The 56,408-nt window shown below is 62.4% G+C and carries 52 protein-coding genes and 3 tRNA genes (2 of these 55 running past the window's edge); 21 read left to right on the top strand and 34 right to left on the bottom strand.

The annotated features are described in order from the left end of the window. From ACYVL5_RS09335 to ACYVL5_RS09305, 7 genes are all read right to left on the bottom strand, one after another. Positions 1–1,683, bottom strand: partial view of a tetratricopeptide repeat protein gene (locus tag ACYVL5_RS09335; protein ID WP_460595291.1) — the 5' portion only. The gene continues 78 nt to the left of window position 1, outside the view; 1,683 of the gene's 1,761 nt are visible here — the first part of the coding sequence; its start codon is at positions 1,681–1,683; the stop codon falls past the left edge of the window. Beyond that, positions 1,680–2,387: a hypothetical protein gene (locus tag ACYVL5_RS09330; RefSeq protein WP_460595290.1), complete on the bottom strand. Its 708-nt coding sequence runs from the start codon at positions 2,385–2,387 to the stop codon at positions 1,680–1,682. Before ACYVL5_RS09330 ends, ACYVL5_RS09335 begins: the two co-directional genes overlap by 4 nt. A 131-nt stretch (positions 2,388–2,518) precedes the next feature. Continuing rightward, complete coding sequence (istB, locus tag ACYVL5_RS09325; protein ID WP_460595289.1) at positions 2,519–3,307, bottom strand: ATP-binding protein; 789 nt, start codon at positions 3,305–3,307, stop codon at positions 2,519–2,521. After that, positions 3,307–4,533, bottom strand: coding sequence for an IS21 family transposase (gene istA, locus ACYVL5_RS09320; protein WP_460595288.1), 1,227 nt, complete (start codon positions 4,531–4,533; stop codon positions 3,307–3,309). The genes istB and istA overlap by 1 nt, the downstream gene beginning before the upstream one ends. 80 nt (positions 4,534–4,613) lie before the next feature. Next, positions 4,614–5,174, bottom strand: coding sequence for a hypothetical protein (locus ACYVL5_RS09315; RefSeq protein ID WP_460595287.1), 561 nt, complete (start codon positions 5,172–5,174; stop codon positions 4,614–4,616). A gap of 168 nt (positions 5,175–5,342) precedes the next feature. After that, positions 5,343–5,418, bottom strand: a tRNA-Phe gene (locus ACYVL5_RS09310). A 158-nt stretch (positions 5,419–5,576) separates the two neighbouring features. Further along, positions 5,577–6,140 (bottom strand): elongation factor P, encoded by a 564-nt coding sequence (locus ACYVL5_RS09305; RefSeq protein WP_460595286.1) that lies wholly within the window; start codon positions 6,138–6,140, stop codon positions 5,577–5,579. Positions 6,141–6,225: 85 nt separating this feature from the next. Here ACYVL5_RS09305 and yaaA point away from each other — a divergent pair, with 85 nt between their 5' ends. Beyond that, positions 6,226–6,423 (top strand): RNA-binding S4 domain-containing protein, encoded by a 198-nt coding sequence (gene yaaA / locus ACYVL5_RS09300; RefSeq protein WP_460595285.1) that lies wholly within the window; start codon positions 6,226–6,228, stop codon positions 6,421–6,423. Between the two features lie 2 nt (positions 6,424–6,425). On the opposite strand, the gene ACYVL5_RS09295 is transcribed toward yaaA, so the two are convergent. Both ACYVL5_RS09295 and ACYVL5_RS09290 read right to left on the bottom strand, forming a co-directional pair. Continuing rightward, positions 6,426–6,794 (bottom strand): translation initiation factor, encoded by a 369-nt coding sequence (locus ACYVL5_RS09295; protein ID WP_460595284.1) that lies wholly within the window; start codon positions 6,792–6,794, stop codon positions 6,426–6,428. 127 nt (positions 6,795–6,921) lie between these two features. Further along, positions 6,922–7,998: a ribonuclease Z gene (locus ACYVL5_RS09290; protein ID WP_460595283.1), complete on the bottom strand. Its 1,077-nt coding sequence runs from the start codon at positions 7,996–7,998 to the stop codon at positions 6,922–6,924. Positions 7,999–8,102: 104 nt separating this feature from the next. Between ACYVL5_RS09290 and ACYVL5_RS09285 the strand changes: the two genes are divergently transcribed. Beyond that, positions 8,103–8,435 carry a cupin domain-containing protein gene (locus ACYVL5_RS09285; RefSeq protein WP_460595282.1) on the top strand — a complete coding sequence of 111 codons (333 nt, stop codon included), beginning with the start codon at positions 8,103–8,105 and terminating at the stop codon, positions 8,433–8,435. A gap of 241 nt (positions 8,436–8,676) precedes the next feature. On the opposite strand, the gene hemB is transcribed toward ACYVL5_RS09285, so the two are convergent. The 6 genes from hemB to ACYVL5_RS09255 form a co-directional block, all read right to left on the bottom strand. After that, entirely contained in the window at positions 8,677–9,702 is a 1,026-nt protein-coding gene (gene hemB / locus ACYVL5_RS09280; RefSeq protein WP_460595281.1) for a porphobilinogen synthase, read from the bottom strand. A gap of 106 nt (positions 9,703–9,808) precedes the next feature. Beyond that, complete coding sequence (cobA, locus tag ACYVL5_RS09275; RefSeq protein WP_460595280.1) at positions 9,809–11,368, bottom strand: bifunctional uroporphyrinogen-III C-methyltransferase/uroporphyrinogen-III synthase; 1,560 nt, start codon at positions 11,366–11,368, stop codon at positions 9,809–9,811. 165 nt (positions 11,369–11,533) lie between these two features. After that, positions 11,534–12,490 (bottom strand): hydroxymethylbilane synthase, encoded by a 957-nt coding sequence (gene hemC / locus ACYVL5_RS09270; protein ID WP_460595279.1) that lies wholly within the window; start codon positions 12,488–12,490, stop codon positions 11,534–11,536. A gap of 51 nt (positions 12,491–12,541) precedes the next feature. Then, positions 12,542–13,843 (bottom strand): glutamyl-tRNA reductase, encoded by a 1,302-nt coding sequence (gene hemA, locus ACYVL5_RS09265; protein ID WP_460595278.1) that lies wholly within the window; start codon positions 13,841–13,843, stop codon positions 12,542–12,544. A gap of 57 nt (positions 13,844–13,900) precedes the next feature. Then, entirely contained in the window at positions 13,901–14,716 is an 816-nt protein-coding gene (gene ccsB / locus ACYVL5_RS09260) for a cytochrome c biogenesis protein (protein ID WP_460595277.1), read from the bottom strand. After that, on the bottom strand, positions 14,713–15,387 hold the full coding sequence (locus tag ACYVL5_RS09255; protein WP_460595276.1) for a precorrin-2 dehydrogenase/sirohydrochlorin ferrochelatase family protein: 675 nt from the start codon (positions 15,385–15,387) through the stop codon (positions 14,713–14,715). The genes ccsB and ACYVL5_RS09255 overlap by 4 nt, the downstream gene beginning before the upstream one ends. Before the next feature lie 348 nt (positions 15,388–15,735). On the opposite strand from ACYVL5_RS09255, the gene trxA reads away from it, so the two are divergent. After that, on the top strand, positions 15,736–16,065 hold the full coding sequence (gene trxA, locus ACYVL5_RS09250) for a thioredoxin family protein (protein ID WP_460595275.1): 330 nt from the start codon (positions 15,736–15,738) through the stop codon (positions 16,063–16,065). Position 16,066: 1 nt separating this feature from the next. Continuing rightward, entirely contained in the window at positions 16,067–16,594 is a 528-nt protein-coding gene (locus ACYVL5_RS09245) for a TlpA family protein disulfide reductase (RefSeq protein ID WP_460595274.1), read from the top strand. 277 nt (positions 16,595–16,871) lie between these two features. Here ACYVL5_RS09245 and lipA read toward each other — a convergent pair whose 3' ends face one another. From lipA to gcvT, 7 genes are all read right to left on the bottom strand, one after another. Beyond that, a complete protein-coding gene (gene lipA, locus ACYVL5_RS09240) occupies positions 16,872–17,729 on the bottom strand; it encodes a lipoyl synthase (RefSeq protein ID WP_460595338.1) in 858 nt (285 codons plus the stop codon). Between the two features lie 39 nt (positions 17,730–17,768). Next, a complete protein-coding gene (locus tag ACYVL5_RS09235) occupies positions 17,769–18,398 on the bottom strand; it encodes a hypothetical protein (RefSeq protein ID WP_460595273.1) in 630 nt (209 codons plus the stop codon). After that, entirely contained in the window at positions 18,380–19,216 is an 837-nt protein-coding gene (locus ACYVL5_RS09230) for a lipoate--protein ligase family protein (protein ID WP_460595272.1), read from the bottom strand. Before ACYVL5_RS09230 ends, ACYVL5_RS09235 begins: the two co-directional genes overlap by 19 nt. A gap of 127 nt (positions 19,217–19,343) precedes the next feature. After that, positions 19,344–20,783 (bottom strand): glycine dehydrogenase subunit 2, encoded by a 1,440-nt coding sequence (gene gcvPB / locus ACYVL5_RS09225; protein WP_460595271.1) that lies wholly within the window; start codon positions 20,781–20,783, stop codon positions 19,344–19,346. Beyond that, positions 20,774–22,111: an aminomethyl-transferring glycine dehydrogenase subunit GcvPA gene (gene gcvPA / locus ACYVL5_RS09220; protein ID WP_460595270.1), complete on the bottom strand. Its 1,338-nt coding sequence runs from the start codon at positions 22,109–22,111 to the stop codon at positions 20,774–20,776. The genes gcvPB and gcvPA overlap by 10 nt, the downstream gene beginning before the upstream one ends. Further along, complete coding sequence (gene gcvH / locus ACYVL5_RS09215; RefSeq protein WP_460595269.1) at positions 22,111–22,485, bottom strand: glycine cleavage system protein H; 375 nt, start codon at positions 22,483–22,485, stop codon at positions 22,111–22,113. The genes gcvPA and gcvH overlap by 1 nt, the downstream gene beginning before the upstream one ends. A gap of 190 nt (positions 22,486–22,675) precedes the next feature. Continuing rightward, positions 22,676–23,767 (bottom strand): aminomethyltransferase family protein, encoded by a 1,092-nt coding sequence (gene gcvT, locus ACYVL5_RS09210; protein WP_460595268.1) that lies wholly within the window; start codon positions 23,765–23,767, stop codon positions 22,676–22,678. A gap of 135 nt (positions 23,768–23,902) precedes the next feature. Here gcvT and ACYVL5_RS09205 point away from each other — a divergent pair, with 135 nt between their 5' ends. From ACYVL5_RS09205 to ACYVL5_RS09185, 5 genes are all read left to right on the top strand, one after another. Further along, complete coding sequence (locus ACYVL5_RS09205) at positions 23,903–24,241, top strand: hypothetical protein (RefSeq protein WP_460595267.1); 339 nt, start codon at positions 23,903–23,905, stop codon at positions 24,239–24,241. Positions 24,242–24,248: 7 nt separating this feature from the next. Then, the gene (locus ACYVL5_RS09200) at positions 24,249–25,232 is read left to right on the top strand and encodes a 2-hydroxyacyl-CoA dehydratase family protein (protein ID WP_460595266.1); all 984 of its coding nucleotides are present in this window, start codon (positions 24,249–24,251) and stop codon (positions 25,230–25,232) included. Between the two features lie 140 nt (positions 25,233–25,372). Further along, positions 25,373–26,143, top strand: coding sequence for an acyl-CoA dehydratase activase (locus tag ACYVL5_RS09195; RefSeq protein WP_460595265.1), 771 nt, complete (start codon positions 25,373–25,375; stop codon positions 26,141–26,143). 96 nt (positions 26,144–26,239) lie between these two features. Continuing rightward, a complete protein-coding gene (locus ACYVL5_RS09190; protein WP_460595264.1) occupies positions 26,240–26,536 on the top strand; it encodes a cytochrome C in 297 nt (98 codons plus the stop codon). A gap of 3 nt (positions 26,537–26,539) precedes the next feature. Then, on the top strand, positions 26,540–27,124 hold the full coding sequence (locus ACYVL5_RS09185; RefSeq protein ID WP_460595263.1) for a putative metallopeptidase: 585 nt from the start codon (positions 26,540–26,542) through the stop codon (positions 27,122–27,124). Positions 27,125–27,255: 131 nt separating this feature from the next. Here the strand turns inward: ACYVL5_RS09185 and mobB are convergent, their stop codons facing one another. Further along, positions 27,256–27,756: a molybdopterin-guanine dinucleotide biosynthesis protein B gene (gene mobB, locus ACYVL5_RS09180; protein WP_460595262.1), complete on the bottom strand. Its 501-nt coding sequence runs from the start codon at positions 27,754–27,756 to the stop codon at positions 27,256–27,258. 39 nt (positions 27,757–27,795) lie between these two features. Then, positions 27,796–28,449, bottom strand: a complete 654-nt coding sequence (locus tag ACYVL5_RS09175; protein ID WP_460595261.1) for a cation diffusion facilitator family transporter — start codon at positions 28,447–28,449, stop codon at positions 27,796–27,798. A gap of 188 nt (positions 28,450–28,637) precedes the next feature. Between ACYVL5_RS09175 and ACYVL5_RS09170 the strand changes: the two genes are divergently transcribed. Continuing rightward, positions 28,638–28,713: transfer RNA gene (locus ACYVL5_RS09170), tRNA-Asn, on the top strand. A 69-nt stretch (positions 28,714–28,782) separates the two neighbouring features. After that, a tRNA-Arg gene (locus tag ACYVL5_RS09165) sits at positions 28,783–28,859 on the top strand. Between the two features lie 84 nt (positions 28,860–28,943). Here ACYVL5_RS09165 and ACYVL5_RS09160 read toward each other — a convergent pair. After that, complete coding sequence (locus ACYVL5_RS09160; RefSeq protein WP_460595260.1) at positions 28,944–29,252, bottom strand: hypothetical protein; 309 nt, start codon at positions 29,250–29,252, stop codon at positions 28,944–28,946. Positions 29,253–29,656: 404 nt separating this feature from the next. Between ACYVL5_RS09160 and ACYVL5_RS09155 the strand changes: the two genes are divergently transcribed. Continuing rightward, complete coding sequence (locus ACYVL5_RS09155) at positions 29,657–31,618, top strand: GNAT family N-acetyltransferase (RefSeq protein WP_460595337.1); 1,962 nt, start codon at positions 29,657–29,659, stop codon at positions 31,616–31,618. Between the two features lie 146 nt (positions 31,619–31,764). On the opposite strand, the gene ACYVL5_RS09150 is transcribed toward ACYVL5_RS09155, so the two are convergent. Then, on the bottom strand, positions 31,765–32,172 hold the full coding sequence (locus ACYVL5_RS09150) for a PAS domain-containing protein (protein ID WP_460595259.1): 408 nt from the start codon (positions 32,170–32,172) through the stop codon (positions 31,765–31,767). Between the two features lie 305 nt (positions 32,173–32,477). Here ACYVL5_RS09150 and ACYVL5_RS09145 point away from each other — a divergent pair, with 305 nt between their 5' ends. Continuing rightward, positions 32,478–32,960, top strand: a complete 483-nt coding sequence (locus ACYVL5_RS09145) for a nucleoside 2-deoxyribosyltransferase (protein ID WP_460595258.1) — start codon at positions 32,478–32,480, stop codon at positions 32,958–32,960. A 31-nt stretch (positions 32,961–32,991) separates the two neighbouring features. Here ACYVL5_RS09145 and ACYVL5_RS09140 read toward each other — a convergent pair whose 3' ends face one another. The 4 genes from ACYVL5_RS09140 to ACYVL5_RS09125 form a co-directional block, all read right to left on the bottom strand. Next, a complete protein-coding gene (locus ACYVL5_RS09140) occupies positions 32,992–33,858 on the bottom strand; it encodes a laminin B domain-containing protein (RefSeq protein ID WP_460595257.1) in 867 nt (288 codons plus the stop codon). 279 nt (positions 33,859–34,137) lie between these two features. Continuing rightward, positions 34,138–35,541, bottom strand: coding sequence for an alginate export family protein (locus ACYVL5_RS09135; RefSeq protein WP_460595256.1), 1,404 nt, complete (start codon positions 35,539–35,541; stop codon positions 34,138–34,140). Between the two features lie 498 nt (positions 35,542–36,039). Continuing rightward, positions 36,040–39,414, bottom strand: coding sequence for an acyl-[ACP]--phospholipid O-acyltransferase (locus ACYVL5_RS09130; RefSeq protein WP_460595255.1), 3,375 nt, complete (start codon positions 39,412–39,414; stop codon positions 36,040–36,042). Beyond that, the gene (locus ACYVL5_RS09125; protein WP_460595254.1) at positions 39,411–40,406 is read right to left on the bottom strand and encodes an amidohydrolase family protein; all 996 of its coding nucleotides are present in this window, start codon (positions 40,404–40,406) and stop codon (positions 39,411–39,413) included. Before ACYVL5_RS09125 ends, ACYVL5_RS09130 begins: the two co-directional genes overlap by 4 nt. Positions 40,407–40,620: 214 nt before the next feature. On the opposite strand from ACYVL5_RS09125, the gene ACYVL5_RS09120 reads away from it, so the two are divergent. Continuing rightward, positions 40,621–42,072, top strand: coding sequence for a sigma 54-interacting transcriptional regulator (locus tag ACYVL5_RS09120; RefSeq protein ID WP_460595253.1), 1,452 nt, complete (start codon positions 40,621–40,623; stop codon positions 42,070–42,072). 208 nt (positions 42,073–42,280) lie between these two features. Here the strand turns inward: ACYVL5_RS09120 and ACYVL5_RS09115 are convergent, their stop codons facing one another. The 3 genes from ACYVL5_RS09115 to ACYVL5_RS09105 all read right to left on the bottom strand — a co-directional run bounded on the left by ACYVL5_RS09115 (position 42,281) and on the right by ACYVL5_RS09105 (position 46,263). Further along, entirely contained in the window at positions 42,281–43,618 is a 1,338-nt protein-coding gene (locus ACYVL5_RS09115; protein ID WP_460595252.1) for a PDC sensor domain-containing protein, read from the bottom strand. A gap of 276 nt (positions 43,619–43,894) precedes the next feature. Continuing rightward, complete coding sequence (locus ACYVL5_RS09110) at positions 43,895–44,074, bottom strand: hypothetical protein (RefSeq protein ID WP_460595251.1); 180 nt, start codon at positions 44,072–44,074, stop codon at positions 43,895–43,897. 92 nt (positions 44,075–44,166) lie between these two features. Next, positions 44,167–46,263: a methyl-accepting chemotaxis protein gene (locus ACYVL5_RS09105; protein WP_460595250.1), complete on the bottom strand. Its 2,097-nt coding sequence runs from the start codon at positions 46,261–46,263 to the stop codon at positions 44,167–44,169. Between the two features lie 544 nt (positions 46,264–46,807). Here ACYVL5_RS09105 and ric point away from each other — a divergent pair. The 3 genes from ric to ACYVL5_RS09090 all read left to right on the top strand — a co-directional run bounded on the left by ric (position 46,808) and on the right by ACYVL5_RS09090 (position 49,262). After that, positions 46,808–47,527, top strand: a complete 720-nt coding sequence (gene ric, locus ACYVL5_RS09100) for an iron-sulfur cluster repair di-iron protein (protein ID WP_460595249.1) — start codon at positions 46,808–46,810, stop codon at positions 47,525–47,527. Positions 47,528–47,921: 394 nt separating this feature from the next. Continuing rightward, positions 47,922–48,959 carry a cytochrome-c peroxidase gene (locus tag ACYVL5_RS09095; RefSeq protein ID WP_460595248.1) on the top strand — a complete coding sequence of 346 codons (1,038 nt, stop codon included), beginning with the start codon at positions 47,922–47,924 and terminating at the stop codon, positions 48,957–48,959. Positions 48,960–49,094: 135 nt separating this feature from the next. Then, positions 49,095–49,262: a hypothetical protein gene (locus tag ACYVL5_RS09090; protein ID WP_460595247.1), complete on the top strand. Its 168-nt coding sequence runs from the start codon at positions 49,095–49,097 to the stop codon at positions 49,260–49,262. 118 nt (positions 49,263–49,380) lie between these two features. Here the strand turns inward: ACYVL5_RS09090 and ACYVL5_RS09085 are convergent, their stop codons facing one another. After that, complete coding sequence (locus ACYVL5_RS09085) at positions 49,381–52,263, bottom strand: PAS domain-containing protein (RefSeq protein WP_460595246.1); 2,883 nt, start codon at positions 52,261–52,263, stop codon at positions 49,381–49,383. Positions 52,264–52,629: 366 nt separating this feature from the next. Here ACYVL5_RS09085 and dacB point away from each other — a divergent pair, with 366 nt between their 5' ends. The 4 genes from dacB to ACYVL5_RS09065 all read left to right on the top strand — a co-directional run. Further along, positions 52,630–54,087, top strand: coding sequence for a D-alanyl-D-alanine carboxypeptidase/D-alanyl-D-alanine-endopeptidase (gene dacB / locus ACYVL5_RS09080; protein ID WP_460595245.1), 1,458 nt, complete (start codon positions 52,630–52,632; stop codon positions 54,085–54,087). Positions 54,088–54,217: 130 nt separating this feature from the next. After that, positions 54,218–54,442, top strand: coding sequence for a hypothetical protein (locus tag ACYVL5_RS09075; protein ID WP_460595244.1), 225 nt, complete (start codon positions 54,218–54,220; stop codon positions 54,440–54,442). Positions 54,443–54,802: 360 nt separating this feature from the next. Then, complete coding sequence (locus tag ACYVL5_RS09070) at positions 54,803–55,432, top strand: Pvc16 family protein (RefSeq protein WP_460595243.1); 630 nt, start codon at positions 54,803–54,805, stop codon at positions 55,430–55,432. 4 nt (positions 55,433–55,436) lie between these two features. Next, a protein-coding gene (locus ACYVL5_RS09065) for a hypothetical protein (RefSeq protein WP_460595242.1) crosses the window boundary here: on the top strand, positions 55,437–56,408 show its 5' portion. Its footprint extends 33 nt past the window's final position; the window shows 972 of its 1,005 coding nt (coding positions 1–972); it begins with the start codon at positions 55,437–55,439; its stop codon lies beyond the right edge, outside the window.

The raw sequence follows: 56,408 nt of genomic DNA, 5'->3' as shown, positions 1-56,408 counted from the left end.
ATTTGTCTCCTCATCAATTGAAACCGTCTGCCGGGCGTACTCTATCGCTTTGACCAGATCACTGCGACGCCTATACTCCATTGCCAAGTTCCAGCAAGTTACTGCCTCTCCTGCAAGGTCCCCGATCTCACGTCTGATGGCAAGGCTTTCTTCCAGCGTCTTCAGCGCCTCATCATTACGCCCCCAGGCACGATAGATCTGGGAGATGTTGTTGAGTGTCGTTCCTTCACCGGAGCGGTCCCCTATCTCACGCCGGATGGCAAGGCTCTCTTCCAGCGTCTTCAGCGCCTCGTCATAGCGCCCCCAGGCACGATAGATCTGGGAGATATTGTTGAGCATCGTTCCTTCGCCGGAGCGGTCCCCGATCTCACGACTGATGGCAAGGCTCTCTTCCAGCGTCTTCAGCGCCTCGTCATAGCGCCCCCAGGCATCATAGATAACGGAGATATTGTTGAGTATCGCTCCTTCGCCGGAGCGGTCCCCGATCTCACGACAGATGGCAAGGCTCTCTTCCAGCGTCTTCAACGCCTCGTCATAGCGCCCCCAGGCGCAATAGATTTGGGAGATATTGTTGAGTATTGTTCCTTCGCCGGAGCGGTCCCCGATCTCACGACTAATGGCGAGGCTCTCTTCCAGCGTCTTCAGCGCCTCATCATAGCGCCCCCAGGCACTATAAATCTGGGAGATATTGTTGAGGGTCGCTCCTTCGCCGGCGCGGTCCCCGATCTCACGCCGGATGGCAAGGCTCTCTTCCAGCGTCTTCAGCGCCTCGTCATAGCGCCCCCAGGCGCAATAGATCTGGGAGATATGGTTGAGGGTCGTTCCTTCGCCGGAGCGGTCCCCGATCTCACGCTGGATGGCGTAGGCTTTTTTGTAGTGACGAAGCGCCTCGCCGAGTTGGCTGTCACGTTGTAGCGCAAGGGCGAGTGTAAACTCTAGATCACCCCGTAGCGCAGAGGGAGCCTCGGGAAGCGACTCAATTCCTTCAAACGCGGCATCAGCGGCGAATGTGGGAAGATTCCGGCGCATGAGCCAATTACTGAGATCGAGGAAAAGAGCGGCTCTTTCCTCGGGATTAATTGTTCGCTCAATGAGCTCTCGGACACTCGCCAGATGCTTGTTAACCGCCGTTCTTTCCTCTTCGGTCAGCCGATTTATCGTGGCGGCCCGCTCGGGAAACTCCCACACAGATAATTTTTCAGCTTCCGGCCTCCCTTCCAGCCAATACGTGTGATGCCGGAAGTCCCAGAGGTCGCCGGCGCTGGATATGAACGTGCTGGCATCGGCGCTGTGGAGGAAGAGAACAAAGCGAAGGTTTTTCTTAGAGATCACATCACGGTGGAGGTTCAGGTATTCAAGGAAAGTGGGGTCCAGATCTCCCGAACCCATACGGGGAAAACTGGTGACGAGAGCGAGGGCGTTGGTACTGGAGGACTCTGAAAGGAGGTCGTACAACCGACCGGTGCCATGTTCGGGTCTCCCGGCGGGGTCGAAGGTCTGTGGGGTAATGCCGAGTGTGCTTAATGACCGGCGGAGGGTGCCTTGAAATGCGACCTTAACGGCTTCATGCTCGTAATAGACAATGAGGAAAAGCGGGCGGCCCGACGCGAGCGCATCTGCTGCCTGGCTGGCGATCGCTTTCGCGATGGTTTCAGCATTGACAGAGTCATTCACGTCTGTCATGCAGGTGCCTGTACCTGCAATCCGAGAACATACTCTTTCAGAACATGACGGAGATCCAGCCAAAGGTCCCCATTTTCGTACTCGACAACGGCCCTTGACTGAAGAAACGGCTCTACTCCATCGACCCATCCCTGGGCACTCGACTGGACTTCCTTAAGGAGCGGAATCGCGGCACCGCGAATCAAGGGTTGGTACTCTTTTTTAACTTGATCGAAGACCTTATGCGCATCGTCCATCTCTATCTTGGACGCTCCTCTCTGGAGGGCGAAATAAGCTGCCTCGTGGATAGCCCTGGCGGTTTCCCGGAACAGGCCGCCGCCAATCCTCAGCAGTTCGTCCAGCACACCTTCCTCAAAGTTGTCCGCCGGATTCGCCAGCCGCTTTTCGACAAAACTCCGCATGAGTATGTACCCCGGATGCGTCGCACTCAGTGGTGGGAGAACCAAGGTCTTATGCTCTCTTTCATAGAGACGCACTGCAGAAAAGGCATAAAGCTCGTCAGAAGGGATACGGCTACTGGAGAGGCCTCTGAAATAGACCGGCAACGTGTAGATGATCGAGAAGCGCGGCTGAACCAGTGTGTCATAGTTTTCCTGGAAGAGCCTCGTGTGCATCTCTTTATGGGCGAGCGAGTCCCCCTTCTCGAGGTCATCGATTACCACGAGAAGTTTCTTTTTGGTGGCGTTCTTAACTTCCTGCGCCATCCGGTTGATTATATCGATAAGATCCTGGATGCGAGGTTCCAGTTTTAACTTTTCTTCCCGTTTCCACTCCCTTGTCAATGGCAGCGTAAAAGTGTACCAGTTACGGTAATCGAAAAGTGTACCACCCCCTGTTAGAGAACTGCTTGGTCCAGGGATGTTGCCGTTGAGTCACCTCCTTTCTCGGAGAGTGTCTTGGCGAAAGCGTGGCCTTGGAGGCGATAACTGTGCCCCTTGATGTTGACTACCTTGCAGTGGTGCAGCAGCCGGTCCAGGATTGCTGAAGCGATGACTGGATCTCCAAAGAGCTCCTGCCAGTCGGAGAAGCTCTTGTTCGAGGTGATGATTGTCGAGCTTCTCTCGTAGCGATAGGTGACGAACTGGAAAAAGAGGTACGCTTCCTGGCTGGTAACCGGCAGGTAACCGACCTCATCGACGATGACCAGATTGGAACTGAGGAAAGCCTTTCCCTTGGACTGGCTCTCCTTGAGTTTGGCGATCAGCGTGTGCATCGTCGTGAAGTAGACCTTAACGCCGTGGTAGCAAGCCTTGATGGCCAGAGCGATGGCGAGATGGGTCTTGCCCACTCCCGGCGGGCCGAGGAGAATCACGTTCTCCTGGCGGCTCAGAAAGGTCATGTCAAAGAGCTCCATCACCGACCTCTTGTCGAGGTGAGGGTGGAACGAGAAATCATACTCCTCGATGGTCTTCGCCATTGGCAGACCGGCGATCTTGATCGCCGTGGTGACCCGCCGTTTGTCCTTGGCCGCCACTTCCTCCTCCAGCAGTTGGTCGAGGAACGCAAGGCAGGAGCCGCCATTGGCCTGGGATGCGTCTGCAACTGAATCGAGGATCTCCACCGCCTTGAAAAGTTTCAGCCTTTTGAGGTTGTCCTGGAGGCGCTCGTAGGTTAGCTGTTCCATTAGGCACCTCCCGCGGCGTAGCGCTCATACTCGGAGAGGGGACGGTGGTAGACCTCCGGGTAAAGACTCCCGGTGGTGAGCCCTCTGGTTGCCTTCCCTTTGTCCCTTCCGTAGCGTGGCGTCTGCTCCGGCGTCAGGCGGACCCGGGCTTTCGGGATGCCGAGGGTCAGCCCTTTCTGGTCGGGGATTTGGTACTGCTTCAGCAAAGTGGCGTCGTCATAGATGCGCAGATCCTTGCCTTTTACCTTTAGCAGAACCTTCTTGCCGACCCCTTGGGGAGGGACGTAGTACCTGTTGCCGCCGAACGAGAGGAGGCAGTCCTTGTAGACCTTGCGGTAATACTTCAGCGAGGTGTCGTAATGGCTCGGGGGCAGCTCGCCCAGATGAGGAACCTCCCCTTCCCATCGAGTTTCGATCTGCTGCCGGTGGGTGCCGTGGATCCGCTGATCGGCGGTCTCCCGTTTCCAGCGCATGACGTCACGGTTGGCCTGTATAACCGAGGAAAACTCATAGCCGCGCCAGAAGCTCTCCCGGATGTAATCCATCGGCCGTTCGACCTTCCCCTTCACCCACGGACTGTAAGGGGGACACAGGCGCGGTGTGAATCCGTAATGACGGGCGAAGTGGAAGAACTCGTTGTTGAAGGTCGGCTTGCCGTTCTCCCTGGCGATCACGACGTTCTTCATGTTGTCATAGAGCACTTCCGCCGGCACGCCGCCCAGATGCTCGAAGCCGCGAATATGGCAGTCCATGAAGATCTCAAGGGTGCATCGCTCGACGAACTCGACGTACATGGCACGTGAGAAGCCAAGGAGCATGACAAAGGCATAGACGGTCGTCGTCTTGCCATTGGTGTCGACGACCTTGAAATCACCCCAATCGACCTGGGCCTGCAGACCCGGCTCTGTCTCAAAGCGGGTATAGGCGATCCGGCACTTCTGCTCTTTGATGGAGCGGACGAACACCTTCATGGTCTCGTAGCTGCCGGTATATCCCATGCGCTTGAGACGCTCGAGGATCCATGTGGCCTGGTAATCGTCCTCTTCGAGGAAGTCTCGGATGACTTGGTGGTACGGCTCGAGGACCGATGGTTTCGCCGTCTTGCGAGTGTAGGCTGGAAAGCTGGAGCTCTCCAGGTGCTTCTTGACGGTCTTGCGGTGGATGCCGAGTTTCTTGGCGATCCAGCGCACGCTGTGGCCCTGGCGTTTAAATGCGAGAATGTCCATGTACGCCTCCGTGGAAATCATCGGCATCCCCCCTTTCTCTGTGAAGGGATACCACGGGTTCCCGGGTGGTACACTTTTCGTTACCGCTTTTGGGTCATTTTTGCATTACCAGTGACATCCCTCCGTGATCCTAGCTGTGCCTTAAAGAACGCAAGCCACGCATTTCCTTTGGCTCCCGCTTCAAGTTTCATCTCCTCGTCGTGCAGAAATGAAGTTACCACTTGGCGTCCCCAAGAGTTCAACTCTTCAGTCAGACCGTTAGAGACATACCCTGACTTTGACAGTGCAAGACCAACCTCCACCAAGAGGGCGTCATGAGTGAGATGTATGACCTCGGTTCCGAAGTCCTGGGCGGTGAGCAAAACGGTTTCATAGGTGGACTGAATCTCCGGATCATGGCAGAGACGGTTCAACTCAGTGGTCTTGCCGCTGCCCCTATGCCCGCAGAGAAAAGCATGTAGGTCATTCCTGCTTTGTTTCAGGTCAAAGGAGAGCTTTTGGAGTTTCGGGTCGGTTCGACTGATATAGAATTCACTGCGGGGATCGATCAACAAGGTGGGTTCAAAGACATCCCAGACATCTTTCAGGGTCTTGGCCGGAACAATCGAGCGGAACTGGATATCGCAGCAGCCGTTATTCATGTCAGAACTCCGTGGGGTCGTTGTCGGGAAGCAGATGCCGTTCGGCCTGTGGCCCTAGCGTATTTGAGGAATATACGGTTTCTGTAGATAGGTTTCAACTAATTGTGTAGCAGAAAGAAGAACAGGCACTTACGTCGGTGTCGTAAGTGCCTGTTCGAATGGTAGCTATGGTGCCCAGGGACGGAATCGAACCGCCGACACGAGGATTTTCAATCCTCTGCTCTACCGACTGAGCTACCTGGGCAAGAGACCAACTTTATACTTGAATTATCCGGGGGAGTCAACCCTTTTTTCACCTTCGTATCCCCTCTATGGCTATGAGAGCCTGAAAACCACCCTCACCCGCCCTTCGGGCACCCTCTCCCCTGTAGGGGCGAGGGTATGATCGTCACGCTTGTTAGATTAGGCGCGGGAGATGAAGCGGCCGTCGCGGGTGTCGACCTTGATCTTTTCGCCGGTCTCCAGGTAGGGAGGCACCTGGAGCTTGTGACCGGTCTCCAGGGTCGCTTCCTTGGTCTGGGCGGTGGCGGTGGCGTTTTTCAGGGCGGGGAGGGTCTCGGTGACCACCAACTCGACCACCATCGGCAGATCGACGTTCACCATGCGCTCCTGGAAGATGCCGAGCTGGACCTCGGTCCCGTCCAGCAGAAACGGCGCGAGGGCGGAGAAGGAATCCTCTTCCATCTCGAACTGCTCGTAGGTCTCCAAGTCCATGAAGATCCCCTTGGCGCCGTCGGCGTAGAGGAACTGCCCCTTGTGGCGCTCGAAATCGGCCTCGTCGACCTTGTCGCCGGAACGGAAGGTCTTCTCAAGCACCTGCCCGGTGATGAGGTTCTTGTACTTGGTCTTGACCATGGTGTTGGCCCCGCGGGCGGAGGGGGACTGGAAGCTGACGTCTACGATAACACAGGGGGCGGCATCCAACTGGATGACGAGGCCCTTTTTGAAGTCGTTGGTGGTGTACATGAAGATCTCCTTTGCGAAAATTCTCTCTTATTTATCAGAAAAGCATGATAACTTCAACAATTCGACAACTAAACCAGGAGGCCCCATGAAGATAGATACCGAGTTCATCAAGCTGGACAGTTTCCTCAAAGCGGTCGATGCCGTCTGCTCGGGGGGCGAGGCCAAGATCATCATCTCGGAGGGGATGGTTACTGTCAACGGCGAGGTGGAACTGCGTCGTGGAAGGAAACTTCGTCCCGGCGACCGCGTGGAGCTGGATGGAAACAGCTTCCTGGTCGAGTAGCCTCACCCGCCCGCGCGCTTGGCCTTGTAGCCGCGTTTGGTCAACTCGGCCAAAAGCAACTCGCCGTGATCCCCCTGGATCTCGATGGTACCGTCCTTGGCGGTTCCACCGCAGCCACAGCGGCGCTTCAATTCTCCCGCCAGGTTGGTCAGCGCTGTTGCATCCAGAGGGAGACCGGTGATAACCATGACGGTTTTGCCGCCGCGCCCCTTGCTCTCCCTGCGAATCCGCACCACACCGTCTCCGGCAGCAGCTCCCGCATTCTTCCGGCAGACGCACTCCTTCGCCGGCTTTCCACATCCCGGGCACATCCTGCCGAATTCGGTGGAGTAGACAACGGGGGCATCATTGTTGGAAGGGCTCTTTTTCATAGAGGTTTACATAGCAGAAAAGGAGGGGGGGAGGCAACGGCAAAACCGCCCTCACCCGGCCTTCGGCCACCCTCTCCCCTAAAGGGGCGAGGGTTTATTGATTAAGGGCCTTCGGCCACCCTCTCCCCTAAAGGGGCGAGGGTTTGGGCACATCGCTTTCCATGATGGGGCGCGGGGTGAGGCGGTCGGGGATCTTCAGGATGGTTACACCGGCAGGGGGCTCGAGCTCCCGGTAGAGGGGCGTGCTTCCCCGCTGATAGGTTTTCGAGAAGTGCATGGGGAGCACGTACGTGGGGCGAAGCTTGTCCAGCAGGAGATTGAGGTCCGCCGTGCAGAGGTGGCGGGAAAGCCTGGCTTTTTCACACTCCGAGGCGAGAAAGGCGCATTCACAGACCAAAAGCGTGACGCCCCGGTGGAGGCCCACCAGCTTTTCCATGTTCTCCTCCGAATACCCGATATCGCTCACGTAGCCGATACTCGCCGGCGTCTCCTCTTTCATGATCCGCCGGTAAAGGGCGGCGGCGTCACGCTCGGCCCGCTCTTCGACCGCCTCCCCTACCCTGGCCGGATACGCGATCGCACTCCCCTTCAGGGTGCCGCTGTGAAAGAGCCTCTCAAGCGTCCTCAGCCACTCGCCTTTCATCACCCCTTCGGCCGTCATCTTCGCATCATCGACCACAAAGGCGTCCGCCTCGTCCACCCGGTAGGAAAGGACCGGGATCCTATGCTCGCATTCCACGCTTCGTACCGATAGAAAGCGGTTCCGGTAGAGCTCTCCCCCCCTCTCCCCTTCAATCTGCGGGGCGAACGCCTCGGGTCCGCTGAAGAGGGTGCTGGCAATGCGGTCACCTGCAATCTCGCTCACCCGGAAGTTTCCCCAGAAAGTTTCGGCCAGGTTCCAGTCGTAGCTCGAGAACTTGTTGGCCATGCGGGCCGCCAGGCCCGGAGGTCCGAAGACGTCGATGGTCCGCGGGGAGGCATGGCTGTGGCGGATGACGCTGTCCATCCCCATGAAGTGGTCCATATGGGCATGGCTGATAAAGATGGCATCGATGGAGGTATAGACCCGCTTGGCGAGGTGGTGCATCTTGCCGCAGTCGAAGAGAAGCGAACGCCCCGTAGGCCGCACCCGCACGAGCAGTAGGGGGTCGTCGAAGAGTCCGGCGAAAAAGGTCGGTTCAAGGTAGCGAAATGGCTTCGGCATGGCCCCATTTTATCATTTCATTGATCTCGATCAATTGAAACTACCCCCGGGTAAGCTTACAGTACAATTAAAGAGAGCAGCCGTAACAGAGAAAGGGGACCGTCATGGCACTGAAAAAGGGTGTGGAACTGGGTGAGAAACTGAATCTGGCAAATCTGGCCGGGTATCAGGATGGGGCCGTTGTCAGCCGGACGGTCATCGACAAGCCGGTGGGGACTATCACTGCCTTTTCCTTCGACGCAGGGGAAGGATTGAGCGAGCATACCGCGCCGTATGACGCCTTCGTCCAGATCGTCGACGGCGAGGCGGAGATCACCATCGAGGGGAAGACGCAGACGGTCTCGGCGGGTGAGATCATCATCATGCCCGCCAACAAGCCGCACGCCCTGAGAGGGGTCAAAAAGTTCAAGATGCTTCTGGTGATGATCAGGGCGTAGCTTTCGCAGATACAAAATGAAAATCCCCCGCGAGCTCTTTTGCATAAGCTTGCGGGGGATTTTTTGTTTGGGGTTAGCCTTAAAATCCTACCCTCACCCGGCCTTCGGCCACCCTCTCCCCTGAAGGGGCGAGGGTAGAAATATTGAGCCTTCGGCCACCCTCTCCTCTAAAGGGGCGAGGGTAGAGAGATATTGAGTCGTCGGCCACCCTCTGGTGAGGGTATGACAGGGAGAGGACTTTTTAGCGGCAGCCGCAGCCGCAGGGGCTTCTCTCCAGCACGGCGGTTTCGTACCCCTTTTTCAGGAGCTTGGCAACTTCCTTGGAGTGGTAGGTGAGGATCAGGTCGGCGCCGGCCCTCTTGAAGGCCATCATGGTCTCCATCACCACCCTGTCTTCATCGATCCAACCCATCTTGGCCGCGGCCTTCACCATGCTGTACTCGCCGGAGACGTTGTAGACGGCGGTCGGGAGGTTGAAGGCGTTCCTGACGTCCCGTACGATGTCGAGGTAGGGGAGACCCGGCTTCACCATCAGGATGTCGGCCCCTTCCTCGACGTCCATGTTGGCTTCGCGGATCGCCTCGAGACGGTTGGCGGGATCCATCTGGTAGCTGCGGCGGTCGCCGAACTGCGGGGTGGACTCGGCAGCCTCGCGGAACGGACCGTAGTAGCCGGAGGCGTACTTGACCGCGTAGCTCATGAGCGGGATGTCCTTGTAGCCGTTGTTGTCGAGCGCCTCGCGGATGGCGGCCACCCGGCCGTCCATCATGTCGGAGGGGGCGACCATGTCGGCGCCTGCCTGGGCGTGGGAGAGGGCTTCCTTGGCGAGCAGCTCCAGCGTCTCGTCGTTGTCGACGTCACCGTTCTTGATCACGCCGCAGTGGCCGTGGTCGGTGTACTCGCAGAGGCAGACGTCGGTGATGACGGCGAGCTTGGGAACGCTCTTCTTGATGGCGCGGATGGTCTCCTGGATGATGCCGCACTCCGAATAGGCGTCGCTCCCCATCGCGTCCTTTTGCTCGGGAATACCGAACAGGATGACCGCCGGAACGCCGAGCTCGTAAGCCTCCTGGGCCTCCTCGACGATGTTCTCGATGGACTGCTGGTAGATGCCCGGCATCGAGGAGATCTCTTTCTTGATCCCTTTACCGAAGGCGGAAAACATCGGGTAGATCAGGTCGTGGCTGGAGACCGCGGTCTCCCTGACCATGCTCCTGAAGATTTCCTTACTCCGGATTCGTCTCGCTCTGTACACAGGGTAGTACATGTGCTCTCTCCTTTGCTGTTGATGCCGGCAGCGGCCTGGCGATGGCAGGTATTCCCGTTGCCGCGGATGGACGCATTCAATGAAGTGCTTGCGACGGTGAGGTTAATTATAACGCTACGGCGGTTGCGCTGTCTTCGGAGAAGTGCTCGATCATCAGCGCGGTCAGCGCGTCCAGCGTGTACTCGGCCGGCTCCATATGGACTTCCAGGCCGAGCTCGCAGCAGGTCTTCGAGGTCACCGGACCGATCGAGGCGACCTTGACCCCCTCCATCAGGTGCAGGAACCGGTTGTCCCCCAGGATGGCGGCGAGGTTCTGGACGGTCGAGGACGAGGTGAAGGTGGCGCAGTCGACCCTCCCCTCCTCCAGCGCCCTGAGCGCGGCCGCCGGGATATCGGCGGGGGTGACGTTCGCGTAGGCCACCGGGGCGAGCACGTCGGCCCCCATCTCCCGCAGCCTTTCGGGGATCACTTCACGCGCCCTATCGCCGCGGGGGAAGAGAACCCGCTTACCGGTGATATCGAGATCCTTGAAGGCGGCAACGACTCCTTCTGCCTTGTAGTCTTCGGGGACCAGGTCGGCCCGCACCCCGTAGGGAAGCAGGGCGGCGGCGGTCTTGGGCCCCACCGCGCAGACGCGCGTGCAGCAGAGCGCCCGGGTGTCGAGGCCGACCTCGCTGAGCCTTGCGAAGAAGTACTTCACCGCGTTGTAGGAGGTGAAGATCACCCAGTGGCAGCTCTCGAGCGCCTCGATGGCGGCATCGAGCTCGGCGTAGCTCGCCGGGGGGGTGATGTCGATGGTCGGGCAGCTGTACACCCTCGCTCCCAGCCGCTCCAGCTTGGTCGCGAACTCGCCGGCCTGGTCGGCGCTCCTGGTGACCAGCACCGAGCGTCCGAAGAGCGGGCGGTTGTCGAACCAGCGCAGGGTCTCCCTGAGCTTCACCACCTCGCCGACCACGGTGATGGCGGGCGCCTTGAAGGAGGCCTGGCGGGCCTTCTGGGCGATGTCGGACAGGGTCCCGGTGAGGACCTCCTGCTCGGGGCGGGTCCCCCAGCGGATGAGCGCCACCGGGGTCTCGGGCGCGCGGCCGTGGGCCATGAGATTGGCGGTGATCTGGGGAAGGTTCCGCACCCCCATGTAGAAGACCACCGTCCCGCTCCCCAGGGAGAGCCCCTCCCAGTCGATCTCCGAGCTCGCCTTCCCCGGGTCCTCGTGCCCGGTCACGAAAGCGACCGAGGTGGTCACCTTGCGGTGGGTGAGGGGAATCCCGGCGTAGCTGGTAGCACCCACGCCGGCGGTGATGCCCGGGACTACCTCGAAGGGTATACCCGCGCCAACCAGCGCCTCGCACTCCTCGCCGCCGCGGCCGAAGATGAAGGAGTCGCCCCCCTTCAGGCGGGCCACCACCTTGCCCGAGAGCGCCTTTTCCACCAGCAGGTCGTTGATCTGGCTCTGCTCGCGGTTGTGCTCACCGCCGATCTTCCCGGCGTAGATGAGCTCGGCACCTTTGGGGGCGAGCTTCAAAAGCTCGTCGTTGGCCAGGTAGTCGTAGAGGACCACCTCGGCCTTGGCGAGGCAGTCGCGCCCCTTGACGGTGATGAGCCCGGGATCGCCGGGACCGGCACCGATGAGGTAGACGAAGCCTTTTTTTGGGTTTACCTGGGTCATAGTCTCTTTTATCCCCTTCCCCTCCGGGAGAGGGGAAGGGGTGAGGGAAGTTTAGAATCTGGAACAGAAACAGCAAAAGGCTAAGGGATGTCCTTTAGCCTTTTGCCTCTGTTGACGGTGTCGGTCCGGGCGCATCCGGCGCGGCTGCGAACAGCGGCCTTCTCCTTAGACCGGGATCTCCTTCTCTTTGGAAACCTCGCGCTGGTACACCTCGGCGAGGATGGCGTGGCCTCCTTCGGCCAGAAGCTGCTCGGCGAGTTTCACGCCCAGCTTCTCGCAATCCACCGCCGGGCCGGTCACGCTCCCCTTGACGGACACCTTGCCGTCCACGGAGGCGATGAAGCCGGTCAGGTTCAGCTGGTCGCCGGTCACCTCGCCGTAGGCGGCGATCGGTACCTGGCAGCCACCCTCGCAGCGCCACAAAAGAGCCCGCTCGGCGCGGACGGCGTGGGCGGTATCGGGGTGGTTGAAGAAGGCGATGGCGTTCTTCACTTCTTCGTTGGAGAGGTTGCACTCGATGCCCAGCGCGCCCTGGCCGATGGCCGGCAGCGACAGGTCGGTCGGGAGAAGCTCGGTGGCCTTGTCGGCGAAGCCGAGACGGTTCAGGCCGGCGGCGGCCAGGATGACGGCGTCGAGGTTCTCGGTCTCGAGCTTGTTGATCCTGGTCTCCACGTTGCCGCGGATGATCACCATCTCCAGGTCGGGGCGGACCTTGAGGAGCTGGGCCTGGCGGCGCAGCGCGGAGGTGCCGATCTTGGCACCCTGCGGCAGGTCGGCGAACTTCACGCCGCGGGAGATGACGGCATCACGCGGATCTTCGCGCTCGGTGATGCAGTAAAGGCCGAGACCTTCCGGGAACTCGGTCGGGACGTCCTTCATGCTGTGGACGGCGAGGTCGATCTCCCCCCTCAGCATGGCCTCCTCGATCTCCTTCACGAAGAGCCCCTTGCCACCCACCTGGGCCAGCGGCACGTCGAGAATCTTGTCGCCGATGGTCTTGATCTTGACCAGGGTGACGGTCATGTCGGGGTAGCGTTTCTCCAGCTCGGACTTCACCCAGTTCGCCTGCCAAAGGGCCAACTGGCTCGCCCGGGTCCCAATTCTCAGCTCTTTCAGCGCCATCATCTATCTCCTTTTCATCCGAATCGGTAGGGTTCTCAGCTTTGGTTGCCGCTAGTCCTCGAGCTCCATCAGCCCGTCCTGCGGGGCGCCGGTCTCGAGGTCGAAGAGGTGCCGCAGGGCGTCGACGTAGAGGTCGTTGCGGTTTCCCTGCTCGGTTTTCTTCAGCACGCTGGTCGGGTGGTGCAGCAGCTTGTTCATGTAGGCGTTGGTCAGGGCCTCGAGCTTCTTCTCGGCGTCGGGCGGGAGGTTCTTCCACCCGGCGAGGGTCTTGGCGAGCTCCCCCTTCCTGATCTCGTCGAAGTGGCTCCTCAAGGCCACGATGGTCGGGGTCACCTCCAGCGAGGAGAGCCACTTGAAGAACTGGCCGATCTCCTGCTCGACGATCGCCTCGGCCTTGGCCGCCTCGATCTTGCGCTGCTCGAGGTTGGTGGCCACCACGCCGTTGAGGTCGTCCACCGTGTAGAGGTAAATGTTCTCGACGTCGTTGACCTTGGGGTCGATATCCCGCGGGACGGCGATGTCGATGAAGAACATCGGCTTCATCTTCCGGCGGCGAAGGACCTCGTGCATGTCCTTTTCGCGGATGATGAAGTGGGGGGCGCCGGTCGAGGAGAGGATGATGTCCGCCTTGTGGAGCTGGTCGAGCAGGTCCTCGAACTTGATCGGCTTGGCATCGAACTCCTCGGCGAGCTTCTCGGCCCGCTCGTAGGTACGGTTGGTGACCATCACGCCCCGGACGCCGACGTTGATGAAGTGCTTGGCGGCCAGTTCGCACATCTCGCCGGCGCCGATCAGGAGAACGGTCTTGTCGGAGAGGTCGCCGAAGATCTTCTTGGCCAGCTCCACCGCCGCGAAGGCGACCGAAACGGCCGAGGAGGCGATCTTGGTCTCGGTCCTCACCCTCTTGGCAACCGAGAAGGCCTTGTGGAGGAAGCGGTTGAGGATGATCCCCGAGCTCTTGTATTCGGCGGCGTAGCCGTAGGAGGTCTTGATCTGGCCGAGGATCTGCGGCTCGCCCACCACCATGGAGTCGAGGCTCGAGGCGACCCGGAAGACGTGACGGGTGGCGTCCTCGCCGTGGTAGCTGTAGAGATGGGGCTCGAGGCCCTCCAGCGGGAGATTGTGGTAATCGGCCAGAAAGCGCTTCAGCCGTGCCATCCCACCCGCGACGTCGCGGGTGGTGGCGTAGATCTCAACGCGGTTGCAGGTGGAGACAATGACCGCTTCGGTAATGTCGGGCAACGACACCACCTGGCGCAGTGGCTTCTCCATCTGGGTAGGCGAAAAGGCCACCTTTTCCCGGACTTCGACTGCGGCAGTTTTGTGCGAAAGCCCAACCACGATTATGTTCATAAGGTACTGTCCCTTCTCAAGAGTGGAGGCCGGCGTGGAGCGCCGTCTCGATCATGCTCACTTGTAACTGTGCAGCCCCGGCAGGAAGAGGTTCACTCCCAGGAAGGTGAAAAGCATGATGACGAATCCGAAGATGGAAAGCATGGCGGCCTTCCTCCCGCGCCAGCCGGTGGTTAGCCGGCCGTGGAGAAGGGCTGCGTAAATGAACCAGGTGATGAGCGACCAGGTCTCCTTGGGGTCCCAGCTCCAGTAGGTCCCCCAGGCGGTCTCCGCCCAGATGGCGCCCGAGATGATGGCGAAGGTCAAAAGGGGAAAGCCCCAGGTCAGGCAGCGGTAGCTGATCTCGTCCAGGATGTCCAAGGGGGGAAGCTTCTGGAAGAGCGAACCCAGCCGGCGCTTCTTCAAGAAGTGCGACTGGATGAGGTACATGATGCTGGTGCCGAAGGAGATGGCGAAGGCGGCGTACCCCAGGAAGGCAAACACGGTGTGGACCGCGAGCCACCGGCTCTTCAAGGCCGGGTTCAGCGGGGGGATCACCGAGGAGAAGGCGGCCGAGATGGCCAGGATGATCAGCGCCAGCGGGACCACGAAGGAACCGAGGATGGCGACCTTGTAACGTCTATCGCAGAGGATGAAAACCGCGACGACCGAAAGGCTGAAGAAGGAGAGCGCTTCGTGGAGGTTGGTGATCGGGGTGTGCCCCGCCTCGAGATAGCGGTTGGCGGTGAAGCCCAAATGCAGGAGGAAGCCCAGGTAGAGCGACCACCGGGCCGCGCTCCCCAGCTGATCCTTGGGCTTTACCAGGAAACCGAGGTAGAGGATGGTGGCGACCGCATAGATGACAAAGGTGCTGTAGAAGAGCGTGGCGTTCATGACGGATCCTTTTTGTCAGCTCCATCGGTGACCGGGCCGGACCCGGAGCCGGAGAATTTCAGGAGTATCTGTTCTATCGCATCCCTCTGTCCGTTTCTGATCAGGGCGGGAAGGTCAAGAGCGGCAAGCTCGGCAAAAACCCGCTCATTGTATGCGCTCCCCCCCTTTTCAGTCAATCTCTTTTCACGGAGGGTACCCAAAAGCGCAACAGCCTCTGCGTACTCTGGTCCAAATTGCTTCTCGAGCTCTTTGACGATCCGCTGTGCCAGTGCCGGACTGGCACCTGAAGTCGAGACAGTGATCAGGAGGCCGCCCTGTTCCAGAACCGCCGGGGTGGTGAAGTCTCCCTGCCCCGGTTGGTCCACCCGGTCCACCGGGATCCCGTGCCCCCTCCCCTCCTCGGCCACCGCCCGATTGACCTCGGCACGCTCGGTGGCGGCGAAGGCGAGCGCGGCACCGGCCAGGTCGCCAGGCACGTAGAGCCGGTCGAGATGGCGGAGCTCTCCCCGGGAGGCGAGCAGTGCCAGCCGCTCGTCAACACGGGGAGCGATCACGGTGACCCGGGCGCCGGACGCGATCAGACGGGCCGCCTTGCGGGCGGCAACCGGACCGCCTCCCACGATGACCACCTCTTTTCCCTGCAGGTTGAGATTGATCGGATAGTAGCGCAAGGCACCCTCCCACGGAAGGCGCCAAGATAGCGCGGGGAGCCGGCGGTGTCAATCGACAATGAATTTTAATGGCTGCTTTAAAAGAGACGCGATGCGGACGGAAGTAGTATGATTAATGGGGAAACGGCCTCTCCGGCGGGCGGAATTTCGCAGGGAAGCGGGGGCGAACCGAGGCGAGGCACCGGCGGCAGGGACCCCTCGGACGACCCGGTTTCCGGTTCCGATTTCAACGAGTTAGCAGGATTACCGTTCGGCAAAACCGCAAAATCACGGAGAAATTACCCCCTTGATTTTTTCGACCGCTCATTTATAGTAATACTCACTTTTTTTATTAAAGGAGACGGTTACATGGCCAGCGAAAACGTACTTACGTTCACCGACGACAACTTCGAGAAAGAGGTTCTCCAGTCCGAAATTCCCGTCCTGGTAGACTTCTGGGCCACCTGGTGCGCCCCCTGCAAAGCCATCGCGCCGCTCATCGACGCAGTAGCTTCCGAGTACGAAGGCCGCGTCAAGGTCGGAAAGGTCAACGTGGACGACAACCCGGCCACCCCCGGGAAGTACGGGGTGCGCGGCATCCCGACCGTGATCCTGATCAAGGACGGCAAGGTGCTTGACCAGGTGGTTGGTGCCATCCCGAAAACCCAGCTGGAGGCCCTGATCAAGAAGGCGCTCTAAAATGAAGAAGCAGATCCCGTTCAGAAAGTTTTTCTGTAAGGTACTCCCGCTCGCGGTTGCCGGCCTGCTGATCTCGATCCAGCCGGCAGCCGCCATCCTCCAAAAGGGGGACAAGGCTCCCCAGATCAAGCTCTCCACCACCTCAGGTCAGGCGATCACCCTCAACAACTACCGAGGATACGTGCTGGTGATGGATTTCTTCGCCACCTGGTGCGTTCCGTGCCGGGAATCGATCCCGCACCTGATCGACCTGAACCGCAAGTACGGCCGCCAGGGGTTGCAGATCCTCGGGGTGAGCGTGGACGAGGGAAGCGACCGTGAGGTGAAAGATTTCATCGCCGCGCGCAGGATAAACTATCCCGTCGCCATGGGGGGGGAGGACATGCAGACCGATTACGGGCTGCGCTCCATCCCGACCATCTACGTGATCAACAAGCGCGGGATGGTGGCAGAGAAGTTCCAGGGGTACTCCGACCAGACGGCCAAGGCGATCGAGGACACCGTCAGGCGGCTGCTGGCCGAGCCGTAAAAGGGAGGGGAGGAAGCTTTCTTCCGGTAACAGCAAAAAGGGGAGTGGCGACTTGTATGCGCCACTCCCCTTTCTTGTTTCAGCAAAACTCCCGCCCGATCTTCGCCCCCATCCTCACCCGGTCCCTCCCCTTGAAGGGGAGGGAACCTGAACTTACCCCTCGCCCCCATTGGGGGAGAGGGTGGCCGATGGCCGGGTGAGGGCAGGATTTAAAACCTCCCTCCCCCCTACCCCTACCCCTTCCCTAAAGGGGCGAGGGGATAGCTGCGCCCTCCCCTCAAAGGTGAGGATGGGGGAGGTACTGCTCCGCATGGTAGGAGCTCCGTACGTACGGCCCGCTCTCCACATGCAGGAATCCCATCGCCAGCGCCCGTTCCCGGTAGCGGTCGAAGAGCTCCGGCTCCACGTAGCGCTCGACCGGATGGTGCGCCCGGCTGGGCGCCAGATACTGTCCCAGGCTCAGGTACGAGCACCCCGCCTTAACCAGATCCTCCAGCACCGCGAAGAGCTCCTCCTCGCGCTCTCCCAACCCCAGCATCAACCCCGACTTGGTCTTGGCATCGGGGGCCAGCCGCCGCGCCTCGGCCAGGAGGTGGAGTGAGCGGCGATAGTCGGCCCCCGAGCGGATGTGGTACAGCCGCGGTACCGTCTCCACGTTGTGGGCCAGGATGTCGGGGGCGGATGCGATCACCGCGGCCAGGGCGTCATCCTTCCCGGCGAAATCGGGTATCAGGAGCTCGACCCTGGTCCCCGGGGCCCCCTCGCGGATGGCAGTGACGGTCGCGGCGTAAAGGGAGGCGCCTCCGTCGGCCAGATCGTCCCGGGTGGGGCTGGTGATCACCACGTGGGAGAGCTTCAGCCGGCGAATCGCTTCCACCACCTGGGCCGGTTCGTCGGGGTCGGGGGGGAGGGGGATCTCCTTGCTGACGTTGCAGAACGTGCAGAGCCGGGTGCAGATCTTGCCGAGGATGAGGAAGGTGGCCTGGCGGTTCTTGAAACACTCGCTGATGTTCGGGCAGCGGGCCTGCTGGCAGACGGTGTTCAGACGAAGCTCGCTCAAGAGCCCCTCCATCTCGGCGTGGGCGGAGGGGGTCATCTTTTTCTGCAGCCAGGAGGGTTTACGGAGGGGGTCCATCGGCTTGCGGTTCTCCTCGTGGGGAAGTTTCATGCGGCATCAACGGGCACTGCGCAGGAAATAATACTCGAAGCAGGTCCGGCAGAAGGTATGGGTGATGTTCTCGGGCATGCGGGCCACCCAGGCGGGGACCCAGTCCCAGCGCTCCGGGTTCGCCCTTCTGTGGACGCGCCGGCAGTTGCTGCACTGGCTGATCAGTCCGTGCTCGTTGCAGTAGTGGTCGACCAGCGGCGGTTGCGGCGGACGTTCCGCGACATCGTGCGGCCTCTCGATCAGGAGGCTGTTGACCACCACGAGGCCCGCCTGACCGGCCAGAGGGTACGCCGTCTGGTGGAAGGAGCGGAAGACGGCATCGCTTGAGCACTCGTACTCGTGCCGCCACACCTCCCCGCTTCGCAACGCGGACTCGAAGCGCTCAAGGTAGAAATCCCTGGCCTCTCCGTCGATGGCGCTCCCTATGTAAGTCCCGAGGCCGAACCTTTCCGAGATGGCGGGCTCGCCTCCGTTGTCGGCGGCGAACCGGAACCAGCCGGCATTGAGATAGCCGATGGTGAGATCGGGAAGCAGACCGAAGACCGCGCCCGCCTCCTCCTGAAGCGCCTCGAGGCTCAGTCCTCCCAGCAGCGATGGAAAGTCCGGAACGAACCGGCTCATGTCGTCTTCGGGCACCGTTCGCCCTCCTTCGCGCCCTGGAGGGTCCAGGGTACGCCTCGATACTTCTCCCGTTCCAGCCGGGATGCCAGTTCCCGCTCCGCTTCGGTCAGCGGTCCCGGCACCAGGCGGGCGCCCATGACGGCCTCGAAGGATTCTACCAGAATTTCTTTCAGCCGCCCGGCCCCGGGAACGATGCCGAGCTCGGCAAGGCTCACCGCGCTCTCGGCACCGGGGGCCGGTCCGGCCAGGAAGCGGACCCCGTCCGCCACCCGGTTTATCAGCGGGATCGAGCCGTGCTGCAGGATCGCCTCCCTCAAGCGGCGCTGGGCGTTGCCACCCACCTTGCGCCCACCCACCAGGACATCGTATTCCTCTTTCCCGGCGAAGCAGAAGGAGGTCCGTTCCCCCAGGCGCTCCCCCTGGGGGGCATGGTCGACGGCGAACCCGGGGTCGAGCCCGAGCCGGCGATACCCCTCGATGAGAAACGAACAGAGCCGGCGGAAGCCGGCCTTGACGCCCCCCTCGCCGGCGTCGGCGGGGGAGCAGACGATGCTGTAGGTGAGCTCATCGGCGTGGTAGATCACCCCTCCGCCGGTCATCCTGCGGACGACCGGTACCCCCTCGGCCCGGCAGAGCCCGAGATCGAGGGAGGCGGCCGCCTCCTGGTAGCGCCCCAGCGAAAGGGTGGGAGGGGCCCAGCCGTACAGCCTCAGCACCGGCAGGGATGCACCCGCCCTGAAGCAGGTGAGAAGGGCCTCGTCCACCGCCATGTTGGCTGCCCCCTCCAGCGGTCCGGTGTCCACCAGCCGCCAGAGGGGCGCAGTAGTTTTCATCTCCAAGGAGGTCCCCCTCAAACGCCGTCCGACCGCCCCATCCTCACCCTGCCCCCCCTTGAAGGGGAGGGAACCGTTCCCCCTCCGCAGGAGGGGGTGGAGGGAGGGGTCGAAAAGGGAGTATGCCTTATTCGCAGCAGACCTGCAAGGCGCGGGCGGCCCTCGTCTCGTCGAGCCTGCCGACCGGGGTGGTGACGGGAGCGTCCAGCAGCTCCTGCGGCGACTCCTTGGCGCAGCGCGCCGCCTCGATCATCACCGCGATGAAGGAGTCGAGGGTCTGCTTGCTCTCGGTCTCGGTCGGCTCGATCATGATGGCCTCCTTGACGTTGAGCGGGAAGTAGACCGTGGGGGGATGGAAACCCCGGTCGATCAGGTACTTGGCGACGTCGATGGCGTGAACCCCTTGCTTGGCCTGGCGCGCCGCGGAGAAGACGCACTCGTGCATGCAGGTCTGGTCGAAGGGGAGGTCGTACTCCTCCTTGAGCCGGGCCATCAGGTAGTTGGCGTTCAACACCGCCTGCTCGCTCACCTCGATGAGCCCCTCGCGCCCGAGGAGCGTGATGTAGCCGAAGGCGCGGGCCATGATCCCGAAGTTGCCGAAGAAGTCGGAGACCCTGCCGATCCCCTCGGGATGGGCCTCCACCGCGAAGCTCCCATCCGCCTTCTTCACCACCCGCGGGGTGGGGAGGTAGGGGATGAGACCGGCGCGCACCCCGACCGGGCCGCTCCCCGGGCCGCCCCCGCCGTGGGGAGTGCCGAAGGTCTTGTGGAGGTTGACGTGAATGACGTCGAAGCCGACGTCGCCGGGACGGACCTTGCCGAGGATGGCGTTGAGGTTGGCGCCGTCGTAGTAGGTGAGCGCCCCCGCCTCGTGGGCGATCCGGCAGACCTCGGCGATGTAGGGGTTGAAGAGGCCGAGGGTGTTCGGGCAGGTCATCATGACCGCCGCCACCTGGTCGTTCATGGCGGCGCGGTAGGCGTCGAGGTCCATGTCACCGTAGGGGGCGGTCGGGATGGTGATGATCTCGTATCCGGCCATGGCTGCCGAGGCCGGGTTGGTCCCGTGGGAGGAGTCCGGGACGATCACGTACTTCCTCTTCTGGCCGCGCGCCTTGTGGTAGGCGGCGATCAGCATGATGCCGGTCATCTCCCCATGGGCGCCCGCCAGCGGCTGGGTGGTCACCTCGTCCATCCCGGTGATCTCGGCCAACTGGCGCTCCAGCTCCCAGATGAGCGACAGCGGCCCCTGGACGAGCTTCTCACCGCCGGGAAGCAGCGCCACCACGGGATGGCAGCCGGCGAAGAGGGCCGCGGCGTTCTCCATGACCTTGGCGTTGTACTTCATGGTGCAGGAGCCGAGCGGATAGAAGTTGGTATCCACGGAGAAGTTGCGGCGGGAGAGGTTCGTGTAGTGGCGCACGAGGTCGAGCTCGCTCACCTCGGGGAAGGCGGCCGGCTCGCAGCGCCTGAGCTCGGCCGGGAAGCCGCCGGTCGTGCGGGGGATGTCGGCCACCGGGATGCGGACCCCGACGCGGCCGGGGACCGATTTCTCGTAGATCAGCTCCATAGGGCCTCCTGCAGGAGAGAGGCCAGCCGGTCGATCTCGGCCTTGGTCCTCTTCTCGGTTACCGTCACCACCAGGGCGTTCTCCATGTCGGGGTAAAAGCTCCCCAGCGGGAATCCGGCGGCGACACCGGACGCCAAAAGCCGCTCGACCACCGGGGCGGCCGGTTTCGGGAGCGAGAGCACGAACTCGTTGAAGGTGGTCCCGGCGTTGACCACGCTCACCCCGTCGATGGCGGAGAGCACCCCGCGGGCGTACTCGGCCTTGTCGTAGTTGAGCGCCGCCAGCTCCTCGAACCCCTTCCTGCCGAGGGCGGCGGTGAAGATCATACCGCGCAGGGCGCAGAGGCTCTGGTTGGAGCAGATGTTGGAGGTGGCCTTCTGCCTCTTGATGTGCTGCTCGCGGGCCTGCAGGGTGAGGACGTAGCCGCGCTGGCCGTCCTTGTCGACGGTCTCCCCGACGATCCTCCCCGGGAGGTTCCTGATGTACTTCTTCAAGGTGGTGATGAACCCGAAGTAGGGGCCTCCGAAGGAGAGGTGGTTGCCGAGGCTTTGCCCCTCACCGACGACGATGTCCGCCCCCATCTCGCCCGGGCTCTTGATGAGGCCGAGCGCGATCGGATAGCTGCAGACGACGAGGAGGGCGCCGTGCCGATGCGCCTTCTCCGCCAGGGCGGTGAAGTCCTCGACGGTGCCGAAGAAGTTCGGGTTCTGCACGATGACGGCCGCGGTCTGGTCGGTGACGGCTCCGTAGAGCATGTCGAAATCGGAGCCGCACCCAAGAGAGGCGACCTCGGTGACCTGCTCCGCGACGCTGGCGAGGTACCCCCGCACCACCTCGCGGTAGAAGGGGTTGACCGATTCGTCCAAGACCACCTGGTGCCGCCCGGTGATGCGGAAGGCCATCAGGGCGGCCTCGGCAACCGCGGTGCCGCCGTCGTAGAGGGAGGCGTTGGAGGACTCCATGCCGGTCAGCCGGCAGATGGCGGTCTGGTATTCGAAGAGCGCCTGAAGGGTCCCCTGTGAGCATTCCGGCTGGTAGGGGGTGTAGGCCGTGTAAAACTCGGCGCGGGAGGCGAGGTGGTCCACGGCCGCCGGGATGATGTGGTCGTAGAGGCCGCCGCCGATGAAGGGGGTGATGCCGCACCCTCCGGTGGAGGCCTTCTCCCGCATGATCCCCATCAGCTCGAACTCGGAGACTCCGGGTGGGAGGTCGAAGGACTTGGCCCTCAACTCCTTGGGGATCGCGGAGAAGAGCTCCTCGACGCTCCCCGCCCCGATCACCTCGAGCATTTCCCGGATCTCCTCCGGCGTGTTAGGAGAGTACCCCATCACACGAGCCCTTTCACGAACTCCTGGTAGGCCGCCTCGTCCATGAGGACGCCCAGCTCGCCCAGGTCGCTCGCCTCCAGCTTGCAGATCCAGCCGGCATCCTCGGCGCTCTGGTTGACCAGCTCCGGGGCCTCGTCGAGCCGGCTGTTGACCTCGACCACCTTGCCGGAGAGGGGTGCGTAGATGTCGCTGGCTGCCTTGACCGATTCGATCGCGGCCAGGGTATCGAACTGTTTCACCGTTTTCCCCGCCTGGGGAAGTTCGACGAAGGTGATGTCGCCCAGCTCATGCGCCGCATGGGCACTGATGCCGACCGTCGCCGCCGTTCCGCTTACCGAAACCCACTCGTGCTCCCTCGTGTAGTGCTTTGCCATCTGGTAACCCTCCCTTTTTGGATGTGAAATCAATGGATCGATAGGTTGGAAATCCCCCTGTCCCCCTTCGCAAAGGGGGGAACCGATGCCCTCGCCCCTTCAGGGGGAGGTGGGCGCGGGCCCTAAGATTAAACCCTCGCCCCTTCAGGGGGTGGCCGCAGGCCGGGTGAGGGCGGTTTTTTTGCCTGGCTCACGACCTGAGCGAGCCCCCCGAGTAGAAGGGAAGCTCCACCACCTCGGCCTCTATCTCGACCCGGTCCTGCCTGATGGTGATGGCGGTACCGGGCTTGGCGGCCTCCGGTTTTACGAAGCCCAGGCCGATGCCGACCCCGAGCATGGGAGAGAAGGCGCCGCTGGTGACCGTGCCGACCTTGACCCCCTCCCGGAAGATGTCGTAGTGATGGCGCGGCGAGCGGCGGGAAGTCCCCTTGAAGGCGATCTTCACCATGGCCGCCCCCTGGCGCTGCTCCTCCAGGAGGGCTTCCTTCCCGACGAAGCTCTTGTCCAGGTTCACGAAGGAGGAGAGCCCGGCGGCCAGCGGCGTCGTCTGGTCGTCGAGGTCGTTTCCGTAGAGGGAGTATCCCACCTCCAGCCGGAGCAGGTCGCGGGCCCCGAGGCCGGCGGGTTTCACGCGCGGGTCCTTGAGGAGACGTTCCCAAAGCTCGGCGACCTTCTCGGTGGGGAGGAAGATCTCGTAGCCGAGCTCGCCGGTATAGCCGGTGCGGCTCACCAGGGCGTCGGCACCGAGCACCTTGGTGCGGATGAATTTGAAGAAGGGGATGTCGGCGACCTGGGGACCGATCACGTCCACCAGCACGTCGCGGGAGAGCGGCCCCTGCAGGTCCACTTTCGCGGTGCGGGCGGAGATGTCGGTCAACTGGGCGCCCGGTTTGAGGCGGGAGCGGATGACGGAGAGGTCGTTGCCGGTGGTGGCGGCGTTGACCACGATCATCACCTCGTCCTCACCCAGCCGGAAGACGATCAGGTCGTCGATCACCCCCCCCCGCTCGTTGAGGAGGAAGCCGTAGCGCGAGCGCCCGACCGGAATCCCCTTGACCGAGAAGGTGAAGACGTCCTCGAGACCACCCGCCACCAGGTCACCCTTGAAAAGGAACTCGCCCATGTGGCAGATGTCAAAAAGGGCCGCCTGCTCCCGGCACCACCTGTGCTCGGCGAGGATTCCCTCGTACTGGATCGGCATGAGCCAGCCGCCGAAAGGGGCCATGAGCGCCTTGAGCCCCTCGTGCTGGACCCGCAAGGGAGTAGCTTTGAGTTCCTCCATGAGTGTCCCCTCCTTCATATAAAGGTAACCAACGATAAAATCCGCATTCTCCTGTAAAGAGAGGCCCCTTTCTTACAGTTGGGCTTGCCAAATACAGGATATCTCTATAATCTAGTAAAAACGTGGAGGGCCTGCATGGATCAAACCGCTCTTGTCGACAAAATCCGAACCATCCTCACCCCGTTCGAAACAGAAAACATGGTCGCCTCATTGAAGACCCTGACGGTTAAGAGCGCCATCAGCAATCCCTGGTTTGTCGGGATTTTTTTGGTGGTGGCCTTCTATGCGGTCGTGGTGCGCTCGAAGTTCGTCCTGAGCCTTCTTTTTGCCAGCGCCTCCATCCTGATCCTGATTCGGTACACCATGCCCGCCGAGGGCGACAGCCTCTCGGTCTCCTCCACCCTCCCCTTCGCCTTCGGCGCCCTGGCCATCGGTGCAGTCCTGATCTACCTCTATTTCATCAAGTCGGAGTAATTCAACCTTGCAGAAAATCGGCTTTACGTCCACCATCCCGCTCGAGGTGCTTGTCGCCGCCGGCGCACGCCCCGTCGACCTCAACAACATATTCATAACCGATCCCGCAAGCGTCTCCATGATCGACGAGGCGGAACTGGCAGGGCTTCCCCGCAACGTCTGCGCCTGGATCAAAGGGATCTACAGCGCGGTGCTCGCCAGCGGCATCAACGAGATGATCGGGGTGACCGAGGGGGACTGCAGCTATACCAAGGCGCTCATGGAGCTCCTCTCCCTCAAGGGGATCCGGGTCCACCCCTTCGCCTATCCGGCGGGAAGGGACGCCGCCAAGCTCAAGGTGGAGATCGAGAACCTGATGGCCCACCTGGGTGTCGGCTGGGAGGAGGTCAACGAGGCCAAGCGCCGCCTGGACGGGATCCGCGCCAAGGTCCACGAGATCGACCGCCTGACTTGGGAGGAGGATCGCGTCACCGGCGAAGAGAACCACTACTTCCAGGTCTGCACCTCCGACATGAACGGAGACCCCGCGGCCTTCGAGGCCGAGGTCGACGACTTCCTCGCCAAGGCCCTTCTTCGGCCGCCCCGCAAGGAGCGGATCCGCCTGGCCTACCTGGGGGTTCCCCCCATCGTTTCCGGTCTCTACCGTTTCCTCGAGGAGCACGACGCCCGGGTGGTGTTCAACGAGACCCAGCGCCAGTTCTCCATGCCCTACGCAGTGACCGACATGGTGGAGCAGTACCGGGCCTACACCTACCCCTACGACATCTTTCACCGCATCGAGGACATCGTCCGGGAATTGAAACGGCGCCGGGTGGACGGCGTCATCCACTATGTGCAATCGTTTTGTTTCCGGCAGATGGAGGATATGGTGTTGAGGCAAAGCATCCAGCTCCCGATCCTCACCCTCGAGGGGGACAAACCGAGCGAGGTGGACGCTAGGACCAAGATCCGTATCGAAGGGTTCCTGGAGCTGCTGGAGGACCGCCTCTAGCCTCCCCCTTCGCCCTTTCGGCCACAAAAATGTTACATGCCCCCCGTTGGTTAGGCAAGGCGGAGGCGAAAAATTTCCAAAGATTTCGCATCCATGGTGCCTCCGGGAACTCTCGACAGAGAGCAGGAGTAAACGATAACGTGACCAAGAATCTCAGGATAGGAATCGACCTCGGGAGCCGCAAGGCCAAGTTCGCGCTCCTCGACGGGCATGAGATAGTCCGGCTGGCCGACCAGGACACCATCTCCTTTTACAAGAGGTACGGGAGCATGGTGGGGGACGAGCTCTCCCTGGACCTGGCGGGAAGCGGCATCTTCACGGCCGATGAGTTGACCCGGGCCGAGATCACGGTGACCGGCTACGGAAGAAACAGCATCAACCTCCACGGGGCGCGGGTGATCTCCGAGATCAAGGCCCACGTGACCGGTGCCAAGGCCCAGACCGGGCTGGCCGACTTCACCATGCTCGACATGGGGGGGCAGGACACCAAGGTGGCGCAGGTCTGCGGGGGAAGGCTCCAGGATTTCGTGATGAACGACAAGTGCGCGGCCTCCAGCGGCCGCTACCTGGAGAACATGGCCGCCGTCTTGGAGGTGAGCCTCGACGAGCTCTCCTCCCACTCCGAGGACCCGATCCCCCTGGACGCCACCTGCGGCATCTTCGGAGAGAGCGAGCTGATCGGCCAGATCCTGCGCGGCTACCCGCTCTCGCGCCTTTGCGCGGGGGTAAACCTCACCCTGGTCAAGCGGGTCATGCCGATGCTCAAGCGCTTCCCCTCCCCCAAGCTGGTGATCACCGGCGGGGTGGCGCTCAACGGCGCCATGATCAAGCTTCTCGCCGCCGAGTGCGGGATGGAGATCGTGATTCCCGCTCACCCCCAGCACAACGGCGCCATCGGCTGCGCGTCATAGGACGAGCGTTTGGGAGCGACAGGACCCATTGTTTTGCTTGAATTTTGACCTCCGGGCGGTTATCCTCCCCCGAAGCTTAACTCCCGGAGGAATTGCATGAGCATCAGAAAGCAAGACTGGATCTTCATCGCCCTCGTCGCGGCCGTCATCATCGTCTTCTACGCCATCTCCGGCGAAGAGAAGACCAAGCGCGTCCCGCTGGACAGCAACCACCAGGCCTCCTACGACCTCTTCAAGAAGACCCAGAGCAAGATGGAAGTCGACAAGGGCTGCCCCGCCTGCCATTTCGTGGGCCCCGGCGGCGTCCCCTTCCCCGCCAAGCATCCGGTCAAGCCGAAGGACGGCCCGATGCGCTGCCTGTTCTGCCACAAGCTCAAGCTCGCCGGGGTCTGATCGTTGGGTGGAACGCTGAACCTGACCGCCGAGCTGGAAGGGCTGATCCGCGACATCATCGCCCGCACCCCCGAGTTTTCCCACATCATCCCCGAACGTCTCTTGGTCTGCGTTTCCTCCGGCCGTCCCAGTGCCGGAGGAAGCCTCGCCAAGATCCATCCCCTCCGTTTCGAAGGGGGTGAGAAGTCGGTCTGCCGCCGGCGCGGCCGCCGGGCGGTGACCTGCACCATGCCGACCATCATCCACCAGGGAGAAGAGATCCTCTACGTGGTCTACTTCCTGGTCCCCCGCTTCCTCGAGCTGCCGCTCAAAGAGAAGCTGATCACCATCTTCCACGAGCTCTACCACATCTCCCCCGCCTTCGACGGCGACATCCGCCGCTTCCCGGGGCGCAACTACGCGCACGGCTCCTCGACCAAGAGCTACAACCAGTACATGGGACAGCTCTCGGACCTCTACCTGGCCCAACTGCCGGACCGCTCGCTCGTTTCTTTTTTGGAGGGAAACATGGCGGAGCTTCGCTCGCGGCACCGTTCCATCGTGGCGCGCCGCCTGCAGGCGCCCCGCATCAAGGTGACCCCGGCTTAAAAGGGAACCGGCTTGAAGGGGAAGGAGTGCCGGCAGCAGCGACAGATGGCGCCCTCCAAAAGAAAGGGGACTGGCACCTTACGGAGCCAGTCCCCTGGACAGTTCTTTTGAGGAGCCCGGCGGCTCTTCGGCTAGCGGAGGAAGGTTTCTATCACGAAATCGGCGACCTGCGCCGGATCGTTCAGGTCGAGCACCGGGACGTCGAGATCCAGCGATTCGTCGCTTGCCACCGCGATCAGGGTGTCGTCATGCTGATCGCCTCGGCAAAGAAGCGTCGCGCTCCGCTCCTTTCGATGGACCTCGATCTTGGGCATCCCGCTCATTTTGAATCCCTCGGTGAGGACGATGTCGACGTCCCCGAAATAGGTCGCCACCAGCTCCTCGATGGGAGGTGACTCGCGGTGCTTCTTGACCATGGCGAGCTTCTCCGGGGAGGAGATCAGCATGGTGTCGGCGCCGGCCGCGGTGAGGCGGTAGCTGTCCTTGCCTGGATGGTCGATGTCGAAGCGGTGGGCATCGTGCTTGATGACCCCGACCCGGTAACCGCGGCTCTTGATCTCCCCGATCACTTTTTCCAGCAGGGTCGTTTTCCCGGTCCCCGATTTCGCCACGAAAGAAACTGCCTTGGTCATCCCTTCCCTCCTTCAGGCAGGCTCCCCTGCCGGCGTTGTCTAATTTTTACAGCCGCAACTGCACGAGCAGGTAAGTCCCGCCGCCTTTTCCAGCGCTTCCTTCCCTTCCCGATAGCAGAACCAGGAGATCCCGAGCGCACCTACCGAGTCGAGCCAGCCGATCCCGGTGAGGCTGTATCCGGCGCTGGAGGCGAGCAGGATCCCTGAAAGGTAAAGACAGACCCGGGTGCAGGCGGCGTCCGCCATGATGGCCTTCGAATCCAGGGCCCTGCCGACCTCGACCTTGTAGTGGATGAGGAGCCACATGGACAGGATGGAAACGCAGGAGACGACGATCCCCCAGAAGGTGGTCTTGGGAGCGTGGCCGCTGTAGATGTCGTAGGCACCCGAGACGAGAAGCCCCACTGCCAAGAGGTAGAAGCAGTAGCCGGTGATCCTCAGCGCGGTCCGCTCGAACCGGTCCCGCTCCTCCTGCGGGTTCGACCGCTGGCGGCGCACCATGTGCCAGATGCCGGCGCCTGAGACCACCTCCACGAAGGAATCGAGGCCGAAGCCGAAGAGCGCGAGGGAGTCGTCGCCGAAGCCGAACCAGGCGGAGACCATCCCTTCCACGAGATTGTAGGCGACCGTGATGCAGGCGAGGGCCGAGGCGAGGCGGTAAAGATCCTCTTTGGTCGATGCTTTGATATCCATGCCTTCCTTCCGGTGACGGATAGTAGAGCATGAATATAGGCCCGGCGAGCGGTCGAAGTCAATCAGTACAAAAAAGACGAACATAAAATGTTGACACGTAAAATACCCTGTGTTATATAACGGTTCTCTTTGATGCACCGGCCCGCCGGGACGTCGGGAGCTGCAAGGTTAACAACTTGCTGATCTATTCCCCAATAGCTCAGTCGGTAGAGCGGGTGACTGTTAATCACCATGTCCCTGGTTCGAGTCCGGGTTGGGGAGCCATCTAACACAGAAGGCTCACAGGAAACTGTGAGCCTTCTTTTTTCCTTCCCTCGTCACATCCAATAGATTGCGCCCGTAGCTCAGCTGGATAGAGCACCAGACTACGAATCTGGGGGTCAGGAGTTCGAATCTCTTCGGGCGCGCCATTAAAAAAGGCCAGCGGCACTTGCCGCTGGCCTTTTCCCGTTTCTCGTTGCCAAACGTTTTTCACCGGTTGAGAGTCGATCGGGTCAGATGAAGGGGACGGCTGCCATGGCGATGCAGGAGACCACCAGCACGATGGCGTTGGTGATGAAGTACGGCACGACACAGAGGGCGATGCCGGTCAGTGCCATCTTGAGGTTGCTGGTCTTCTTCCCGTACATGAGATAGGCGGACCCGATCAGCCCCGCCAGCAGGCTGATCATGATCGTGGTCATGTTCATGTGCCCGAGCAGCGCCCCAATGTCCGTGCCGGATGCTGGTGAACCGGCCATGCCTGCCTGGAGCTTCGAGGTGATATCGCCAATCCCTGCCAGTCCTTGAGCGTCGTCCGTCATATGCACCTCCCCTGATAAAGTCTCAACGTCATACTCTACTCCTAACACCCCTCCCTTTGCACCTTAAACTACTCTTACCGTTGTACCGCTTCCCGTTGTGCCCCATCCCCAGACTTGGCCATCTCCCGGCGAGGCACCAAGGCCGGCGTCTGTCGTTGACAGCAAGAATTAGCTGGTTACGTCAACCTTTTCGCTAATTAAAGACAGCCGGTCGTGGCCGGGTGGCCGAAAAGGGGGCGCGTATGACACCAGCGACAGATTCCGGAGAGAATCCATGCATGCCCTGAAGGTAGGCGACTTGATGCAGGCCCCTTTGCCGTTGTTGTTATACCGGCACCTCCATGCTAAATTAGGACGTCGCACAGCGGCGATGCATGGTATCGGAGGTGAGGGTACAGGTGGAAATGACGACGACGGGCTATCCGTACATCAAGAAGCTCACCCCCGAGCACGAGAAGGCGATCTGGCGGATGCCGCTTTTGAACATCGACTCGCTCTTGATCCCCTCCCCCTACATCCTCGACAAGGCGCTCGACCTCGACTACGACCACAGCCTCGTGTGGGAGGAGAAGGGTGAGCTCCTTGGCTACCTCCTGGTCTACGCCACGCCGGACCGCAAGAAGTTCCATCTCTACCGCCAGGTGACGAGCCCCTTCGGGAGGGGAAAGGGGATCGGCACCTCCCTCGCCGGCCATCTGGCCGACTCCGTCCCCCCCGACGCCCAGATCTACCTCTTCGTCTGGGACAAGCTCATCAGCTCCATCGATTTCTTCCGCAGCAAAGGGTTCACCATCGACGAGACCATCGTCTTCCGGAAGATGAAGTTCCACCGGATGTCGATCACGGCGGGAACGCTGCGGGTGACGGCAGCCTCGGCCAAACGTCCGGAAACCTCGGCCAACGAGGAGCTCTCCAAGGTCCGCCACGACGTGAAGAAATCGCTCAGGGTGCTCTTCGACATGGCCTCCATGCTGTCGGTGGACAATTTCAACAAGATGGCCGAGGACATCACCCGCGAGAGCACCGCCCTCGTCAACACGCTGAACACCTACGAGGACAGCGTCCACCTATCCCACAAGGTTTCGCTGAAGGAGCTGATCACCGAGCGGGTGATCCCTTACGTGGAGGCGGTGGACAACGGTTGCGAGGTGAGGTTCACCTTGAAGGGGAAGGTCGAGCCGGTGAGCGGCAGCTATTCCGCCTTCAGCCGCGCCCTCATCAATATCGTCTCCAACGCGGTCGACGCCATCAAAACAACCGGAAGGAAGGGGCTCATCGAGTTCACCCTCGAGCAGCAGGAGGATACCGTCACCCTGGCCATCACCGACAACGGGACGGGGATCGAAAAAAAGCGGCTAGAGCTCGGACCTGACCGGGTGCCGCTCTTCGTCGGGAAGACCACCAAGGAAAACGGCGAGGGAATCGGCACCATCCAGGTCTTTTCCACCTTCGGGGCCGACCGGATCCAGGTCGAGAGTGCGGCTGACGAATTCACCAGGTGGACCATCTCCCTCCGGGCCAACCGGTCGAAGGAATCGATGCTCCTTACCGATCTCTGGTCCAAGTACATCAGGTTCATCAAGTCGACCAGGAAGATCGGCATCGGCAAGGAGAGCAGCAGGACCGAGATCTCCGCCTTCATCTGGCAGCTGCGCCAGATGGAGCTCTTCAGCTTCGACCTCATCTACCATTTCAGCACCCATAACAACATCCGCGACATCTACCGGGGGATCCTCCACTACCGCACCGGTACCCATTCCTTCGACCTCCTCAAGGAGGAGCTTAAGGCCTGCCGCATCGAGCATCCCCAGATCAGGTCCTGGCTCCTCGGGATCACCAGGCGGATCGCCAGAAACGAGGCGTTCTTACGGGAACAGGTCCCCTGCGACCAGTACCGGGACGTCCTTTTCCAAAGCTACGGCCAGGCCATCGGCCGCACCATGGTCTTCACCCTCGATCCCGAGACCGGCAATTTCTTCACCGCCGACCGCAGGCTGGTCGAGCACGTCGACTTCCTTCCCTACCTGGGGAAGGACCGCGACGAGCTCCTCAGGGGGGAGCTGATCGGGGACGTGAGGAACGTCGGCAGCCCGATTTACCTCGGGGTGTGGTCGGTGAAGGACGAGGAGGACCTGCATCGGAAGCTGAAGCTGATCAGGAAGGGGGCGCGGCGGCTCCTGGAAATGGGGCTTGCCAAGGAAAAGAGCATGGCCTTCTACAACACGACCTACAACAGCTGCGAAAGCGAGCTGGACACCTTCAAGAGCGTCACCCTCGGGGAGATGGCTGCCCTGGAGGAGGCGGATTTCCCGCGCTTCATCCGCCGCGCCGACAACGAGTTGAGCGGGCTCATCTTCGCCAACTGACACGATGGCAGGGATGGCGGCAGGATAGGCACGAAGCGGTGGCCGACTGTTCGTTACAGAGAAAAAGCCCCCGGCAATCGCCAGGGGCTTTTTACGTCAAACCGGGTTGGTACGTTCACGGCGAGCATCTCTGCCGGCGCGGGGAGTCACCCGCAACTGCAGGAGGCGCAGTCGGAGGCGGCGTCACACTGCTTCGGCAAAAGCCGCTCCGAGGCCCATTCCGTTATGTCCGCACCGTAGTGCACGTAGAGCTCATCACTTCCTGCCAGCGGGATCCAGTACGAGTCCAGCACCGTTCCGGTGAAATCGAAGTAGGCGACGAGACGGGTGGTGGTCCCCTCCCTCAGCGCCTTATTGGCCAGGCAGTCCTTGTGGAACTCCTTTTTGCCCATATCCACGCAGCGTATCCCGGTCTGGTAGCCGACCTCGGTTGCCTTGCGGTTCATGTCCAGGGTGGTCCGGTCCTTGTGCACGAGGATGACCGGAAAGGGAAAGTTGTCGTAGAAAAGATGAAATTTTTTGAGGATTTCGTTGCTTACTTCGTGCTGTGCCATGCCTTGTACTGCTCCTCTTGAAGCCGAGGTAGATCTGCTTGTGGGAGCTTCAGGTGCCAGTGGGGGATTTCAGCGTCTTCTCGGCGTTTTCCATGGCGAGGTGCCAGCACATAGCTCCACCTCCCCTTCGGCCAGAAGGATTTACAAATTGACTGAACTTGTCAAAAGGATCGCTACGGAGGGTACTGCCACTACGTTCTCTGAACAGTCGGTCGCCTTGCCGTGCATTTGCGATGGATTTCGTGAGAGTTCTCGGCTATCGTTCGTCTCGGCCAACACCGTCAGTCCAAGCAAACGGAGCTTTCATGCAGAAGAGAAGAACCATCTACCTCGCATCGCCTTTGGGTTTCAGCCCGGAACTGTCAGCCTACCTGGAGAAGGTGAAGGCCAAGCTCGCCTCGCTCTCTTTCGACATCTTCGATCCCTGGGCGCAGGCCCAGTTTGCCGGGAAGATCGACGCGGCGCTGGCCATTGCCGACTACGGCAAGCGGATAGCCGCCCTGCAGCAGGTTGCCGACGAGATCGGCCGCTGCAACGCCGAGGGGATCAGGGGGGCCGACATCGTCTTCGCCGTCCTTGACGGGGCGGAGGTTGATTCGGGAACCGCCAGCGAGGTCGGCTTTGGCTGCGGCCTGGGGAAGACATGCTACGGGCTGAGGACCGACCGGCGCGACTCCGGCGACTTCGCCGGGATTCCGATCAATCTCCAGGTGCTCCACTTCATCGAATGCACCGGCGGCAGGCTCTTCCGAAGCATCGACGAGATCGAGTTCCCCGGGATGCCGTGACACGACGGAAGGCCCACCGGCCGGCGACTTGCTATTTGAAGAGCCTTACGTTGTCCAATCCGCCGGTGTCGGGACCGACCACGAATTCACCGCGGATGGAAAGAGAGGTGACGGCGGCCAGCGCGGTCTGGAAATCCGCCCTCGTTGCATCGGCAGTTCCGTTCTTCCAGCCGCTCTCGGTGAGAGGAATGTTGTAGTGGGTCCAGGTGGTTTGCGGATGCGGAAGCGTGTCATAGGTGAGGGTGATTCCGCCTCCGATCAGGATGACGTCGTGGTCGGCGTACTGACTCTGGGTGTTGGACTGGCGCAGATCGAACTCGAGGGTTTTGCCGTATGAGGAAGAGTCGTCCCCCAGGAACTGGGCCGGCGCCACCCAGTACCAGGTGATACCGTCGGCGTTGTCCACCGCCTCGAGGTACCCTCCGGGACTCCCGCCCGTTGCCCGGTAGGTCGGCAACGTGGAGGTCCCCTGCGCGTCGCCGGCAATTCTCCACCCCTCGTCGCCGGTGGAAAACGAGCTCGCCACCACGCTGGCGGAGTCCACGGTAGCGGTGAAATTCAGCCCGGTCACGTTGGCCCCTTGGACGGTGACCGGGATGCTCGCCGGAGAGAAGAAGTAACCGGATTTGGTCGGCGTGACGGCGTAACTGCCGTTGGGGAGCCCCGTGATGGTGTAGGCCCCTGAGCTGTCGGTGGTTACCGTGGCGCCGCTGGTGCTGACGGACACGCCGTCCAAGCCGGCGCCGTTGACGGTGACGGCACCCGAAACGTGGTAGCTGGCAGGCGTATTGACGTTGCCGTTGCCATTGCCGTCACTCCCGCCGCCACCGCACCCGCTCCAGACAAGCACCGTCATTGCCCCCATTGTCACAAGCGCCTTTTTCCATGCCATTGTCATCTTCGACCTCCTGTACCAGACTCTCTTTCAACAGCTCTCTGTTGTCGGCGTCCGCAAGGCGCCAATGAGTGTCCGGCGTCATACTGTGGTGATGAGTCGGTTCCTGAGCGTTTCGCAAGCCGTGGTTGTTGCGGTATCGGAAGACCGGATTGTTTCTTAGAGAAATTTAACTTTGAGTTTAACTCAGTGCCCCCTCATAGCAACTGTCGGGGGCGAAGATCGCCAGAGGCGCAATGCAAGCGTAAGACAAGCGAGAGAGTTGACGGCAGGCGGGGGGAGTCAGAACTTGTAGGTGACCCAGGTGGTGACGTAGTCGACGTCTTCACCGGGACCGGACTGGCGCAGGAAGGGCCCGGCCAGGAAGTGGGCGTAGATGGCGACCAGGGAGATGTGGCGATCGACATCCCACTCGCACTGCAGTTGCGGTTGGCTGCCGATGTACCGGGCGGAGGAATTTCTCCCCGACCTCACCAGGACGACGGCATTGTTGTAGAGGCCGTCGTGGGTGCTCTGCCGCCAGAAGAAGTCCCAGTTGGCGGTCAGCGTCAGGGCGCGGGGGAGACGGAGCTCCACCGAGGGGTTGAGGTTCATGAGGTTGACGGGACCGACCAGGCCGTTTTCGCTGAAGTAGGCGCCTTTCGGAAAGAGGGGGTTGAAGGTTTGCAGATCCCTGCTGTTGGGGTCATGGTCGCCGCTGGCGATGTCGGCCTTCAGCCCGAGGCGCGGGGTGAACGGGAGGGCTTCCAGGCGGTAACCGGTGTCGGAGGCCGCCGTCCAGGCACGGATGTCGCCCCCGTCGAAGCTCCCCAGCTGGTAGAGGAACTCGAAGTTGTAATCGAAAGGCTTTTCGGTGCGCCAAATCCTGGCACCGAACGAATGCCGGGTCTCGCGGGCCCGCCCCTGGTCGAAGCCGGCGCTGCCGCGGTAGAGGCCCAGATAGTAAAGGTCGGTCCTCGCCTTGGTGGCGGGGAGCGGAAAAACCGAGTAGACGCCCCACAGCGCCTGGTTGTGGCTCGCGTAATCGTCGAAAACATGGCGGTTACTGAGGACGGGACGGGTGGCGATGCCGTCGATGGCGACCTCTCCCGCCCGGTACATGAGGCGGAAGCCGTCGAAGCTTTGGCGGACGTTGGGGCCTTCCCGCACGGAGACGATGCGCTGGGAGCCGTAGGAGAGCTCCTGGCGCCCCGACCGCAAGGTCAGTCCCCCCTCCCCTCGCAGCGGGAGGCTGAGATCCAGGAACCCCTGGTGAAGGTCGAGCTCGTTACGGTCGATCGAGGGGCGGGGGCCTCCGCTTCTGCCGTTTTCGAGGCTGCTCTGGAGCTGCCCGAAAAGCCTCGCGCGCTCTCCCAGGTGGAGATCGCCATGGAGGAAGTAGCGCTGGAGGAAGTAGCCGTTGTCCCGCGGCAGCTCTCCCCAGTTGAAGTTGTCGAAGTACTCGTAGCGCTCCCGCGCCTCCCCGCCCAGGCTCAGGTACCAGTCGCCCCGGCCGTCGATGGGGAGGTACTTGACCGGGTCCCACATGTCCGTTCTCCTGGCGGGATCGCGCAGGTAGCGGTAATCCTCGTCGGCCCGGTTCAGCTGGTAGCTTGGGACCGACGGCCCGGTCTCCAGGGAGAAGGCCGGGGCCGGCCAGACCGCCAGCATGGCCACCACTGCCAGTATTGCCGATACGGATCTCATCTACCCTCCCCCGGGTCCCGGAGCCATCCGGGGCCCGCTATCCCGGCCCTCAACCATTCTGCAAGAGGCTCCCTCACCCGCCCTCCGGGCACCCTCTCCCGGAGGGAGAGGGGAGCACCACCACTGCATGAGGGAAAGTCTACCATATCGGAACCGTTGCCCTCGCGCGCGGTTGGCCCCCCGGCTCTCCACGCCCATCTCCACGCCCATCTCCACGCCCATCTCCACGCCCATCTCCACGCCCATCTCCACGCCCATCTCCACGCCCATCTCCACCCTCCACGCCCATCTCCACCCTCCACCCTTCACCCTCCACCCTTCACCCTCCACCCTTCACCCTCCACCCTTCACCCTCCACCCTTCACCCTCCACCCTTCACCCTCCACCCTTCACCCTCCACGCCGCCTCCCTTAAGCTCACTCCCCACGCGCCCTCTTCCGCGGCGCTCGCCCCGCGGCAATCCACGCGCCCCTTTGGGAGCCGTCGGTGGAGACGCCGCTACCCCCTTACCGCCAGGGCGAGTTCCCTCAAGGCCCGCAGGTCGAGCTTCCCGGTACCGAGGAGGGGGAGGCTGTCGACGGGGAGGTAGCAGTCCCGGGCAGGCTTCCAGAGGTTCGGGAGGGCGCTTTCAGCCAGGCAGCGCTGGAGCCGGTCGGCGTCGGCGGCGTCCTTCACGTAGAGGACCACCAGCTTTTCACCTTTGCGCTCATCGGGGACCGCGGTGACCGCGACGGTGCCGGGCTGCCCGACGCAGGTGAGGAGCTCGTCCTCCACCGCGCCGTGGGGAACCATCTCGCCGCCGATCTTGCTGAAGCGGGAGAGCCGGTCGGTGATCCGGACGAATCCGTCGTCGTCCATGGTCCCGATGTCCCCGGTGACGTACCAGCCGTCCTTCACCGCCTCGGCGGTCTTGTCCTCCCGCCCGAGGTATCCGAGCATCACGTTGGGCCCCTTCACCAGGATGGCGCCCGCCTCGCCCGGCTTCAAAGAAGCCCCGCTCTCGAGATCGACGACCTTGACGGCCACCCCCGGGAGAGGATGCCCGACGCTCCCCTCCTTGGCCCCGTGCTGGCGCACGCCGTCGATCTCGACGTCCGGCACGTTCAGGGAGATGATCGGCGACAGCTCGGTCGCCCCGTACCCCTCCAGAGGGCGGATGGAGAACTTCTCCTCGAAGGCGTCCGCCAGCTTCCCCTTGAGCTTCTCGGCCCCGGTCATCACCAGCCTCAGGGTGGCGAAGTCCTCCTTACTGGCCCGGCGCAGGTAGGCGAGGAGGAAGGTCGGGGTGGCGAGGAGCAGGGTCGATCTCTCTTCCCGCACGATCTGGGCGATCTTCTCGCCATCCATCGGGTTGGGGTGGTAGGCGGCCGAGAAGCCGCTCAAGAGGGGGAACCAGAGGGTGCCGGTGAAGCCGAGCGAATGGAAGAAGGGGAGGGCCGCGCAGATGTTGTCGTTTAGGTTCACGCGGAAGACGGTCCGCAGGGCCTCGATGTTGGACATGATGTTGTGATGGGTCAGCATGACCCCCTTCGGGTCGCCGGTGCTCCCGGAGGAGAAGATGACGGCGGCGACGCTGTCGGCGTGGAAGGCTTCCCGGCGGCAGAGGAGCCGCACCGGGAGAAGGCGCGCCTTGAGAAGGGAGAGGAGCTTCTCGCGGCCGGTGATGGCCCCGGCCACGTCCTCCAGGTAGACGGTCCCCGGCAGGACCGGCAGGGAAGGGAGCTTCTCCAGGAAGGCGCGGGAGGTGACCACGGTGGTGATGCCGCACTGGCTGACCGCCGAGCGGAGCGAGCCTTCGGCGGCGGTGTAGTTGAGATTGACCGGGATCTTGCCGAGGAGCGAAACGGCGAGGTTGGCGAGCGCGCCGCCGACGCTGGGGGGAAGGAGGAGGCCGACGTGCTCCGCCTCACCGGCTATCCCCTCGAGCCGGCCGGCCAGGGCCAGGGCAGCGGCGGCGGTGCGGCCGTAGGTGAGCGACTTGCCGGAGCTGTCGGAAACGGCGCGGCGGTTCCAGTTCTTCCTGGCGGTGGCGAGGAAGCGCGCCTCCAGCGGTGCGCGGTCGGCCTTCTTCGAGTTGAAGTAATCGCAGGAGAGCTCGGCCACCGCCTGGCGCACCTCGACGGCGCTGCTTTCGGCCGGCATGGGGCTTCCGAACAGGATGGTGACCGGGTACGGGGAGAGGGCCGGCGGACGGGAGAGGAGCTTGCCGTTCGCGTAGCTCAGGATGCTTCCCCAGGCGCCGCCGATGTAGACCGGGATGATCGGGTGGCTCGAGTTCTTGACGATCCGCTCGAAGCCGCCGCGGAACTCGCGCAGCATCCCGTTGCGGGTGATCTCCCCCTCGGCGAAGATGCAGACGAGGTAGCCGTCGTCCAGCGCGGTGCGGGCCTTCCTGATGAATTCGAGGATCTCCTTCCTGCCGTCCCCGGAGGAGACCGGGATCACCCCCATCAGCTTGAAGAGCCAGCGAAGCACCGGGGTGTTGTAGATCCGCCGCTCCAGCACGAAGCGGATGCGGCGCTGGCAGGTGGCGTAAAGGAGGAGGGCGTCCACCCAGGTGACGTGGTTGGGGATAAGGAGCGCCGCCCCCTCGACCGGGAGGTTGTGGCCGCCGATGATGCGCAGGCGGTAGAAGCTCCGCATGGCGACCAGTGCCACGAAGCGGAGCAGGAAGTCGGGGAGCACCCGGAAGGTGACCACGGTGAGCAGCAGGGTAAGGGCCCCGATGAGGCTGAAGGACTGGGCGGCGGAGAGCCCCAAGGGGCCGCTGAAGAGCCAGGTCACCGCGGAGGCGACCAGGATGGCGACCCAGTTGACGAAGGTGGAGGCGGCCAGCACCTCGCCGCGCCTGGCCGGCTCGGCCCGCAGCTGGATGAAGGTCTGCAGCGGAAGGCTGAAGAGCCCGGCGCTGATCCCGAAGAAGACGATGATGGTAAGGGAGACCGGGAGGGTGGCCGGGGCCGCGTGCAAAAGGACCGGTGCCAGGGTGAGCCCGGCGGCGCCGATGGGGACGATGCCGAACTCGACGTCGCGGCCGGAGAGCCTGGCGGCGAGGAGCGACCCTGCGCCGATGCCGAGGGCGGCGGCCAGGAAGAGGTAGCCGCTCTGGGCGTCGGTGAGGCCCAGGCGCTCCATGCCGTAGCTGATCAGGTTGAGCTGCGCAAAGGCGCCGATGAACATGAAGTAGGCGAGCCCGACGATGGCGAGCGTGAGGTCCCGGTCCCGGCGGATGCCGGCCAGGGTGGCGAAGATATGGCCGGGGAAGAGATCGATCCGGTGGCCGGGGGCGCCGGCCTCGGTGGGACGGATCCGTCCGGCGGACCAAAGACCTGTGACGGCGACGGCCACGCAGGCGCAGGCGGCGAGCCAGGCGCGCCCGGCGGCCAAACCGGCCAGTACCGAGGCGAGGCCGGTGCCGACGATGATGGCGACGAAGGTGCAGGACTCCAAAAGCCCGTTGGCCCGGGAAAGCTCCTCCTGGCCGACCAGCTCGGGAATGGCGCCGTACTTGGCGGGGGCGAAGATGGCGCTGTGGGTCCCCATCAGGAAGACGGCCGCGTAGATGCCGTACTCGGAGCCGACGAAGAGGGCGATGACCGCCAGGACGGTGACCGCCACCTCCACCTCTTTCACGGTGACGATGACGCGGGACTTGGCGAAGCGGTCGGCCAGGGAGCCCGCGGGAGCGGAGAAGAGGAGAAAGGGGAGCACGAAGGCGGCGCCGGTCATGGCGGTAACGGTCCCGGCGTTGGCGGCACCCTTGCCGATCAGGAAGAAGACCATCACGAGCTTGAGGATGTTGTCGTTGAGCGCGCCGAGGAACTGGGTCAGGTTGAGCCAGCCGAGGCTCTTGGAAACATTGGAGTCTTTCATCTCATGCCTCCTTGCGGGATAGAGAAGAGATCGTTGGTGAGGATTTCGGGGGTGACGCCGAGTGCTTTTTTGAGGGCGACGTCCCTGTCCCAGGGGTTGGCGATCTTTGCGATGGCAATCAACTTGGCGAGCGGCACCCGGAAGAGAAAGGCGGGGGTGAGGACGATGCCGGTGTTGAGAATGGGCATGTCGGTCCCGTAGAGAAGACGGGGGTGCAGCTCGGTATGGGCCAGCAGGCGGGAGAGGTGCCCGAGGCGGTTTAACTGGGTAAGGGCCGAGATGTCGGCGTAAAGGTTCGGGAACTCCCCGCACAGCCGCAGGAAGCGGGCGTGGTTGGATTCCCCGCCGTTTTTGCCGTTACTCCCCGCGTGCGCCGCGATCACCGACACCCCCTGCCGAAGCGGCAACCGCAGCCGCTCCGGATCCCCCAGCTCGTTGCGGGTCCAGGTGAAGGAGCTCTCCTCCCCGGTGTGGGTCAAAAGCGGCAATCCGAGCTCCCCCATGCGCCGATAGAAGGGGACCAGGCTCGGGTCGGCGGGGTCGATCTGCTGGATGGAGGGGAGCCACTTGATCAGCACCGCCCCGTCGGCCTTGGCGCGCTCCAGCCGCTCGATGGCGTCCCGGCGATAGGGGTTGATGCTGGCACCGAAGAGCAGGTGCGGATAGCGGGCGGTCTCGGCGGCCACGAAGTCGTTGGGGATGTACATCTCCGTCTTCTCCATGTCGAGCTCGCCGTCTTCGCCGACCACCCCGTCCATGGCGAGGACGACCGCGGCGGCAACGCGCCTGGACTCCGCCAGGGTGGCGGCCAGCCGCCGGATGATCAAGGCGTCCCCATCCTGAAGTATCTGCTTCTCGGTCACACCGAAGGCTCTCAGGTAGATGCGATACTTCCAGCTGTCACGAAGATCGGTCGAAATGAAACAGCCGCTTCCGCCTGCGCCGATTCCGGCCGTGTGGCAATGGATGTCGATGATGTTTTTCTCTTCCACGGTGCAGCTCCTTGACGTGCAGTGTCTGACGGGATTGCCGCTCTTACTCATTGCTATTACAGCAACCGTGCCGACTATGACTGCCCTGCCCTAACAGGCCGTTTGGCCGATAGAACTTTAAAAAAGACCATGAAAGAGGGGAAACATACAGTAATTTGCATTGACATAATTTGTACAGTTGCAGTACATAAAATGCATGACAGTCAGCAAGGATATGACAGTATCGGATTGGGAGTTCCTGGAGCAGGTAGCTAAGGCGGCCTTCTCCAACCCGTTCGGGAAGGCCCGGGACGAGCTCGACCTCGTCATCGGAGGAGCGGCACCGGGTGCCCCCGCCGAGACCGTTCTCGATGCGGTGGTGAAGAGCGTCGACGAGCGGGTGGCGGACCTGGTGGGCCAGGGGAAGGGAGACATCCGCCGCTACGAGGGGAAACGGCGGGAGACGCTGCAGAATTTCCTCCTCTTCCACGTCTTCCACCGCTACGCGGAGGAGTTCGACCGGCTGATCCAGCTGCAGATGGAGGCGGGGGACACCCCGAGGAGGGTGACCTTTGCGGGGAAGGCGCTGGCTGAACTGGCGCGGTTCGGCTTTGCCGGCCAGGAGGCGGTGCGCTTCTTCTCGATCTTCTACCAGCTCAGGCGCGCCTACTTCTTCATAAAGAACGGGCTGGTCGGGAGCTCCCCTTCCATGCGGGAGCTCAGAAAGCACCTGTGGGACTGCGTCTTCACCCATGACATCAGGTGGTTCGAGGCGCGCTTTTGGAACCGGATGGAAGACTTCTCGCTCCTTCTCCTGGGGGAGACCGGGACCGGCAAAGGGGCGGCCGCCGCGGCCATCGGGCGCTCCGGGTTCATCCCCTTCGATCCGGTCAAGGGGACCTTCACCGAGAGCTTCACCAGGAACTTCGTCTCCATCAACCTCTCCCAGTACTCGGAGGGGGTCCTGGAGTCGGAGCTCTTCGGCCACCAGAAAGGGGCCTTCACCGGCGCCATCGAGAACCACGCCGGGCTCTTCAGCCGGTGCGCCCCCCACGGGGTCATCTTCCTCGACGAGATCGGCGACATCAGCGCCCCCATCCAGATCAAGCTTCTGCAAGTCCTGCAGGAGAGGATCTTCTTCCCGGTCGGGAGCCACGAGCCGAAAAGGTTCAGCGGCCGGGTGATCGCCGCCACCAACCGCTCGCTCACCGAGCTCTGCGGCAGCGGCACCTTCCGGGACGACCTCTACTACCGCCTCTGCTCGGACGAGATCACCCTCCCCCCCCTGCGCGAGCGCCTGAAGGAGGATGCGGGCGAGCTCGACCTGCTGCTGTCGAGCATCCTGTCACGGCTGGCGGGGGAGTTCTCCGAGCGGGAACGGCAGCTCGTGAAACGGGTCCTGGAGAGGGATCTCGGGCGGGATTACCCCTGGCCGGGGAACGTGCGCGAGCTGGAACAGGCGGCGAAACGGATCATCCTGACGGGACACTACCAGGGGAGAAAAGGCGGGGAGAGAAGCGACGAGGCAGGCAGCCTCGCCGCCGGGATAGCGGAGGGGAGCTACGACGCCGAGGGGCTTTTGACCAACTACTGCACCCTCCTTTACCGGCGGTTCGGGACCTACGAGGAGGTCGCCCGCCGCACCGGCCTCGACCGCCGGACCGTGAAGAAATACGTGACCAGGTAACCCGACTCCCTCCAGGGGAGGTACCGGACGCCGGATGAGGGTGGCTCCCCCCTGACCTCTTTTTACCAGAGTACCCTCGCCCTTCAGGGGGATCGGGGTGAGGGAGGCTCCCAAATCTTCCCTCACCCGGCCTTCGGCCACCCTCTCCCGGAGGGAGAGGGGATGACTATACAAGGGTGGCCGAAGGCCGGGTGAGGGTGCCTGCGCCTTACCCCTCCCCGTTGTCCCGACTCCCTCCTTGGGCGGCATCCTCTCCTTCCGCACCTCGCCGAATCCGCCCCACCTCCCCCCTCTCGAACCTCCCGAGGCTTTGGTGGAAAAGGCGGGTCTGTTCGGCGGAACAGGCCGGGCACATGCCGTGGCTGAAGGTGGCATCGGAATTCTCGGTGATGTACTTCTCCACCTGCTCCCATGACTGCTCGTCGGTGCGCACCTTCTTGCAATAGGAACAGATGGAGATGATCCCCTCCAGCCGCCTGACGCGCGACAAGGCGGCGTTGAGCTCCTCGTTGCGCTGTTCCATCTTCTCGCCGTAGCGGCTCGCCTGGGCACGCAGCATCTCGCTGATCTTACCCTGGCGCAGCGTCCGGGCCGCCACCACGGTGGCTATCATGAAGACTCCGAGCAGGGCGAGTTCGATGGCGGCTTCTTTGCGCCAGCGGGCGAGGTAATCGCTGGGGGAGGCGGTGGCGAAGACGTAGAAGGGGTAGTTGGCCGCCTTGCGGAAGGTAACGGTCCGTTCCCGGTGGTCGCGGGCGAAGACCGTATTGTAGGTGGCGGTGACCGGGTGCAGCCTGATCATCTCGCGGGTCTTTTCCGAGATGACGTCGGAGCCGATCTGGCTTCCCGGCTCGAGCCCCTTCGGTTTGAGGGCCACCAGGTGCAGGTCCTCGTCGCGGATCCCGATGGCGCCGTGCGGCCCGATGTCGAGGTGGGCCAAAAGCTTCTCGAAGTAGCTCACGTCGAAAAGCCCCAGCACGCCACCGGCGAAGGAGCCGTCGGGACGGTTGATCCGGGTGGCCAGCACCAGCATCCAGTTGCCGTAGACCTTCCCCCTCAGCAGCCGGGACATGATCAGCTGCCCGTGGGGAGCCTCGCGCAGGCGCCTGAAGTATTCGCGGTCGGCAACGGTGGTGGTGGTTCCCAGCGGGGGATCGAAGCCGTAGCGGATGTTCCCCATGGCGTCGGTGACCCTGATCCCGTAGAGCTCCGGAAGGAGCGGAAGCTCACCTGCGATGTACCGGTTGAGGTGGACCGCTTCGATCCCCCCCGCCGCGATCTCCTCCTCGGCCTCGCGGGCCACCGCCGCCAGCCCCACGTTGATCTTGTCCAGGATGTTGCAGAGGTTGCCCTCCATCCCGGTGACCATGTTCTTGGTGGTGATGACGGCCAGGCTGCAGTGGTGGCGATGGCTCCGCACCAGTGCATAGCCGACAATGACGGAGACCAGGAGGTTGACGAAGACGGTGACGGCGACCAGCCGCCGGAAAAAGCCTTCCGCCTCCCGTCCCGCCAGGGCCGGCTCGCTCAATGGTGCCTGCTCCATAAGGTGCTCCACTTTTTGCGAAACGGTTGAGAGAAGCTGGACCGCAGAACCATGAGGTTGTTCCCTCATTGCGACATCACCGTCAGGATTACCCGGGTAACGTACTGGATCAGGAAAATCGCCGCAGTGGAAAACATATACCGCATCATTGTATCGGTGTCACGAGCGAGCGGAGAAGTTTCTCATGACAGCGCAAAGAAAAACCGGGCCCTTTCAGGGATCCCGGTTGCGTCCTCTATCAGGTGGTAGCGGAGTGTGTATTTCAGTCAAGCTTCGTCAGACAGAACGCCCTTTCCTGCCTGCCTGGATCTTACCGTGAGCGGTTATCACGTGGACGTTGTGGTTCGGTTCACGCCGCATCATCATCTCGTGCTTCTTGGGAACGATCGGCGTAAAGGTGGCGTGTTCCGTCGTCAGTTTCTTCTTCGGTTCCGTCGGCTTTTTCATACCTTTCATGACAGTCACCTCCCCTCCTGATATTAGAAGTATATCATCCTTTAAGGTAACCATCCCAGAAGAATCCGCGTCTGACCCTGTCGGTGCTCCGGCTAAAGCTTGAAGGCGCCGGTTCCCTGCTGGAGGACGTCGACCTGCTCGGTGAGGTGCTGGGCGCCCATTTCCAAAAGCGCCGCCGCCTGGAGGCACTTCTCGGCATCCGAGCCGATCTCGGCCACCGCCGCCGCGATCTGCAGGCTGTCCTGGGCCTGGGCCGCGCAGGCTGACTCGATGATCCTCGACATGGAGGAGACGTCGACCATGGAATCGGCGATCGAGCGCCCGACCTTGCTCTGTTCTCGGGTGGCGGCGCGGAACTGGGTGGCGAGGTACTTCATGTTCTCCGAGGCCGACAGGATCGCCTCCTTGGCCGCCGCCTGCTCCTGGATGGACCTCTCGATCTTCTCCGTCATGTCGGTGACCCGGTCCATGGCCTGCCGGATCAGGGTGGTCCCTCGCGCCTGTTCCTCGGTAGCGGTGGCGATGCCGCTTATGTGGCTGCGGGCGCTCGACACCCCGGTGACGATCTTTTCCAGCGCCGCGCTCGAGCGCGTGCTCAGCTCCTCGCCGGCCACGATACGGTGATCGGTCTCCCGGATCACCGCCACCGCCCGCTCGGTCTCCTTCTGGACGGCCGAGATCAGGTCGGCGATCTCGCTCGTCGAACGTGCCGTCCCGGCAGCCAGGGTCTTGATCTCGTCGGCCACCACCGCGAACCCCTTGCCGTGGACGCCGGCCTGGGCGGCGATGATGCTCGCGTTGAGGGCGAGCAGCGCGGTGCGGGTGGCGATGTCGTCGATCACCGACGAGATGGCGCCGATCTCCCTGGTCCGGGAGGTCAGGTTGGCGATCACCTCGTTGGTCACCTCGGAGGCGCTCCGGATGTCGTGCATCCCCCGGCGCATGTCGGCCATCGCCTGGGCCCCCTTCTGCGCGTCCTGCTCGACGAAAGCGGCGATCTCCGCCGTCTGCAGCGCGTTGCCCCGGACGTTGTTGGTGGCCGCTTCCATCTCCATGATGGAGGAGGCGGTCGTCAGGGAGGATTCCACCAGCGCACGGGTATGCTTCCCGATGTCGTTGGTGGCGGCGGCGCTCTGCATGATGGCCGCGGTCACCTCTCCGACCAGCGAGGTGAGCTTCTCCGCGTTGAGGGCCACCTCCTCGGCGCTCGCCGTCATCTCGAGGATGGACGAGGAGGAGTCGGAGGCGGCCTGCGCGAGGCGTTCGGTCTCGCCCCCGATCTCCTTCGCCTTCCCGGCGATCTTTTCGACGTGGACCGCGGTTTCCGCTACCTTGCTCTGCTGATGCCGGGCCGCCGCCAGGGCGTGATCCGCCTCGGCGGCCAGCCGGTCCGAGATCTCCTCGATGGCTCCGGTCGACCTGGTCACCCGGCCGATCATGCCGTAAAGCCCCGCCACCATGGTACGCAGCGAGTCGAGGAGCTTCCCCGCCTCGTCCCGCCCCCCTTCCGGGATGGAGACGGTCAGGTCCCCCCTGGCCACCGCGCCGGTGACGGTCACCGCCTCGCCGAGGGGGGCTAGGGCCAGCCGGGCGAACCAGACCGCGATGCTGCTGGCGACCAGGGTGAAGGCGATGGCCAGGGCGATGACCACCAGCCGGGTGTGCTCGAAGGACTCCAGAAAATCCGCCGTCTTCACCCCGACGTAGAGCGCGCCGATGACCTTGCCGTCGGCGTCGCGGATCGGGTCGTAGGCGGTAAAGTAGGGGGTGTTGAGGATGGGGGCGATGCCGCGGTACGATTCGCCCTTGCGGAAGACCGCGTCGTAGGCGGGACCTTTCAGCTTGGTCCCCACCGCACGGCTGCCGTCTTCCTTGATGACGTTGGTGGCGATCCGCTCGTCGTTCATGAACACGGTGGCGGTCCCGCCGCAGATCTTGGCCACCTTGTCGGGAAGCTCGTTGTCGTTGTTGAGGACGTAATCGCCGGCCATCAGGCGGTTGCCGGCGATGTGCAGGGGCCCCTTCTGCCGGACCAGCTCCCAGAAGGTGTTTATCCTGCTTTCCTGCGAGGTGGTGGCAACCCGCACCATCTCCTGGCGCATCTTCATAAGCGACAGGCAGGTAGTGACTGTCACCGCGGCAACTACTATGCAGACGGTGAGAGCGGTTATCTTTTTAACTATAGTCATTTCCAATATTGTTCTTCGCTCCATGACAATGGTGTCGAACTGTTTTCCGCTTGTACATGCAAATAAAAATGCTGTATACGGTACGAGCAGATCAGTATCATCTGCATGGTGTATACGTCATTTTTACACACAGATCTAATACGCTCACAAGACATTACCATATCAGGTGATAATTTTAGGGGCCAAAATGTATACCATATCGCTATGAAATCACAAGCATTTATTTGGTACATCTTGTAAACAGTATTGATGGTTTCTGCGCGACAGCAAAAAAGCCACCGGTCACATGACCGGTGGCTTTTTTTACGAAAGAAGAGATGGCGGAAGTCCGCCCCCTCCCCGGAGGGCGAGGGCATAGCTACCTCAAGGGCCCCTTGACGGGGCGTTGATTGGCGGATGAAGGAGCGGGCGATCGGGGGAAGGAGGGTTCTTTGACCTGGATCATAATTTTTTCCGCTACCGGTGCTACCATGGCATCAGGAAGCAAGGGATCGCTACCCTTCGCAAGGCGGCTGCCCAGGCGGCGGCCAAGGAGCCAGACACCATGAAAGAGAATGCGGTAATTACTGAAACTGTGACGGTCGGCGAAATAGTTGCCAGAGATATCAGGACGGCCGGGGTCTTTGAAAGATACGGGATAGATTTCTGCTGCGGAGGCAACATCGCGGTGGCGAAGATCTGCCACGACAAGGGAATCGACGTCCGCGAGCTTGGCCGGGAGCTCGAAAAGGCGTCGGCAGAGCCGATCGACCGTAGCCACAACTACAACGCGTGGGAGCTTCCCTTCCTCGCCGACTATATCGTCAACACCCACCACGCCTACCTCAAGGAAAACATGGCGACCATCGACGCCTACGCGACCAAGATCGCCCAGGTTCACGGTGACCGTCATCCCGAGGCGGTGAAGATCGCGGAGATCTTCTCCAAGATTGCCGCCGACATGGCGCTTCACCTGCGCGAGGAGGAGGAGATCCTCTTCCCGGCCATCAGGAAGCTTTCCGACAAAAGGAAAGCGGGGATGGCGCCTGACTCCGCCGATCTCGAATCACTCAGGGGGACGCTGACGACGGTCACCCACGAGCACGACGAGATAGGCGAGGCGATCCACGCCATCCGGGACCTCTCCGGCAATTACCGGGTGCCGGGCGACGTCTGCAACACTTTCATGGTCACCTACCAAAGACTCAAGGAGTTCGAGGACGACCTGCACACGCATGTCCACCTGGAGAACAACATCCTCTTCCCCAAAGCGGCGAAGCTCTAGAAAGAAGGAGATCTACCCATGACCATCATCGTACTTTCCGTGGCCTTCCTCTGGACACTGACCGCCGCGGTCTCGCTTTGCCCGTTCCGGCACCACGACAGAGCCGGCGACAACTGAAGCCGCCCCTCGCCCGATCCGGCCGATCAAAGCCCCCGGGACTCTCTTCATGGAGAGCCCGGGGGAATCCTGCCCGCCCCCCCTTTCCTGGCGTCACTCCCCCTTTCTGGACCTCTTAAAAGCCTTTCCGCCACACTCTCTTTGTAGGTTTTGGCTGGACACTCAGAGAGGTCGATCTAGAATTGACTGGTTGCCTCGAACACACGAGTCTCAGTCATAGATCCGCCTGCGGTGTGCGCGACACTGTCAGGCGAGAAACGACAGAAGGAGGAGTATTATGCGAAGGTTACTTCCCGGTTGTTTCCTGGTACTGATGCTCACCGCCCAGGCTTTGGGCGATGACGGCACCCTCAAAAAGGCCCGCGGGCACTTCTCGCCGCTCCCCGCCTCCCCTCCCAAACTGGCGAAGGCCCAGACATCTCCCGCCAAGGTAGAGCTCGGCAAGATGCTCTACTTCGATCCCCGCCTCTCGGCCTCCAACCTGATCAGTTGCTCATCCTGCCATAACCTCGGACTGGGAGGGGTCGACCTCCAGGAAACGTCGGTCGGCCACGGCTGGCAGAAGGGTCCCCGCAACGCCCCCACCGTCCTTAACGCGGTCTTCAATGCCGCCCAGTTCTGGGACGGCAGGGCCAAGGACCTCGAGGCGCAGGCGAAAGGGCCGGTCCAGGCCGGGGTGGAAATGAACAACAAGCCGGAGCGGGTGGTGGCGACCCTGAAGAGCATCCCGGGGTATCCGCCGCTTTTCAGGAAGGCCTTCCCGGCCGATTCCGATCCGGTCAGCTTCGACAACGTCGCCCGGGCCATCGAGGCGTTCGAGGCGACCCTGATCACCCCGGGAGCCCCCTTCGACCGCTACCTGAAGGGGGACCAGAAGGCGCTGACCGCCACGGAGAAGAGCGGACTCAAGCTCTTCATGGACAAGGGATGCGCGGCGTGCCACGGCGGCGTCAACCTGGGCGGGTCCGGATACTTCCCGTTCGGGGTCAAGGAGACCCCGGCCAGCGAAGTGCGGCCGGCATCGGACGTCGGGCGTTACGCGGTGACCAAAACCGAATCCGACCGCTACGTCTACAAGGCCCCCTCGCTGCGCAACATCGCCCTGACCGCCCCCTACTTCCACTCCGGAAAGATCTGGGGGCTCGAACAGGCGGTCACCATCATGGGATCGTCCCAGCTCGGCATAACCCTCCAGCCGGGCGAGGAGAAGGAGATCGTCGCCTTTCTCCGCACCCTGACCGGCAGGCAGCCGCGGATCATCTACCCGATCCTGCCGCCGAGCAGCGACTCAACGCCGAGACCTCTGCTCATGTGACATAGCGAAGCCGCCTTCACTCTCAGCTTCCATCACGGACACTCTCAGCCGGAGCCCGCACCCTGTTGGTGAGTGATGTGGTGTATAATGTGGTTCATGAGAGGTGGGAGGTGCCACTTCGAGGAGGTGTACACGATGAAAGGAAGTACGTCTCAAGGTCACAGCAAGATCTGTGCGATTGACAGCAGCAAGCTGATCAACAAGCTCTCTTCCGATGCCACCGCTTACTGCAGCAAATGCGGCGCGAAAGCTCACGACCCGCAAAGTCTCTGCAGCCCGGTGACGCTCTCCGGCGGAGGCTGATCCATAGGCTCCCAGAGCCTGCCACAGAAAGGGCCCCCCGTTCGCAATGGAACGGGGGGCCTTTTCATGCCGGGAGACGATGTATCTCATGCCGGGGCGCGGCGTATCCAATGCCGGGTCACGGCTGGTCGAGCACCTCGCGCAGCTTCTCCAGGAGCTTTCCCGGAGAGACCGGCTTCTGGAGGAAGTGCAGCCCCTTGTCCGCCAGCCCCGCCTTGGTGACGATGTCGTCGGTGTAGCCGCTGATGAAGATGGCCCGGACGTCTCCGCGCAGTTTCTTGATCTCGTTGTAGGCCTCCCAGCCGTTCTTGCGCGGCATGATGACGTCGATCATGACCACATCGACCAGGGCCCCGCGTTCATGGAATTTCACCACCCCGTCGGCGCCGTCGACCGCCTCGATCACGCGGTAGCCGTGACGAAGCAGCACCTCGCGGAACATCAGGCGGACCTCGGCGTCATCCTCGACCACCAGCACGGTCTCCCCTTTGCCGTGGCGGACCTCCCCCTCCCCGCCGCTTCGATCCTGCGCGATGCCGGCCACCAGCGGGAGATAGACCCAGAAGGTGGTCCCGACACCCGGCTGGCTCACCACGTTGATGAACCCCTCGTGCTGCTTCACGATGCCGTAGGCGATGGAAAGCCCGAGCCCGGTCCCCTTGCCCACCTCCTTGGTGGTGAAGAACGGCTCGAAGATCCGCTCCAGGGTGGCCGCGTCGATCCCGGCCCCGGTATCGGTGACGGTGAGGATGGCGTAGTCCCCCTCGGCGCCGTACCCCTGCTCATCGATGAAGCGCCTGTCGACCGAGGCGGAGCCGGTGGCGATGGTAAGCCGCCCCACCCCGTCCATCGCGTCCCGCGCGTTGCCGACCAGGTTGAAGAGCACCTGCTCCAGCTGGCCGCGGTCCGCCCTGATCATCGGGGTCTGCTTGGAGAGCTCGATGGAAAGCTGGACGTTTTCGCCGATGAGGGAGGGGAAGAACTTCTCGGCCTGGGTGACCACCGCGTTGAGGTCGAGGAGCACGGGGTTCAGGTCCTGCTTGCGGCTGTAGGCGAGGAGCCCCTTGGTGAGCTCGGCGGAGCGGTCGGCCGAGGTGAGGAGCAGGTCCAGGTATTCGCGGCTTTGCTCGGAGAGCCCCTCATCGGAGCCGATCAGGGTCCCGTACCCGATGATGGCGGTCAGCCGGTTGTTGAAATCGTGCGCGATCCCGCCGGTGAGGGTGCCGAGCGCCTCGACCTTCTGGGCGTTGCGCAGGTGCGTCTCGACCTTGCGCTGCATGGTGACGTCCCGGAAGTTGACCACGGTGCCGACCAGGCGGTCGTCCCGCAGGTACGGGCAGGAGACCCGCTCGATGATGCGGCCGTCGGTGAACTCCATCATGATCGACCATTCCCGCTCGGGCTGCCCCATCATCTCCGCCAGCCGGCGCCGGAAATCGTCCGGGTCCTTCAACTGGGCCAGCACGACCTCCAGCATCGCCCGGTAGTCGCGGGTGGCCATGATGGAATCGGGGATGCCGACCAGCTGGGGATACTTCCGGTTGTGCATGACGGTCCGCTTCTCGAGGTCCAAGACGAGGATGCCGTCCACGATGGATTCCAGGGTCGCCGTCAGCAGGGAGAGGGTTTCGCGGTCTTTCTCCTCGAAGCGCCTCCTTTCGCTGATGTCCCTCACGAAGCTGCAGACGAGCCCCTTGTCGTTGTACAGGAGGTAGTTGGAGCTCACCTCGATCGGTATCCTCCGGCCGTCGGGTGATATCGCCGTGAGCTCGTTGGTCAAGGAGCCCTTCTCCATGAGGGTCGCCCAGCGCTTGGCCCATTTCCCGGCGTCATACTCTTCGACCAGGTCATAGACGTAGAGGCTCTTCATCTCCTCGGGGGAGCGTCCGAAAATCCCGCTCAGGCTTTCGTTGGCGAAGATGAAGCGGCCGTCCTCCTCGATCCAGCTGATTCCGTCGCGGGAATGCTCCACACAGTTGCGGGTGAAACGGAGCTCCTCATCGGCAAAGCGGCGAGCGGTGATGTCGCGTGCCATCCCGGTGGTCCCCACCACCTCGCCTTTACTGTTGAAGATGGGGGTCTTGATGGTTTCGATCCAGCGGGTACTGCCGTCGGAGCCGACGATCTGCTCCTCGAACTGCCTGCTCGTCCCGCTCTGCATGACCTCGCGGTCGTCGGCCCGGTATGCCTCGGCGAACTCACGGGGCCAGATGTCGAGATCGCTCTTGCCGATCACCGACTCCGGAGTCTGGGAGCACGCCCTGGCAAAGGCGGCGTTCACCGCAACGAAGCACCCCTGCTCGTCCTTGATCCAGGCGAGATCGGGAATGATGTTCAGCATCGCCCTCATCTTCTGGTCGCGTCGTTCCAGGGCGCGGGTGGCCTGGCGTCCGAACTGCACCGCGAGCAGGGAAAAGAGGACCAGGAAAACGTTGAGGATGAGGCACCCGATGACGATCCGCCCCTTCAAGGTATCGTAGAGGGCGAAGAACTCGCCTTTCTTGACGCCGACGTAGATGGCGCCGATCACCTCCCCATGGCTGTCCCTGATCGGGTCGTAGGCCGCGAAGTACGGCACCCCGAGGATGGTGACCTCGCCCCGGTACTCCCTTCCGTACTTGAAGATGGCGTCATGGGCCGGCCCCACCAGCCGGGTACCGATCGCGCGGGTGCCGTCCGAGGTGATGACGTTGGTCGCCACCCGCAGGTCCCCCTGGAAAATGGTGGCGGTACCGCCGAAGATGTCGCGGATGTGGTCGGGGAGGTCGTTATTGCCGGTCAGCAGGTAGCTTCCGACCCAGAGCTTACCGTCCCTGATCTCGAAGGCGTCGCCCTTCTCGTGCAAAAGAACCTTGAAGGCTTGGAGCCGCTCCTCCTGCTCGTGCTTGGCGTCGATGATCGCCTGGGTCCGCAGTTGTGCGAGAAAAACCGCGGTCGCCGCGGTGAGGGCGATGGCCATAACGATGAGGTTGATGACAAGGTAGCGGGTACGAACCTGCATACGCTCTCCGATAGGAGGTGAAGTCATTACGGGAAGAAGAAGCGGCTGGCAACGGCACCCGGCCAGCGATGGCGGGCGTAACGGGGAGGGTGAACGTTGCAGCAACAACGGTGACATTTTAGCCGCTCCCGGAAATATTTGTATACAAATGTTTCAATGACGACAAATATGACATTAGCGACATTACAGATAAGTCACCGCTCACCGGCGCCGGCTGCCGCCGCTATGACTGGCGCTCCCTCCTCCCTGCGGGGTGAGATAGTATCCGTCGTGACCGGTCGAATATCCCCCCCAGGAGAAAAACGATTAACTCCGTCTCGCGAATGTGCTATCTCTTCGAAAACTTCACCGGCTGAAGGAGATCTCTTGAGGATATCCGTCCCCATTGCCGTTACCGTCGCCGCCATGCTGGCCTTCTGCGTGCCGGCCTTTCCTGCCCACGCAAGCGACCGGCTCACGCTCCAGGCGGCCACCCCCCCGGCACTCTCATCGCTGCAACGCGAGCTGGACGGTATCGTCCGCAGCGAGCTTTCCCCGTACACCAACGCGGCGATCAAGGTCTTCTCCCTGAAGAGCGGAGAGACGCTCTACGAGCACAATCCCCGGCTCCTCGTGACCCCCGCGTCCAACCAGAAGCTCTTCACCGCCGCCACCGCGCTGTCCGTTTTGGGAAAGGAGCGGGAGGTGATCACCACCGTCTCCGTCGACGACGCCTGGGGAACGATCTTTCTCAAGGGATGCGGGGACAGCCTCCTGACCGGCCGCGACCTCGTCGAGCTTGCCACGGCCGCCTCCGAGAAGCTCGATCGCAACCGGCCGTACCGGGTGGTCGCGGACCTCGCCTGTTTCGACGACCTCTACTGGGGAAAGGGATGGATGTGGGACGACGAGCCCGAATCGGACGAGATGTACATCACGCCGTTAGCTCTCGACCACAACACGGTGACGGTCACCGTCACCCCGGGGAAGGAGGCGCGCATCCCGGCGACCGTGGCCCTGACGCCCGAGACCCCGCTGGTCACGGTGAAGAACTGGACAGTGACCGGCGGCCGTGAGGACGAGGTGACCGTCAAGGCGACCCGGCGGCCCGGGGAGCGGGAGAACGTCATCACCGTCTCCGGCGTGGTTCCCGTCGGGGCGGACCCGGTCGTGAAACATCTGTCGGTCTGGAAGCCGGAGCGGATCGCGCTCGCCATCTTCGCGGACGCCCTTAGGGCCCGCGGCATCACCGTCACCGGGCTGGACACCAACTACACCACGCCGCAAAGCAGGGTGATCGCAAGAAAGAAGCGCCCGCTCGGCGACCTGGTTGCCTTCGGGCTTAAGGAAAGCGACAACCTGTCGGCGGAGAGCCTGATCAAGCTATTGGGGATGGTCTCCACCGGGCAGCCCGGTTCGGCCGAAAACGGCGCCGTTTCCATCAGGCTCTATCTCGACAGGCTCGGCATCCCCAACGACAAGATGGTCATCGCCGACGGCTCCGGAGTCTCCCGCTACAACCTCACCAACGTGGAGACCATCATCCGGCTGCTCGAGGCCATCTACCGCGACCAGCGGATCTACCCGACCGTCTACAACGCGCTGCCGGTCGCCGGCAGGGACGGCACACTGGCACATCGCATGGCGGGCACGGCCGCCGAAGGCAACGTGCGGGGAAAGACTGGCAACATGACGGGGGTCTCCTCTCTCTCGGGATATCTCCATACCGCCGACGGCGAACCGCTCGCCTTCTCCATGGTCATAGAGAACTTCGTGGGCCCCGCTAAGCCAGTGCTGGAAATCCAGGAGCGCATCCTGTCGATTCTCTGTGGCTTTCACAGATAATTAGAATTCTCTAAAATTTTCTTGAAAAATGATTACAATATGTTACAGTTTCTCATCTCCACGATAAGAACCGGTTGTTACCGGTGGCGTTGACAGATCAGCTGTAAGGCACACTCACAGGGAGGTCCCGATGTCCTTGTCCATCCTCTTCGTCTGTCTTGGCGTCAGTTTTGTCTGTGCTCTTTGCGTGGTCGCTACCGTCATGTTCTTTGTGGATAAGCCTGCCGCCACCCCGGTCAGCCCGTACCGGCGGGCCCGTCCCCAAGGGAGAAGGGGCCACCTCGCCACTACCCGGGCCGGGGTAACCAAAGGGGAGATCAGCGAACCCCTTACCGGCAGCGAAGCGTCACACTGACTCCCGGTCACCACCCGCCGTCCCACCACACTCACAAAGGGGGGCCTTGTCTTCACAAGGCCCCCCTTTGACATTCCTGCCTCTCTTTTCTCCTTCCGATAAAAATTATAGAATCCTCATTGACAGACGCAATTGTTGTATTAGAAATGTATAATACTCGGCGAGCTCCAGTCCCACGTCGCTCATTGCGGTTGCACGCGACCGCCACCTGCCTGAGTACCCGCACTGATTCACGTCGATGACATAGAGACGTTTTAAAGCGCCGGATTACCCTGGCGAGCAGACAGCATCGCACGGCCCTGGTGACTCGGTCCGCGCCGTTTATGGCAGTAACCTCCGTTTCATCACCAAGAGAGTGCCATGATCTCACACGCCTTGACCATCGTCGCCAACGAGCTGAATGCGTTTCTGGCCGACGCCTTCAGCGCGACGACGCCCCAAGCGAAGCTGGGGAACATCGCCGAGGGGTTCGCCTCGGGCGCCGGCGGCACCGGTCTGGCCAGGGACCAGGTCTACCTCTCCATCGTGAACCTGAAGGAGGAAAAGACTCTCAAGAACGTCCCCAACTATGTGAGAAACGACGCCACCCTCAGGGTGAGCTACGAGAATCCCCCGGTCTTTCTGAACTTCATGGTGCTCTTCACCTCCGCCTACTCTGAGTACACCAACGCGCTCTTGATGCTCTCCCGGGTGATCAGGTTCTTCCAGACCAGGAACACCTTCGACCAGGACAGCGTCGCGCCCACATCGATCACCGACGGGAGCCCGGTCAACGACGCCGACAAGCTGGAGACCTTCAAGCTGACCTTCGATCTCTATTCCCCCACCATGGAAGAGGTCAACTACCTCTGGGCCACCCTGGGAGGGAAACAGTACCCGTTCGTGCTCTACGTACTGAGGATGCTCGACCTGAAATACAAGGCCATCAGCCACGAAAGCGGCCTCATCACCGAGGTGGTGGGCGATTTCTTCCAGAAGAGCCCGGTGTGAAGACATGGAAACGGTGACCAACTCATACCGGCGGCTGTTCGAGGTACGCCTCATGCACCATTACTGGCTGGACGACGGGGCCACCATCTTCGACCTGATCGCCGATCAGGACCGGCGCACCGGGAGGCTTTTGACCTACGACGTCAGGAGGTTGCTTGCCATGGCGCCCACCGCTTCCACGGCCGCCGCCATCGCCGGTTTCGGCGGGGTCTGCAAGGAGACGGGGCTCGGGATGGTGGTGGCGGTGCCGCCAGGGGCGTCGATCCCCGCGGACACCACGCTGGAATTCGCGGTGACCGTCAGGGACAGCGACTTTTTCAACTACACGGCCCTCACCTTGAGGCCCCGCAGGATCTACGAGATCTTCTACCAGCCCGAGAAGAAGGTCTACCGTTACAAGGAGAACGTCCCCCTGCTCTCCAACCTGACCGGCGCCTTCAGGAACCTGGGGGCGAAGACCCTCTTCCTGTCGCAGGAGTTCCCGCCTTTGGCGGCGGGTGACCCGGTCGAATCGCTGGTGGCGTCGCTTCCCGCCCTGGAGCAGTTGACCAGCGACCAGCCCGGGGCGGCGGTCAGGCAGATCGCGCCGGACGTGAGCGCGGTGCCGGTCTTCCTCAACCAGGCAGACATCCCGGCCATCGTGCCGCCGCCGGGACTGACCGGGGCTCCGCCCCAGGGGGTACTGCTGGGGGACGAGCTTCCCGACGACCTTTTCGCTCTCGTGCGGCTCACCGCCGTGCGAACCGGCGACCAGGATTTCAGCTTCGTGGACAACGCCGGCCACCCCAAGGCCGACCACCCGGTCTTCGAGGTGAGGCTCAAGAACCGCTCCACCACCTGGAAGTATCTGAACAAGAACACCGGCGCCGTCATCTCCCAGTCTGCCGCCCCCTTGCCGCTCACCTTTTTCGGCAACGCGGGAACCGGGAGGAAGCCGTCGGCGGGGGTCGTGAAGCCGGCCTTCAGCGCCAACCGC

It is taken from the genome of Geomonas sp. Red276 (assembly GCF_054784495.1).
This window is presented reverse-complemented; position numbering and strand designations above follow the sequence as displayed.

Coding starts and splice junctions, on each gene's coding strand:
- ACYVL5_RS09330 (WP_460595290.1), bottom strand. CDS start 2,387: ATGGCGCAGGAAGTTAAGAACGCCACCAAAAAGAAACTTCTCGTGGTA.
- istB (WP_460595289.1), bottom strand. CDS start 3,307: ATGGAACAGCTAACCTACGAGCGCCTCCAGGACAACCTCAAAAGGCTG.
- istA (WP_460595288.1), bottom strand. CDS start 4,533: ATGGACATTCTCGCATTTAAACGCCAGGGCCACAGCGTGCGCTGGATC.
- ACYVL5_RS09315 (WP_460595287.1), bottom strand. CDS start 5,174: ATGAATAACGGCTGCTGCGATATCCAGTTCCGCTCGATTGTTCCGGCC.
- ACYVL5_RS09305 (WP_460595286.1), bottom strand. CDS start 6,140: ATGTACACCACCAACGACTTCAAAAAGGGCCTCGTCATCCAGTTGGAT.
- yaaA (WP_460595285.1), top strand. CDS start 6,226: ATGAAGATAGATACCGAGTTCATCAAGCTGGACAGTTTCCTCAAAGCG.
- ACYVL5_RS09295 (WP_460595284.1), bottom strand. CDS start 6,794: ATGAAAAAGAGCCCTTCCAACAATGATGCCCCCGTTGTCTACTCCACC.
- ACYVL5_RS09290 (WP_460595283.1), bottom strand. CDS start 7,998: ATGCCGAAGCCATTTCGCTACCTTGAACCGACCTTTTTCGCCGGACTC.
- ACYVL5_RS09285 (WP_460595282.1), top strand. CDS start 8,103: ATGGCACTGAAAAAGGGTGTGGAACTGGGTGAGAAACTGAATCTGGCA.
- hemB (WP_460595281.1), bottom strand. CDS start 9,702: ATGTACTACCCTGTGTACAGAGCGAGACGAATCCGGAGTAAGGAAATC.
- cobA (WP_460595280.1), bottom strand. CDS start 11,368: ATGACCCAGGTAAACCCAAAAAAAGGCTTCGTCTACCTCATCGGTGCC.
- hemC (WP_460595279.1), bottom strand. CDS start 12,490: ATGGCGCTGAAAGAGCTGAGAATTGGGACCCGGGCGAGCCAGTTGGCC.
- hemA (WP_460595278.1), bottom strand. CDS start 13,843: ATGAACATAATCGTGGTTGGGCTTTCGCACAAAACTGCCGCAGTCGAA.
- ccsB (WP_460595277.1), bottom strand. CDS start 14,716: ATGAACGCCACGCTCTTCTACAGCACCTTTGTCATCTATGCGGTCGCC.
- trxA (WP_460595275.1), top strand. CDS start 15,736: ATGGCCAGCGAAAACGTACTTACGTTCACCGACGACAACTTCGAGAAA.
- ACYVL5_RS09245 (WP_460595274.1), top strand. CDS start 16,067: ATGAAGAAGCAGATCCCGTTCAGAAAGTTTTTCTGTAAGGTACTCCCG.
- lipA (WP_460595338.1), bottom strand. CDS start 17,729: ATGGACCCCCTCCGTAAACCCTCCTGGCTGCAGAAAAAGATGACCCCC.
- ACYVL5_RS09230 (WP_460595272.1), bottom strand. CDS start 19,216: ATGAAAACTACTGCGCCCCTCTGGCGGCTGGTGGACACCGGACCGCTG.
- gcvPB (WP_460595271.1), bottom strand. CDS start 20,783: ATGGAGCTGATCTACGAGAAATCGGTCCCCGGCCGCGTCGGGGTCCGC.
- gcvPA (WP_460595270.1), bottom strand. CDS start 22,111: ATGGGGTACTCTCCTAACACGCCGGAGGAGATCCGGGAAATGCTCGAG.
- gcvH (WP_460595269.1), bottom strand. CDS start 22,485: ATGGCAAAGCACTACACGAGGGAGCACGAGTGGGTTTCGGTAAGCGGA.
- gcvT (WP_460595268.1), bottom strand. CDS start 23,767: ATGGAGGAACTCAAAGCTACTCCCTTGCGGGTCCAGCACGAGGGGCTC.
- ACYVL5_RS09205 (WP_460595267.1), top strand. CDS start 23,903: ATGGATCAAACCGCTCTTGTCGACAAAATCCGAACCATCCTCACCCCG.
- ACYVL5_RS09190 (WP_460595264.1), top strand. CDS start 26,240: ATGAGCATCAGAAAGCAAGACTGGATCTTCATCGCCCTCGTCGCGGCC.
- mobB (WP_460595262.1), bottom strand. CDS start 27,756: ATGACCAAGGCAGTTTCTTTCGTGGCGAAATCGGGGACCGGGAAAACG.
- ACYVL5_RS09175 (WP_460595261.1), bottom strand. CDS start 28,449: ATGGATATCAAAGCATCGACCAAAGAGGATCTTTACCGCCTCGCCTCG.
- ACYVL5_RS09160 (WP_460595260.1), bottom strand. CDS start 29,252: ATGACGGACGACGCTCAAGGACTGGCAGGGATTGGCGATATCACCTCG.
- ACYVL5_RS09155 (WP_460595337.1), top strand. CDS start 29,657: ATGACGACGACGGGCTATCCGTACATCAAGAAGCTCACCCCCGAGCAC.
- ACYVL5_RS09150 (WP_460595259.1), bottom strand. CDS start 32,172: ATGGCACAGCACGAAGTAAGCAACGAAATCCTCAAAAAATTTCATCTT.
- ACYVL5_RS09145 (WP_460595258.1), top strand. CDS start 32,478: ATGCAGAAGAGAAGAACCATCTACCTCGCATCGCCTTTGGGTTTCAGC.
- ACYVL5_RS09140 (WP_460595257.1), bottom strand. CDS start 33,858: ATGACAATGGCATGGAAAAAGGCGCTTGTGACAATGGGGGCAATGACG.
- ACYVL5_RS09135 (WP_460595256.1), bottom strand. CDS start 35,541: ATGAGATCCGTATCGGCAATACTGGCAGTGGTGGCCATGCTGGCGGTC.
- ACYVL5_RS09130 (WP_460595255.1), bottom strand. CDS start 39,414: ATGAAAGACTCCAATGTTTCCAAGAGCCTCGGCTGGCTCAACCTGACC.
- ACYVL5_RS09120 (WP_460595253.1), top strand. CDS start 40,621: ATGACAGTATCGGATTGGGAGTTCCTGGAGCAGGTAGCTAAGGCGGCC.
- ACYVL5_RS09115 (WP_460595252.1), bottom strand. CDS start 43,618: ATGGAGCAGGCACCATTGAGCGAGCCGGCCCTGGCGGGACGGGAGGCG.
- ACYVL5_RS09110 (WP_460595251.1), bottom strand. CDS start 44,074: ATGAAAGGTATGAAAAAGCCGACGGAACCGAAGAAGAAACTGACGACG.
- ACYVL5_RS09105 (WP_460595250.1), bottom strand. CDS start 46,263: ATGACTATAGTTAAAAAGATAACCGCTCTCACCGTCTGCATAGTAGTT.
- ric (WP_460595249.1), top strand. CDS start 46,808: ATGAAAGAGAATGCGGTAATTACTGAAACTGTGACGGTCGGCGAAATA.
- ACYVL5_RS09095 (WP_460595248.1), top strand. CDS start 47,922: ATGCGAAGGTTACTTCCCGGTTGTTTCCTGGTACTGATGCTCACCGCC.
- ACYVL5_RS09090 (WP_460595247.1), top strand. CDS start 49,095: ATGAAAGGAAGTACGTCTCAAGGTCACAGCAAGATCTGTGCGATTGAC.
- ACYVL5_RS09085 (WP_460595246.1), bottom strand. CDS start 52,263: ATGCAGGTTCGTACCCGCTACCTTGTCATCAACCTCATCGTTATGGCC.
- ACYVL5_RS09075 (WP_460595244.1), top strand. CDS start 54,218: ATGTCCTTGTCCATCCTCTTCGTCTGTCTTGGCGTCAGTTTTGTCTGT.
- ACYVL5_RS09070 (WP_460595243.1), top strand. CDS start 54,803: ATGATCTCACACGCCTTGACCATCGTCGCCAACGAGCTGAATGCGTTT.